The following is a 55,932-nucleotide window of genomic DNA, read 5'->3' as shown; positions in this document are numbered from 1 at the left end:
GTGGATGACCGCCGGGTCGGGCCTCCTGCACATCGAGGCGCCGCCGGAGTCCCTCGTCGTCAGCGGCGGGCTCTTCCACGGCCTCCAGCTGTGGGTGAACCTCCCGGCCGCCGACAAGATGATGCCCCCGCGCTACCAGGACATCGGCGGCGGCCAGGTCCAGCTGCTGACCACGCCGGACGGCGGGTCCCTGCTGCGCGTGATCGCCGGTGAGCTGGACGGGCACCAGGGCCCGGGCATCACCCACACCCCGATCACGATGATCCACGCGACCGTCACGCCGGGCGCGCAGATCACCCTGCCGTGGCGCGAGGACTTCAACGCCCTGGCGTACGTCCTGGCCGGACGCGGATCCGTCGGCGAGGACCGCCGGCCCCTCGCGACCGGGCAGACGGCCGTCTTCGGCGAGGGCGGCTCGATCACCGTGCGGGCGGACGAGTCCCAGGACTCCAACGCCCCGGACCTGGAGGTCGTACTCCTCGGCGGGCGGCCCATCCGGGAGCCGATGGCGCACTACGGACCGTTCGTCATGAACAGCAAGCACGAACTCCAGCAGGCCTTCGACGACTTCCAGGCGGGCCGGCTGGGCCGTATCCCCACCACCGCGCGCACGGGCCTCGGCCACCGCGGCACGGGCGACGCGCAGGACTGAGCGGCGGGAGCCAGACGCGGCCTGCGGCTCACGGCGCCGCTCCGGGCGGGACCGGCCCGGAGCGCCCCGCGCCCGCCCTGCGTCCCCGCGCCCGCCCCGGGCTCAGAGCGCGGGGTTGGGGCCCGTCTTCGCCTGCTCGTGCAGCTCGAACCAGATCGACTTGCCCTCGCCCCGCGGGTCCACGCCCCACGCGTCGGCCAGCATCTCCGTCAGCAGCACCCCGCGGCCGCTGGACGACATCTCGCCGGGGTGCCGCTTGTGCGGGAGCTCGTCGCTGGAGTCCGCGACCTCGACGCGCAGCCGGCGTACTCCCAGCTCGCCCACCGCCTCCGCGACCAGCAGCGCGTCGCCGTCGGTGTGCATCAGTACGTTCGTCACCATCTCGGAGACCATCAGCACCGCCGAGTCGACCTGGTCGGCGTCGGCCCAGTCGTGCAACAGCTCCCGGATCTGCCGACGGGCGCCCGCGATCCGTTCCGGTTCCGCCTGGGCCACCGTCAGCACCGTGCGCCGCGCGGGCCGGGCCGGGTGCAGCAGCGGGGTGCCGCAGCCGCAGCCCTCGCCCTCGCGGCACAGCAGCACCACGGCTATGTCGTCCTCGCGCCGGTCGGCCAGCGGGCCCGTGGTGTGGTGGGAGGACGGTCCGTGCACGGTCTGGACCAGCAGGTCGGCCAGTCGTTCGAGGTGACGCGGTTCGAGCGGCCCGGCGCCCGGGCCCTGCGACGCGTGGATGTCGGACTCCAGGACCGCGCGCAGCCGCGCCCAGCCGGTGTCCAGGTCGTGACCGCCGGTCTCGATGAGCCCGTCGGTGCAGAGCATCATCGTCTCGCCCGGTTCCAGGGTGAACCGGGTGGTGGGGTAGTCGGTGTCGGGGACGATCCCGAGGGGGAGTCCGCCCGCGGTGGGGCGCATCAGGACGGTGCCGTCCGTCATCCGGATCGCGGGGTCGGGGTGGCCGGCGCGGGCCACCTCCAGCATGCCGGTCTTCGGGTCGCACTCCACGTACAGACAGGTCGCGAACCGCGGACTCTGGAAGTCCGCGTCGTCGTCGGCCCACTCGTACGGATCGGACTCCTGCGAGGAGCACAGCCCGGCCAGGAAGCGCGAGGCCCGGGAGAGCACCGCGTCCGGGCGGTGGCCCTCGGACGCGTACGCCCGGACCGCGATCCGCAGCTGGCCCATCAGACCGGCCGCCCGGACGTCGTGGCCCTGCACGTCACCGATGACCAGCGCGAACCGGCCCGAGGGCAGCGGGATCATGTCGTACCAGTCGCCGCCCACCTGGAGCCCGCCGCCCGTCGGGACGTACCGGGCGGCGATCTGCATGCCGGGGATCTCCGGGCCGAGCTGCGGCATCATCGACCGTTGCAGGCCGGTGGTGAGTTCCCGCTCGGATTCGGCCACCCCGGCGCGCTGGAGCGCCTGGGCGAGCATCCGGGCCACGGTCGTCAGCACGGACCGCTCGTCGGGGGAGAAGGAGGCCGGGTGCTTGAAGGCGGCCATCCAGGCCCCCATGGTCCTTCCGGCCACGATCAGCGGCAGGAAGGCCCAGGACACCCGGTCGAAACGCTGGGCGAGCGGCCAGGTGGCCGGGAAGCGCCGTTTGTAGTCCTCGGGGGTGGGCAGATAGATCGCCCGGCCGGTACGGACGACCTCCGCGGCCGGGTAGTCCGTGTCCAGCGGCATGTCCGTGAAGGGGCCCTCGTCCCCCGGATCGTGTCCGTGGTGCCCGATGATCGACAGCCGGTCCCCGGCCACGCCGAAGACGGCCAGTCCGTCCGGGTTGAAGCCCGGCATGGACAGGGAGGCCGCGACCCGCAGCACCTCCGCCGTGGACCGGGCCTCCGCCAGGGCCCGCCCCGCGTCCAGCAGGAAGGCCTCGCGGGAGCGCCGCCAGTCGCCGGTGATGGGGGTGTGGGCGGCCGTGGTGCCGGGCTGGGGCTCGGCGATCTCCTGGATGGTGCCGATCAGCTCGTAGTCCGGCGTCCCGTCGGCCGCCCGGCTCTCCAGCGGTTTGGAGCGGCTGCGCACGGTCCGCAGGACCCGGCCGTCCACGTCCATGATCCGCAGCCGGGCCTCGGCGAGCGTGCCCTCGGCGACGGCCAGGTTCACGATCCCGTTGATCTCGTTCCAGTCCACCGGGTGGAAGCGGGAGCGTACGGAGACCTCCGGCAGCACCACGGGCTCGGCGGGCAGCCCGAGGAGCCGGGCGGCCTCGCTGTCGAGCGTGACCGTCCCGGAGGCGTTGTCCCACCGCCACAGGCCCGTCGCGATGGCGGCCAGGACGTCCTCGGTGCGCACCCGGCCATCTTTACAGGTCATATCCGTCACGTGCCTGTTCGCGCCGCCGCCGGACGCATTTGCGCAGGCTGGAGGGAGTGCCCGACCCGTGACCATCCCGGACGGTAACCTTGGGAGGGTTGAATCCACCCTGGTATCGCGTAGAACTGGATGACTGATGCATCGGTACAGGTCCCACACCTGCGGCGAGCTCCGCGCCTCTGACGTCGCCGCCGACGTCCGACTGAGCGGCTGGCTGCACAACCGTCGAGACCTGGGCGGCATCCTCTTCATCGATCTGCGTGACCACTACGGCATCACGCAGCTGGTCGCCCGGCCCGGCACCGCCGCCAACGAGGCGCTGAGCAGCGTCACCAAGGAGACGGTCGTCCGTATCGACGGCAAGGTCGTCTCCCGCGGCGCGGACAACGTCAACCCGGAGCTGCCGACCGGAGAGATCGAGATCGAGGTCGCCGAGGTCGAGGTGCTCGGCGCGGCCGCCCCGCTGCCCTTCACGATCAACACCGACGACGGTGTGAACGAGGAGCGGCGTCTGGAGTACCGCTTCCTCGACCTGCGCCGCGAGCGCATGCACCGCAACATCATGCTGCGCTCGGCCGTGATCGCCGCGATCCGCCACAAGATGGTGGCCCTCGGCTTCAACGAGATGGCGACCCCGATCCTCACCGCGACCTCCCCCGAGGGCGCCCGTGACTTCGTGGTGCCGTCCCGCCTGAACCCGGGCAAGTTCTACGCCCTGCCGCAGGCCCCCCAGCAGTTCAAGCAGCTGCTGATGATCTCCGGCTTCGACCGGTACTTCCAGATCGCGCCCTGCTTCCGCGACGAGGACGCCCGCGCCGACCGTTCGCCGGGCGAGTTCTACCAGCTCGACGTGGAGATGTCCTTCGTCGAGCAGGAGGACGTCTTCCAGCCGATCGAGCGCCTGATGACCGAGCTCTTCACCGAGTTCGGCAACGGCCGCGAGGTCACCTCGCCGTTCCCGCGGATCCCGTTCCGCGAGTCGATGCTGAAGTACGGCAACGACAAGCCCGACCTGCGCGCCAAGCTGGAGCTCGTCGACATCACCGACGTGTTCGAGGGCTCGGAGTTCAAGGCGTTCGCCGGCAAGCACGTGCGCGCCCTGGCCGTCCCCGACACCGCCGCGCAGCCGCGCAAGTTCTTCGACGGCCTCGGCGAGTACGCGATCTCGCTGGGCGCCAAGGGCCTGGCCTGGGTGCGGGTGGGCGAGGACGGCGCCCTGACCGGCCCGATCGCCAAGTTCCTCACCGAGGAGAACGTCAAGGTCCTCACCGAGCGCCTGGGCCTGCTCCCCGGCCACGCCGTGTTCTTCGGCGCGGGCGAGTTCGACGAGGTCTCCAAGATCATGTCCGGCGTTCGCGTCGAGGCGGCCAAGCGCGCGGGCCAGTTCGAGGAGAACGTCTTCCGCTTCTGCTGGATCGTCGACTTCCCGATGTACGAGAAGGACGAGGAGACCGGCAAGATCGACTTCTCCCACAACCCCTTCTCCATGCCGCAGGGCGGCATGAAGGACCTGGAGGAGAAGGACCCGCTCGACATCCTGGCCTGGCAGTACGACATCGTCTGCAACGGCATCGAGCTGTCCTCCGGCGCCATCCGCAACCACGAGCCCGAGGTCATGCTGAAGGCCTTCGAGATCGCCGGGTACGAGGCCGAGACCGTCGAGCGCGAGTTCGCGGGCATGCTGCGCGCGTTCCGCCTCGGCGCCCCGCCGCACGGTGGCATCGCCCCGGGTGTGGACCGCATCGTGATGCTGCTGGCCGACGAGCCGAACATCCGCGAGACGATCGCCTTCCCGCTGAACGGCAACGCGCAGGACCTGATGATGGGCGCGCCGACGGTGCTGGAGGAGGCCCGTCTGCGCGAGCTGAACATCGCGCTGCGCAAGCCGGTCGAGACGAAGCCGGCGGACGCCAAGCCGATCGCCGAGGCTGTCCACCCGGACGCCGCCCGCTAGCCGGACCGGATGTGACGAAGGGCCCGGGATCGGATGATCCCGGGCCCTTCGGCCTCTTCGTCCTCCGGCCTGGGGCCGTTTTCCCTAGAAGCGCTCCAGGATGCCCTTGACCAGGGCGGCGGAGGTCAGCTCGGCGGGGGCGGGTCCGGCGTGGAAGAAGCCGGCGTTCTCGGCGTCCAGCTTGCGCAGGAAGTCGAACGCCTTCGCGTCGTGCTCGCCGAAGGCGACGAACTGCCAGTGGACGCCCGGAGCCGTGGCGGCGGCGTCGGTCAGCGCCTGCCGGGCGGGCTGCCGGTTGTCGGGGGCGCCGTCCGTCTGGAAGACGACCAGGGCCGGGCCCTCACCGCCGTCCTTCTGGTAGCGCTCGAGGACGGCCTCGACGGCCACGTGGTAGCTGGTACGGCCCATCCGGCCGAGCTCGGCGTGCCGGGCCTCGACCCAGGCCGCGTCGTGCCCGTCGAGGGACAGGTCGGCGGTGCCGTCCACCTCCGTGGAGAAGAACACGGTGTGCACGGTGGCCGCGTCGTCGAGGTGCGCGGCGAGGGCCAGGGCGTGGTCGGCGAGGTACTGGGCGCTGCCGTCCTTGTAGAACCCGCGCATCGAACCGGACCGGTCCAGGACCAGGTAGACCTTGGCGCGCGCCCCGGCCTTCCCCTTGCCGCGGAGCACCTGACCGGCGGCCTTGTACGCGGCGACGACCTCGGGCGCCCGCCGCCGCACGACGGCCAACGCCTGCGCGGGCCCTTCCACGGAGGCCTCGTCCAGCTCCGCGGCGCCGGTGTCCGCCTCGGGCTCGGTGGCCTCGGCGGCCACCGGCTCGGCGACGGTCTCGTCCTGCGCCTGCGGCGCCGTGTCGGGCTGCTCCACGGCGGCGGTGGCATCCGCCTCCGGCGCGGCGGCTGGCGGCTCGTCCTGCGCGACGGCGGTGGCCGACTCGGCCGGGGCGTCCTGGCCTTCGGCCGACGCGACGTCCAACGGCTGCGCCGCGGCCTCACCCTGAGACTCGGGCTGTGCCCGCGTCGTGGTGGCGGGCTCGGCCGCAGGGACGTCCTGAGCCTCGGGCTCCGCAGCCTGCGCCTCGTCATGCGCCTGCGGGGCGACGGCCTCGGGCGCGGCCTCGGCCTCGGCCTGCTCCGCAGCGGTGGTGGTGTCCGCCTCGGGCGCGGTGGCCTCGGCGGCGGCCGGCTCCGCCTCGGGCGCGGCCTCCGCCTCGGGCGCGGTGTCCGCCTCCGGCGCGATCGCCTCGGCGGCGGCTGCGGCCTCGGTCTCGGGGGCGGCCTCCGCGGCGGTGGTGGTGTCCGCCTCCGGGGCGGTGCCCTCGGCAACAGCCGGTTCGGCCGCGGGCGGGACAGCCGCGGCAGCAGCCGGCTCCGCCTCCGGGGCGGGTGCGGCCTTCGCCTCCGGCGTGGTGTCGGGCTCCGCCGCAGGCGAGGGGTTTTCCGGGCCGGGCTTCGCCGCAGGCGCACGGCGGGCTTCCGGCACCGTCGGGTCCGCCGCCGGGGCCGGGGCCGTGAGGACCGTGCCGGGCTCGCGGTCCCGCGAAGCGGACTGCGGGGGAACAGTGGGGTTGTCGAAGGACGCCGCCACCAGGTCGGCGGCCACGTCCAGCGGGGTACGTTCCGCCTGGTTGGGGACAGCGGCCGAGGGGGCGTCCGTAGTATCCGGAACGGGTTCTTCAGTCCGTCCGAACACCTTGCGCAACAAGCTCCGAATACCCATGGGCCAGGCCTTTCGCATGAGTGCGTGAGTCATTTGTCCGTGCTGCGCGGATGATCCCTGCCCAGAGTGGACACGTAAGGTTATCGGCCGCCCGGCTGGATCTTCGGGAGGGGCGTCTTTCGTGGCGTCCGGCCCCACAAGGGCGCTCACCCCGCCCTCGAACTGCCGCGCCGACGTGCCGGGTTCACCGACCGTTCATCCCCGCGCCGCCGCTTCGGTGCAACCCGGGCCTAGCGTCGCGGCTGGATCGTTCCGACAGGTTGTCGGCGCCCACGCAGCTACTCGGAGGACACTCGTGCGCAAGCTTCTGCCGTTCATCGGCAACCCGCATGGGAGCGGCCGTTCCGCTCTCACCTGTCGTTACCGCTGTGGCGACGCCTGCTTCCACGAGGTGCCGAACACAAGCGACAACGAGTACGTCGGCGACGTCATAGCCCGCGCCTACTCCCGCCGCTCGATGCTGCGTTCCGCCGCCGTCATCACGGTCGCCACCGCCGCCGGTACCGCCGTGGCCGTCGGCGGCCCGGGCCAGAGCGCCAACGCCGCCACCACCGGCGAGGCCGACGCCGCCCGCGCCGGCGCCGGCAAGAGCGGAGAGGCAGCCCGTGGTCTGCGCTTCAAGGCCGTCGCGCCGAACACCGACGACAAGGTCACCATCCCCGAGGGCCACGACCAGAACGTGGTGATCCGCTGGGGCGACCCGATCATCAAGGGCGCCCCGGCCTTCAACCCCGACCGGCAGACCGCCGCCGCGCAGGCCGGTCAGTTCGGCTACAACAACGACTTCCTGAGTCTGCTCCCGCTGGGTGGCGGCTACGAGCGCCAGCAGCTCCTCGTGGCCAACCACGAGTACACGGACGAGCACCTCATGTTCAAGGGATACGACCCGGCCAACCCGACCCGCGAGCAGGCCGAGATCGCCTGGGCCGCGCACGGCCTGTCCGTGGTCGTCGTCCAGGAGGACCACCGCAGCGGCAAGCTGACCGCGGTGAGCCGCCACCACCTGAACCGCCGACTGACCGCCACCAGCGAGTTCAGGATGACCGGTCCGGCCGCGGGCGGCGCCCTGCTGAAGACCTCGGCCGACCCCACCGGCACCAAGGTGCTCGGCACCCTGAACAACTGCGCCGGCGGCACCACCCCGTGGGGCACCACCCTGCACGGCGAGGAGAACTTCAACCAGTACTTCGCCAACGCCGGCCAGGTCACCGACCCCGTCCAGGCCGCCCGCCTGAAGCGCTACGGCATGACCACCGGCGCCACCGAGCGCAAGTGGGAGCGGTTCGACAAGCGATTCGACGTCGCCCAGGAGCCCAACGAGTCCCACCGCCACGGCTGGGTCGTCGAGCTGGACCCTTACGACGTGAACTCCGTACCGCGCAAGCGCACCGCGCTCGGCCGCTTCAAGCACGAGGCAGCGCAGCCCCGCCTGACCGAGGACGGCCGTCCGGTCGTCTACATGGGCGACGACGAGCGCTTCGACTACTTCTACAAGTTCGTCTCGTCGAAGCAGATGAAGAAGGGTGATTCGCGCGCGGCGAAGGAGCACAACCTCACGCTGCTCGACGAGGGCACCCTCTACGTCGCCAAGCTCACCGGGGACTCCCCGGCGGCCGAGCTCGACGGCTCCGGCAAGCACCCCTCCGACGGCGAGTTCGACGGCTCCGGCGTGTGGATCAAGCTCGCCACCGGCAACGTCTCGCACGTCGAGGGCATGACCGCCGAAGAGGTGTACGTCTTCACGCGCCAGGCCGCCGACAAGGTGGGCGCCACCAAGATGGACCGTCCCGAGGACGTCGAGCCCTCCCCGCGCACCGGCCGCGTCTACGTGGCGCTGACGAACAACACCGACCGGGGCAAGCCCGGCAAGGCGGAGGGCGCGACCGAGGCCAATCCGCGCAACCTGAACAAGCACGGGCAGATCCTGGAACTCGCCGAGAACTTCGATGACCCGGCCGGCGACGGCTTCGCCTGGCGGCTCTTCCTGGTCGCGGGCGACCCGAACGACCCGGCGACCTACTTCGCGGGCTTCCCGAAGGACAAGGTCAGCCCGATCTCCTGCCCGGACAACGTGGCCTTCGACCCGCACGGCAACCTGTGGATCTCCACGGACGGCAACCAGCTCGGCTCCCACGACGGCCTGTTCGGCGTCGCGACGGCCGGTGAGCGCCGAGGCGAGCTGAAGCAGTTCCTGACGGTGCCGCGCGGCGCCGAGACCTGCGGCCCGGTCATCCAGGACAAGCGCGTCCTGGTCGCCGTCCAGCACCCGGGCGAGATTGACGGCGCCTCCGTCGAGCAGCCGCAGTCGGTGTGGCCCGACGGCCCCGGCAAGATCGTCCGCCCTGCGGTCGTCTCCGTCTGGCGCAAGGACGGGCGCAACATCGGCGTCTGATCCGTCGGGTTGGGCCATGTTTCACGTGAAACATGCTCACGAAGACCGCATCTCACGTGACATATCGTGTGAAATGTGGCCTTTTGCCAGTCAACTCCCGTTCGGCAGCCGCCCGACGGGAAGTCCGAGCGTCGTCAACGCGCCCCCGTCCGGCGCGTTGGCGAAGCTCAGCGCGATGTCCAGCACCGCCGCCTGCCCCGCCACGATCGTGAGCCCCAGCCCGTGGCCGCGCCCCCGTCCCGGGTCCCCGGTGCGGAAGCGCTGCGGGCCGTGCTCGATCAGCTCGGGCGGGTACCCGGGCCCGTGGTCGCGGACCACCACCACCGGGCCCTCTACCGTCACTTCGACCGGCGGCCGGCCGTGCTTGTGGGCGTTGGCCAGCAGGTTGGCCAGGATCCGGTCCATGCGCCGCCGATCGGTGAGCACCACGGCGTCCCGGATCACCCGGACCGAGGCGCCCGCCCCGGCCCCCGCGACGGCCCGTTCCACCGCCCGGCCGAGTTCCACCCGGGCGAGGTCGGCCCGTTCGACGCCCGAGTCCAGCCGGGAGATCTCCAGGAGGTCCTCGGTCAGCAGGTGCAGGGCCTTGAGCCGGTCGTTGATCATTTCTTTGGGGCGACCCTCGGGCAGCAGCGACGCCGCGGCGAGCGAGCCGGTCAGCGGGGTGCGCAGCTCGTGTGCGACGTCCGCCGTGAAGCGCTTCTCCGCCTCCAGCCGGGCCTGCAGCGACCCGGCCATCGAATCCAGCGCGTGCGCCACGTCCCGTACCTCGTCCCGGGTGCCGCCCGGCCCCGGATCGTCCCCCTCGGCCGGGAAGCCCACCCGGGCGTCCAGGTCCCCGGCGCTGATCCGGCGGGCCACGGCGGCCGTCGTGGCGAGCCGCCGGCTGATCCGGTCGGCGAGGAACAGGCCGGCCAGGGCCACGACTCCGGCCGCGAGAGCCGAGGAGGCGAGGATCGCGGTGTCGATGTCCCGCAGCCGCGCACGGGTGGTGCCGTACGGGATCCAGACCGCGAGGGCCTTGTCGTCGGCGGGTCCGGCCGCCCACATGACGGGCCGGCCGTTCTGCTCGCCGACCATGCTGCCGGTCTGCCCGCGTGCGACCAGCGCGCGCAGGCGTGCGGGAAGGTCGGGCGGGTCCAGGGCGGCGTTCACATCGCCGTGCGCGGTGCCGTACTCGTAGTGGCCGAGAGCGTGATCCAGCTCCGCGTCCGCCTCCTTGCGGACCTCGCCGACGATCTGCCGGGCGACCACGTTGTGCACCAGGATCCCCAGCGCGGCGGCGACCATGCAGCACACCATGGTGGTGGTCAGGGCGATCTTCCAGCGCAGGCTGCTCAGAGCGCGCATCGCCGGCCGTCTCCGCTCAGCGGGACGTCGGTGGGGCCGGGGCACTCGTCCAGGGTGAGCTGGGACAGGTTCATGATCCCGGCCTTGGAGTCCCACACGTAGTCGGAGACGGCGACGTACCGGGGATTCGACGACGGCTCGCGGACCGCCAGGTGCTCGGCGGCCACCTCCACGCCCTCCAGCACCGCGCGCCGCGACAGGATCCGGGCGATCCGGCCGTCGTCCCGGACGGTGTAGACGCGCAGCTCGCTGAGGCGGCCGTCGAGGTCCAGGGCGGTGATCAGTTCCTCCCGGCCGTCGCCCGTCAGGTCGTGCAGGACCGGCGACCGCACCGGGCAGCCGGCGCCGCCGTCCACAGCCTGTGTGCAGAGCGCGAGCCGCTGGACGGCGCGGGGATCGACGAGCCGGCCCGTACCGCCGTCCTGGTCGGTGGCGGAGGTGATGTCGGCGCGTACGACGTCCAGCGCGTCCACGCCGCGCATGGTCAGGGCCGGTACCTCGGGGAGCCCGGGGACCACGGCGGCCGTTCCCGGTTCCTGTCCGGGGTCGCGCGGAGCGGGGCGGATGTCCTTCCACAGGCTCTGCGGGGCGTGCACCGTGCCGAGGTCGCCCTCGCTCTCGAGGCCCTCGACGTCGGCGCACGCCGTGAGGACCACGGCGAGGACGATCACGGCGGGGGCGCGGTGCATGCTCCGATGCTCTCTCGCCGGGCGGCTCCCGGCCCGGACTCAGGCCCATCCGGGGGACGGGCCCGCGCGGACACGGCCTGCCGGCTGTACCGGGGCCAGGGCGTGTCTTTCGGATCTTGTCGGCCGAGCCCGCGTTGTCCGTGCCGTGCTTCAGTCAGGCATCCGGCTGGGTGATGGCCCGGGCCGCCACGAGTTCCTGGTGGACCGGGCCCAGGACACCCGCGTACTCACCCTGCTGCTCCCCCTCGACCCGTACGGGGGTCGTGCTGCGGCGCACCCGGCCCGCCAGTTCGCGCAGCTGCCGTGCGATCCCCTCCACCTCGGCCGCCGTGGGCGGCGCTGCCCCGTGGTTGACCCGGACCCGCGCGGCGGTGGTCGCGTCCACGATCCGCTCGACGGCGACCACGAGCGGCCACCACGCCGCGGCCCGGGTGCCCGTCGGCGGCGGTTCGGTCAGCGCCCGCTGGAACTCGCTGCGCACGCCCGACAGGTCCCGGTAGATGCGCCGCCGGGCCTGGAGGCGGGCGGTTCGCGCCGCCGCGAGCGCGGCCTCGCCCGCGGCCGGCGCGAAGGCCCGTTCCACGTAGCGGGCGGCGTCGTCCACGGTGTCGGCGAGCCGGTCCCCGATCCGGGTGTGCCAGCTCTCGGGCCACAGCAGATAGCCCGCGACGAGGGTGATGGCGCAGCCGATCAGGCTGTCCAGCAGCCGGGGGCGGATGAGGTCGAAGCCCTGGTGGTTGAGCATGTCCGAGAGCAGCAGGATCACCGGGGTGATCGCGGCGGTCTGGAAGGCGTACCCCTTGACGGAGAAGGCCGGGATCAGTCCGGCCAGCACCATCATCACCGGTACGACCGCCCAGCCGCGCGGCACCTCGGCGAGAACGGCGGCCGCGATCACCAGTCCTCCGGCGGTGCCGAGCGCGCGCAGGACGGCCCGGGAGAACACCGAGCCGAAGTCGGGCTTGAGGACGAAGGTGACGGTCAGCGCGACCCAGTAGGACCGCTCGAACTCGATCACCGAGACGAGCACCTGCGCGAGCCCGATGCACAGCGCGAGGCGCAGCCCGTACCGCCAGGAGGCCTTCGACAGCATCATGTCGCGCACGGCCCGCCGGGCCCGCACCCGCAGGGCGCCGGGCCGGCCGAGGCGGTCGTCCACGTTGTACGGGTCCGGTTCGGCGAGGTACACGATCCTGGCCGCATGGCGCAGGGCCCCGTCGACGGCCCGCTCGGCCGGGGTGTGCGCGGCGGGCAGCTCCAGTACGGGGGTTCCGGTGCGGCCCTCCTCGACGGCGTCGGCGAGCGACCGTACGGCCGCCGGGATCTCGGGCGGCAGCGGCCGCCCGCGCAGGTGCGCGGCGGGCGCGGCCTCCACGAGCGGGATCACCACGTTGAGCTGGGCCAGCATCCGCACCAGCGAGGGGCTGCGACCGTGCACCCGGGCCCGGCGGCCGAGCACCAGGTCGTAGGCCTGATTCAGGGTCTGGGTGACCTCGAGGCGGCGCTCGTCGTAGGCGGAGCCGGGGTGTCCGGCGGCTTCCAGGGCGTCGGCCAGGGCCCGGTAGGTGGCGGCGACCGCGGTCCGCTCGGGCTGCCTGCCCCGCAGCGGCCAGCCCAGCAGGCTGAGCGCCAGCACGAACAGTCCGCCCGCGCTCAGCAGCAGCGGAGCCGTCCACCAGGGCTGCGGCATCGGGATTCCGGCGCCGATCACGGCGTTGAGCAGGAGCAGCAGCCCGGACACGGAGGCGACCGTGCCGATGGAGGAGATCATCCCGGAGACCAGGGCGATGAGGGTGAGCACGCCGACGGCCAGCCAGCCGTGGCCGTAGACCAGGGTGCCCAGGGCCACGCCGACCGCGCCGAGGAGCTGCGGGACGGCGATGTTGAGGACCCGCATCCGGTAGGCGTCGGCGGTGTCGCCGATGACCCCGGAGAGGGCGCCCATGGAGGCGAGCGCCCCGTACTCGGGCTCGTCCAGGGCGAAGCCCACGGCGAGCGGGGCGGACATGGCGACCGCCGCCCGGGCCACGGCGGCCCAGGGGATCGGTGCGGTGCTCGGCTTCAGCCCCTGGAGAAGCCAGGCCGGGGGAGCCAGTGGGTGGTGCCGGGCTCGCCGCGACGCTATGTGTTCGGTGCGTTCGGTGCTCATCCCGCTTCCGTGCCGCCGCTCGCGAATCGGTTCTTCTGGGCTCTTCTGAGCCGTTCTGCGTGTGTTGGTACCTTCCGAGCTTATGGGGTGCGGCGCAGTCGTCCCGTGACCCATGCGGCGAGCGCGGCGGCGAGCCCGATCACCAGCACCACCCAGGCGGTGGTGCGCAGGAAAGCGGTGAGCGCGTCGTACACCGCCCCGGCAGCGGGCCGGTCGATGTCGGCGGGCAAGTCGTCCAGGGTGAGCCGGCGGCACACCTCCACCGCGAGCCACAGCAGCACGGCCCCGACGGCGAGCCCCAGGCCGGTCGCCATCACGGCGCGCCGCCGGTGGGCGGCGACCCCGATGGCCGCCGCGGCCAGGACCAGGGTCAGTACGGGGAGCCAGACGCCGGCGATCTGGAGCATGCGGAACCCTTCCCGGAGCGCGCCGAGGTTGTCGTACTCCATCACCTTCACGGACAGGTGGGTCACCGGGATGAGGTCGGCGAAGGGCACGCCGTCAGCGACGAGTTCGCCCTTGACCTGGGCTATGACGGGTGCGACATCGAGGGTGACGGCGTCGCCGTGGCCGGTGCTGAGCGCGTCGAAGAAGGCGGCGTGGGCGGCGCGGTTGGCCGCGTCCCAGGCGGTCCGGTAGGCGGGGGTGCCGGCGAAGGAGTTCAGGGCTTCCCCGAGCAGCGCGTCCACGCCGATCTGGAACGGGCCCGCGTCGATCTGCCCGGCGAGGGCGCGGGTGACCTGCGTGACGACGACTTCCTGGACGGCCTGGTTTTCGGCGAGGGGGGACATGGCGGCGGTGTAGCGGTCGGCGTTGCCCAGCTCGCGGTCGGCCCAGTAGGCGACGGCACTCGCGGGCACCAGCAGGGCCACGAGCGCGATGAGTACCGCCGACAGGATGGTGCGCACGTCACCAGGGAAAGCGCACGCGGGTCCGGGCGCGAGCGGTGTTGCTGCGGGCGGGTGGTGAGCCGTCCGCGCGTGTGACGCCCTTGCCTGCATGATCCTGGACATTTAATATCCAGAATATGAAGATGAGTGAGGGCGTCGAGTGGGCGCTGCACAGCTGCGTCAACCTGGCCTGGAGCGGCCCGGACCGGGCCGTGTCGGCGGCGCGGCTCGCCGCGTGGCACGACCTTCCCCCGGCCTACCTCAACAAGCAGCTCCAGGCGCTGGCCCGGGCGGGCATCGTCACCTCCACCCCCGGTCCCCGGGGCGGCTTCAAGCTGGGCCGCCCGCTCGCCGCCATCTCGCTCATGGACGTGGTCGCCGCCGTCGAGGGGCCCGAAGAGGCCTTCCGGTGCGCGGAGATCAGGCAGAAGGGTCCCGGCGCTGGTCCCGGCGCCGGCGCTGGTGCCGGCGCTGGTGCCGGTGTGGGAGCCCGCGCCGTAGCCGGTGGCGGTGGCCGTGCCGGTGACGCGGTGGCCGAGGCCGTCCCGCCGGCTCCGTCCGGGGGAACTCCGGGTTGCGCCATCGCGCACGCCATGAGCCGGGCCGAGCTGGCCTGGCGCAAGGCCCTGGCGGCCCAGAACCTCGACGAGATCAGGCAGCAGGCCGAACGGCAGGCCCCCGAGGCCCCGGAGCGGCTCCGCGCCTGGCTCGCCGCCCGGTAGCGACCCCACACCGCACCGCACGTACGGACACAGACAACAGAGACGGCAACGGAAACAGGGAGCTCGGCATGACGCGCAGCATCATCAACCCGGCAGGCCTCCACACCCCCACCGACTACGGCTACAGCCACATCGTCTCCGCCCCCGGCGAGCAGGTCTTCATAGCCGGCCAGTACGGCTCGGACGAGAGCGGCCACCTCGTCTCGGAGGACTTCGCCGACCAGGTCGAGCAGGCCTTCGCCAACCTCGGCACCGCCCTCGCGGCCGTCGGCCTCGGCCCCGCCGACGTCGTCCGCATCGGCACGTACATCGTCGGCCACGAGCAGCGGAAGCTGGAGGTCCTCCTCAAGCACCTGCACGCCACGTGGGGTACCGAACTGCCCGCCCAGACCCTGATCGGCGTCGCCGCGCTCGCCCTGCCCGGCATGCTCTTCGAGATCGACGCCGTAGCCGTGCGCACGCCCTGACCATTGATCCACTTGCCGGTCCGCGGCGGCGGGTGTGCCCTGGAGGATGGGAGAGAGGAGCCCGTCATGGCACATGCGGCACCCACCGCCCACAGGCGGCACAGCCGGCGGTCGGCGGACATGGCCCACCTGAGCAGGAGCGCCTACACGGGCCCGCTGCTCCTCGGCCTCGTCTACGGCGTCTGGGCCGCGTTCATCCAGCGCCAGATGGGCCCGGTCGACGCGGGCAACGTCTTCTACGGGATCCTGTGCGGCGTGCTCTTCGCCGGGATCATGTTCGGCCTGGCCCGGGTCGGCCCCCGCATGAAGCGCGAGGTCCACGCCGCTGCGTACGGGGCCTTCGGCGGCATCGCCGTGGGCTACCTGCACAGCCTCACCGGCCAGTCCATCCTCAAGGCCGTCGTGGTCGGCCTGGCCGTCGGCGCGGGCGTCGGCGCGACCGCCTTCTACCGCTATTACACCCACGAGGACTGAGTCCCACGCCATACGCCGGCCACGCCATCGAGACGGTCGGCCTCGTCAAGGTCTTCGGCGACAACCGGGCCGTCGACGGGGTCGACCTGACGGTCCCCGAGGGGACCGTCTACGGCGTGCTCGGCCCCAACGGCGCCGGCAAGACCACCGTGGTGAAGATGCTGGCCACCCTGCTGCGTCCGGACGGCGGGGAGGCACGGGTCTTCGGCAAGGACGTCACCCGCGACCCGGACTCCGTACGCAGCCGGGTCAGTCTCACCGGCCAGTACGCGTCCGTGGACGAGGATCTGACCGGCACCGAGAACCTGGTGCTGCTGGCCCGGCTGCTCGGGCACTCCCGGCCGGCGGCCCGGGAGCGCGCCGCCCAGCTCCTGGAGGCGTTCGGCCTCTCCGCGGCGGCCGGCCGCCAGGTCAAGCAGTACTCGGGCGGCATGCGGCGGCGCATCGACATCGCCGCTTCCATCCTCAACACCCCCGACCTGCTCTTCCTCGACGAGCCGACCACCGGACTCGACCCGCGCAGCCGCAACCAGGTGTGGGAGATCGTGCGCGCCGTCGTCGCGCAGGGCACCACGGTCCTCCTCACGACCCAGTACCTGGACGAGGCCGATCAGCTGGCCTCCCGGATCGCCGTCATCGACCACGGCAAGGTGATCGCCGAGGGCACCAAGGGCGAGTTGAAGGCCTCCGTCGGCTCGGGGAGCGTGCACGTGCGCCTGCGCGACCCGGCCCAGCGGGCCGAAGCCGTGCGGCTGCTGACCGCCGTACTCGACGAATCCGTCGTGTCGGATCCGGACCCCGTCGCGCTGACCGCCCGCGTCGACGACGCACGCTCCGCCGCCGCGGCCCTGGCCGAGCTGGCAGGGGCCGGGATCGTGGTCGACACCTTCGCGCTGGGCCAGCCCAGCCTCGACGAGGTCTTCCTGGCACTGACCGACGACAAGGGGGTGGGGACGTGAGCGTCAACACCGAGCAGAACGGGCCCGCCGGCGCAGCTGTCACCGGGGAGCTGGAGTTCGTCGCCCCGCGCGCCGACCAGCTCGCCGCGCTCCTCGTCTCCGGCCGGCGCCCGCCGCGCCCGAGCGCGCTGTCGGCCTCGCTGACCTTCGGCTGGCGGGCCGTCCTGAAGATCAAGCACGTCCCGGAGCAGCTCTTCGACGTCACCGCTTTCCCGATCATGATGGTGCTGATGTACACGTACCTCTTCGGCGGTGCGCTCGCCGGTTCCCCGGGGACGTACATCCAGACACTGCTGCCGGGCATCCTCGTCATGTCGATCGTGATGATCACGATGTACACGGGGGTCTCCGTCAACACGGACATCGAGAAGGGCGTGTTCGACCGGTTCCGCACGCTGCCGATCTGGCGTCCGTCGACGATGGTCGGCTATCTGCTCGGCGACATGCTGCGCTACACCATCGCCTCCGCGGTGATGCTGGCCGTCGGTCTGATCCTCGGTTTCCGGCCGGCGGGCGGCCTGGTGGGCGTGCTGGCCGGCGTGGGCCTGCTGATGGTCTTCTCGTTCGCCTTCTCATGGGTGTGGACGATGTTCGGGCTGCTGCTCCGCAGCGAGAAGTCCGTCATGGGCGTGAGCATGATGGTGCTGTTCCCGCTCACCTTCCTCAGCAACATCTTCGTAGACCCGACGACCATGCCCGGCTGGCTGCAGGCCTTCGTCAACAACAGCCCGGTCACCCACCTCACCACCGCCGTGCGCGGTCTGATGGCCGGGGAGTGGCCCGCCTCCGCGATCGCCTGGTCACTGGGGTGGTCGGCACTTCTGGTCCTGGTCTTCGGGCCCGTCACGATGCGGCTGTACAACCGCAAGTAGCCGTGCTTCCGGCCGAGACCGAACGGTGGCACCGGTTCCCGCTCCCGTGGCCGAACCTCACATGACCACGCTCCGTTGCCGGGGGGCAGGGGAACCGGTGCTCGTCCACGTCCGGGGGCGGCCCGCTCCTACGCGGCCGAGTCCGCAGTGGCGGTCTGCTGCGGTTCACTCTCGGACTCGCCGGCCACGGCCGGGGTCTTCGGCGGGGCGGCCGGCTCGGCCTGATGGACCGGCGGGGCGAAACGGGTGACCTCGGCGCGGAGCATGGCGTTCAGTGCGGCGTACGGGTCGATGGGCATGGCGGAACCTCACGGTGTTCAGGGAGTGTGGGGGGCTGCGCTGTGAGCTGGGAAGGTGGCGTGCCGGTCGGGCCGGACCCTCCTCGGTCCGCTCAGCAGCGCAGGACCACAGTCCGCACCGTCCGCAGGGAAACCGCCGGTTCGCCCGTCCCCGCGGCACGCCCGCACGGCGGGGCATCCGCATGTTTCACGTGAAACACCGCGAGCGGTGTCCGCTGGACGCCGGGCAGCCCGCGTGCGACCGTCCGTACGGCCGTCCGCGCTTCGGGGTCGGCAGCCGGATCGGACTGGCCCTCTGCGGGCTCGGCGGGGACGGCGGGCGCCGGGGGCGCGGTGGAGGCGGGACGGTACTCGGCAGCAGCGGCGCCGGCCGGCCCGGCGCCGAAGACGCACAGCAGTACGACACAGACCACGGTCAGGGCCCTGGTCAGTGCCGTACGCGTGCGGTGCCTTCCCCTCATGCGAGGGGTGTGCCCCGCCACGCCGAAAGACTCCCGGACGGCTCCCAAGAAGCCCCCGACCGGGCGACGAAGACACCCCCCACGGCGGACGGCCGGGAGGTGCGGCCCGACCCGGTCGGCGGAAGACCCGGCCGGCGGATGTGGCCCGACCCGGTCGGTGCGTGTGGCCGGACTCGGTCACGGGGTGGGTCGCTTCCGTGGTCAGCAGGTGGGTCGCTTGCGAGGTCAGCGGGTGGGTCGCTTCAGGCGCCGCCGGGTGCGGGGCTGCCGCCGGTCAGTGGGTTCGGCGCTGCCCGGTCAGCCGGGCCAGCACGGCGGTCTCGCCGCCGATCAGCCGGAGTTGGGCCCGGTCGGCCGATTCATCGCGGCCCGGAACCGCCCCGGGCGAGACCCGTACGACGGTGAACACGGCCGTACGGCGGTCCGCGCGGGGGATCTCGATGGTCCGGCCCCGCCGCAGCTCGCCGAGACGGAGCCCGTCCCCGGTGACCACGGCGGTCCCGGCCGCACCCGGAGCCGGGCCGCCGGTGTCCCAGGAGACCTCATCGCGCTCGCCGGTCAGCGGCACGTCGACCCCCAGGCTCGGAATGCGCAACCGCAGTGGCCGCGCGGACCGCAGGGGTTCGGTGACCGCCCGCAGCGGCCCGGCGACGGCTCTCGGCGACCGGGCCCCCCGGCCGGCGCCCTGATCGCCGGACTGCTCCAGCTCGCGCACGAGCCGACGGTGGCCGGACAGCCCCAACGCCCGCGAGGGCAGAGCGTCGTCGGTGGTCGCCACCGCGTGCTCGGCACCGTCGGTCCGCTGCAACACCACGATGGTGGTGGACAGCAGAGCCACCGTGAGTGAGGCGACGGCCCACTTGGCGCGGGGCATGGATTTCCTCCTGTCCGGCGCGTACGGCCGGGTCGTGTGAGCAGTGGACACCCGCTCTGCCCATCGGCACCCTGTGAAACACGGGAGACTGACAGGGCGTCACGGGCGTGCCGTCGCCCGTTCCGGGCGTCTTCGCAGCTTGCTACGGGTGCCCCGGCCGACTGCCGGGTCCTGGAGCTGTACACCCGAACGGGTGAGCCGTGCGGGGACATTCCGGGGCGTGCCGACAGGGCGCAGCAGGCGCGCGGCCGTGCAGGCCCACGTGGAGCCAGGTGTGGCGGAATCCGAAGGGTGCTGAGGGCGAGCGCACCGCCGAGTTTTTCTTCGCCGAGTGGCGGCGGTGCAGCGGCGGTTCGGGGTCACGGACACGGCGGGTGTGCGCGCAAGATCATGGGCCGAGGGTCACATGACGACGGCGGCCGTGCCCGCCCCCATCAGTACGGCGGCGAGGTGCATGGCCGGGTGGCCGTAGTCGCCGTACCAGAGGTGGCGGGCCAGGCCGCCGAGGGCGGCCAGGGCGGCGATGACACCGATCTGGCCGAACAGCGTGACGGCGCAGCAGGGGGCCAGGAGCAGCAGGAACGAGTTGAGCCAGAACGGGGCCGCGCCCGTCCAGCCCCGCCATTCCCTGATCACCGTCGGCATGTACTACCGGCCCCCTCATAGTCAACTCATCGGCTGCACAGCCTCCTTGGGTGCGGAGGCGGGCACAAGGGCCCGTTCGGCTAGAAAACCGAAGGCCAGGCCGAAAGTCGTCCACTGCGTGATCCGGATGCCGGGGACGCGAGGCGGAAGTCCCGGATCAGCGCGGCCGGGAAGTCCGCCGGGACCTCGTTGACGCCGGGCAGCAGGTGCCGAGCTTCGGCGCGAGCCGTAGGAGAGGGCGGTGCGCCGGGCGGCCGTCCCCGGGGTCGCCGACGGCCGGTGGGGCCGGCGGGGCGGTTGCGGAGACGGAGTCGGCGGCAGGGGAATCAGTGGCAGGGGAAACCGAGCAGGTGGCGGCCGTCGTGCAGCCACTCGTGGATGGTCTCGCCTTCGAAGATCGCGGTGGCGCCCTGCTCGGCGCCGACGAAGTACAGCAGGACCAGCATCAGGACCCCGGCGAACACCGCCCAGGGCGCCAGCGCGGAGAGCGAGATCGGGGCAATGGCGGGTGCGTTCGTCGTGGGCACGGCGGAGTGGGCCATGGCAGAACCTCCAGAGGGAACACGCGTCCCGGTCAGTGGTGCTCGCGACGACGGTGGCGGGTCTGACTTGCCTCCCCCTCACGGGAGGGTTCACAGTGGCGCGACCGTGCCGGATTCTCACCGGTGCTTCCGTCGGACCGTCGTCATGCAGTTGTGTCGTCCGCGACCGTACCGCGCATACGCTCCCCTTATGAAGACCCCGTTGGTACGAGTCCATCTCGTACGGCCCCCATTGGACGCAGCCGCCCGTCAAGGGCGCTTCGGTCACGCGCGGCCGTGCCCCGGGCGCGAGGGCCTGCGGGGTCTGGACGCGGGGGAGTGGGCGGGGCGCACCCTGGACGAGGTGGCGGCCGAGGACCCGGCGGCCGTGCACGCCTGGCTGACGGATCCCGCGTACGCGCCGCCGGGCGGGGAGTCCGTGGCCGCGCTGATCGCCCGCGTCGGGGCGGAGCTGGCCGGTCTGGCCGTGGGCACGCACCGGGCCGTGGTCGAGCAGGCCGTCGTACGCGCGGCCGTGGTGCATGCCCTGGAACTGCCCGCGGCGGCCTTCTGGCGCCTCGACGTACGGCCGGAGTCGGTGACCGTCCTCACCGGGCGGGCGGGGCGCTGGAACCTCCTGGTGGGGCAACCGGAGGACGGGCCCCAGCAGGAGCAGCAGTGACGGCCTAGGCGACGATCCAGTCGGACGTCGCGATCACCGGCTGCACGCCGTCACGGTGCACGGTGCCCTCGATCAGGCCGTACATGCGGTCCGCCGCGAAGTAGACCTCGTTGTCGTTCTTGAGGCCGAAGGGCTCCAGGTCGACGAGGAAGTGGTGCTTGTTGGGGAGGTTGAGGCGCACCTCGTTGACCTTGGGGCAGTTGTCGAGCACGCGCTCGGCCATCTGATTCAGGGTCTGCTGCAGCGAGTACGAGTACGTCTCCGCGAAGGCTTCCAGCATGTGCTTGCGGACCTTCTTGTACGACTGGTCCCAGTCGTACCCGGCGTCGTCGGCGGCCGGCGCCGCGTGCGCCCAGCGCGCGGTGACCTTGGTCGCCAGGATGCGGTCGTACGCCTCCTGCAGGGTCGTGTACTTGTCCTTGATGTAGCCGTGGAACTCGGAGTTGGTCGAGTTCATCACCGTCAGGTCCTTCAGACCCGAGATGACCTGCAGGCCCGTCGTCTCGCTGTAGGTGATCTGCGCGGTGCGCACCTCCTGGCCCTTGAGGACGAAGGAGTGCTGCTCCTTGCGCGTCGGGACCGGGATCCGCTCCCAGGCGAACTCCTCGATGCGGATCTGCGCTTCGCGGATCGGCCGCTGCGAGGAGACGAAGTGCTTGGCGAGCAGGATGCCGAAGGCCTCGGGGGACTCGATGCCGTGCTCCTTGCCGAAGGCGTACACCGTGTTCTTGGTGGTGTCCGTCGGCAGGCAGTTGGCGTTGTCGCCGGTGAGGTGGACGTCGCGGAACTCGCCGCGGAGCGCGACCGAGACGTTGAGGTCGCGGATCTCGTGCCAGGAACCGTCGCCGCCCTTGCGGGTTACCTTCACGATGCGGTTCTCGGCCTTGCCGTACTGGTTCTGGGCCAGGACGTGCTTGCTCATGCTGTCTTCCTTCGGGTCTCGGGAACACGGAGTCCGGTCGTCTGGATCCCGTACGCCCGGCGTCCAGCGCCCGCCCGAGTCAAGGACGTCCCGCTCCCCGCCGTTCGGCCCTTCGGCGAAGGACCGCCCCGGGACTGACGTGCATCCCGGTCCGTAGGTGCTTGGCCTGTTTTGGTGTCATGGCCTGCACGGATTGCAGCATGTGTACGGCGTCTCAGCCACCGCACGAATCATCCGAACACCGGCACCCACGGATTGGGCGACCGCACAGATGTGCAGGTCAGACGGTGTGTGTGTCCGCCACTGAGAGGGCCTCATCGAGGATCGCCAGCCCCTTGGCGACGTCCTGCGGTGTGATGTTGCAGGCCGGCGCGACGTGGATGCGGTTTCCGGCGATGAGCGGCCAGAGCCCGCCCTTCTTGCACGCGGCCCCGAACTCGGCCATCGGAGCGTTGTCCGCCCCCGCGGCGTTGTACGGGACGAGCGGCTCGCGCGTCGCCCCGTCGCGTACGAGCTCCAGGGCCCAGAAGGTGCCGAGGCCGCGGACCTCCCCGACCGACGGGTGCCGCTCGGCGAGCGCGCGCAGGCCGGGGCCGAGCAGCTCCGCCCCGGTGCGGGCGGACTGCTCGACGATGCCCTCCTCCTCCATGACGTTGATCGTCGCGACGGCGGCCGCACAGGCCAGCACGTGCCCGGAGTAGGTCAGTCCGCCCGGGTAGGGCCGGCGGGCGAAGGTCTCGGCGATGGCGGCGGAGATGGCGACACCGCCGAGGGGCACGTAGCCGCTGGTCACGCCTTTGGCGAAACAGATCAGGTCGGGGGTGACGTCCCAGTGCTCGGCGGCGAACCACTTTCCGGTGCGGCCGAAGCCGACCATGATCTCGTCGAGGATGAAGACGATGCCGTAGCGGTCGCAGAGCGCGCGCACCCCGCGCAGGTAGCCGGCCGGATGCACGAGCACGCCCGGGGCGCCGCCGACGGTCTCCAGGATGATCGCGGCGATGGACTGCGGGCCCTCGAAGACGATGGTGTCCTCGAGGTGGCGCAGCGCGCGCTCGCCCTCCTCGGCCTCGCTCGTCGCGTAGAAGGGCGAGCGGTAGGCGAACGGCCCCCAGAAGTGCACGACACCGGCGGTCGCGGAGTCGTTGCCGAAGCGGCGGGCGTCGCCGGTCAGGTTGATCGCGGTGGAGGTGGCGCCGTGGTACGAGCGGTACGCGGACAGCACCTTGGGCCGGCCGGTGTGCAGGCGGGCCATGCGGACGGCGTTCTCCACGGCCTCGGCGCCGGCGTTCGTGAAGAAGATCTTGTCGAGGTCGCCCGGGGTGCGCTCGGCGATCAGCCGGGCCGCCTCGGAGCGCACGTCGACGGCGAAGCCGGGCGCGACGGTGCACAGCTTGGCCGCCTGCTCCTGGATGGCCGCGGTGACTTTGGGGTGCTGGTAGCCGATGTTGGTGTAGACGAGGGCGCTGGAGAAGTCGAGGAAGCGGTTGCCCTGGTAGTCCCAGAAGTACGACCCCTCGGCACCGGCGACGGCGAGCGGGTCGATCAGCTCCTGCGCCGACCAGGAGTGGAAGACGTGCTTCCGGTCAGCGTCTTTCACGGTGGCGAGGGCGTCGGCTTCTGCGTTCATGAAACGAGCGTAGTTGTCCACGATGTGGACGCGGCGCGGGTCGTCCGGCCGGCGGCGCCCGGCTCCTCGTCCGCGTCGCCGGGCAGGCCGGTGCGCAGCCGCGCCGGAGTCCAGGGCACGCGGGTCGGAGCCGGGTCAGGAGCCGGGACACGGGCATCCGGGACACGCCCAGCCGGTCGCCGGCCTCGGCCCGCGTCAAGTCCCGCCCGAACCGCAGCACGGAACCGGCGGCGGAGCAGTCACGAGCTGAGGCCGAGCTCGGCGAGGTCTGCGGACGTCCGACCCGAGGGCCGCCCGCGGCGGTTCAGGCCAGGGCTTCGCCGTACAGGCGAAACAGCCGGGGCCCGCCGGGCGGGGCCGCGGACGCCAGCCGCGCCCAGGCACCGGCCGCCGCGGACCGAGCCGTCGTCCCCGGCCAGGGCTGCGGCAGCAGCTCCGGCGGGAGGAGCGGATCCGGCAGCATCGCGGCGGAAAAGGCCACGGCCAGCTGCACGGCCTGCGCCAGCCCGGCCACAGCCTCACCGTCCGCAGCCGCCCCACCGTCCGCCAACGTCCCACCGTCCGCAGCCGTCCCGCCCGTGCCTCGCCCGACGCCCGAGGTCCGGCCGCGGGCTGCGGGCGGCCCGACGGCTGCTTGCAGCCCGCCACCGGCCGCCTGGTCCGCCGGCCTGCCGGCCGCCCGCGCCTCGTCGGCCGCCCCGGTCCGGTCCGTTCCTCGCGGCTCGTACGCCGCGCCGCCGTCCGCCCGCCGTCCGTCCGTCGCGTCTGCACCGTCCGCCGCCCCCGCGGGAGCCGAGCCGCCCGCCAGGGCGCGCAGCGCCTCGTACCGGGCCGCGATCTCCGGTAGCGGCCACAGCCGCTCCGCGAGGGCCCGCGGGTCCGTGGTGCCGCCCACCGCCAGGTCCCGGGTGCTCAGGCTGCTCACGGCCTCCGACAGTCCCAGCTCCGCCGCACGCGCCCGCACGTACGGGCCGATCGCGTTCGGCGTGACGTAGAGGCCTCCCTGGACCGGCGCCGCCCCCAGCCCGGTCAGTGCGTCCCGCAGGGCGTCCCGCGACGCGCGCGCGGATTCCGGTACGGCGAAGGCGAAGGCGTGCCAGACCCCGTCCCACGGCTCCAGACCCCGGTCCTGCCGGTACGCGTGCCGTACGAACCCCACCTCGGGTACGAGCGCCGGCACCCCCGCCGCAGGCTCCGCGCCCGCCGGCCGCAGCACGGACCGCCGGCCGCGCCCCTCCACCGCGAACCGCCCCTCCGCCACCAGCCGCTTCACGCACAGCCGCACCTGCTGGTCGGTCATCCCGAGCAGCCCTGCGACCTCGTACAGCTCGCCGCCGTCGACCGTCCCGTCCTCCCGGACCAGTGCGTGCACGACCATCCGGGTAGGGATCCCTCCCGCGCCGCCCGCCCCTCCCGCGCCGTCCGTCCCGCCAGCGCTGCCCGTCCCGCCCATCGCACCCGTCCCGCTCACCGCTCCACCGCCTTGTGCATCGTCGTCACGCCCCCGAATCCCAGCACGTCCCGCAGCCAGGGCGTCCGCTGCACCCGTACCGCCCGGAACCCGTACCGCTCGTACAGCGCCTGCGCCCGGGGGTTCTCCGCGACCACGTCCAACCGGATCCGCCGGCATCCCTGCTCCACGGCGACCGCCTCGATCTCCCGGAGCAGCAGCCCGCCGATCCCCCGGCTGCGCTCGGCGGGGTCCACCGCGATGCCGTCCATGACCAGCTCGCCGCGGGCCGGGGTGCGCTCCATCAAGGCCAGCAGGAACACCCGGTACAGGCCCCGGACGCGCCCGTACCGGGCCCTGACCGCGGCCGCGTCGCCGCCGACCAGGCCGCGCCCGCCCAGCTGGTAGCCCGCCACGCCGACCACCCGGCCGTCGGGGCCGCCGGACAGAGCGGTCACCGCCCGGTCCGCGTGCAGGTGCCCGGCGATGAACCGGCGCCCGTCCTGCGCGGGGCCGAGGGCGCGGCCCAGCTTCCCCGCGAAGGCCTCCCAGTACAGCTCGGCGACGCGCGCGGCGGCCCCCTCGGGCACCCCACGCCGTACTTCCACGCTCTCCGTCGTCATACGCACAAGCATAATACGTTCATTCGCTATACGATCGTTTTTGATGTGAGCGAATGAGCCCACGCATCCGCATAAGAATCCGGAGCCCCTCATGACCGAGCCGCGCACCCCCACCTCTTCCCCCCTCCCCACACCCGCCCGGTCCCGCCGAGGACGCGTCCGCAAGGCCTTCCTGGCCGTTCTCCTCCCGGTCCTCGCCACCGCCCTCCTGCTCACCGGCGTGGTCCTCTGGCAGCACGACTACGACCTCCACGAGGAACGCGTCACCGTCCCCGCCGCCGGCCACGACCTCAACGGCGTGCTCGCCACCCCCACCGGCAAGGGCCCCGGTCCCTTCCCGCTCGTGGTCTTCGTGCACGGCGACGGTGAGGTCGACGCCACCCACGACGGCTTCTACCGTCCCTACTGGGAGGCCTTCGCCCGGGCCGGATACGCCTCGCTCTCCCTCGACAAGCCCGACGACTGGCTCGGCCAGACCATGGACGACCGGGCCCGCGAGACCACCGACGCCATCGCCTGGGCGGTCCGCAGCCGGCCCGAGATCGACGCCGCCCGCATCGGCCTGTGGGGCGCCAGCCAGGCCGGATGGGTGCTGCCCAAGGTGGTGGCGCAGGCCCCGGACCCCGGTGTGCGCTTCGTCATCGCGGTCGGCACGGCCGTGAACTGGGAGCGCCAGGGCGAGTACCACCTGCGGGCCGGGCTGCGCGCGGACGGGGCCGGCGCCGAGCGCACGGCGGCCGCCCTGCGGACCAGGGAGGCCACGCTGGCGCTGCTGCGGCGCGGGGCGACGTACGAGGAGTACCGCGCGAGTCCGGGCGCAGACCCGGAACTCACCGCGGAACGCTGGACGTTCATCAGCCGGAACCACACCGCGGACGCGACCGGGGACCTGCGGGCGATGCGCGACGCGGGAGCGAAGGGTTCAGCGGAGGCCGCGGGGGCCAAGGGATCCGTCCCCGTGCTGCTGATCTCGGGCGCCGACGACCTGAACGTGGACGGCGCCGAGACCGAGGCCGTCTACCGGAGCGTGCTCGCGCCCGGCACGCTCACGGTCCGCCGCTATCCGGGTGCCACCCACTCCCTGCTCCGCACGCCGGTCGAGCGCTCCTCCTGGCGGCTGACCCTGACGGCCGTGTTCGCCCCGCGCGCGCTCTTCCCGCCCGGCCTCCTCGCCGACCAGCGGCGATTCCTGGAGGAACTGCCGCGTGAGAGCCGAAACGGCCCCCGCGGGTGAATGCGGGGGCCGTATGAGGTGCGTGGGAACAGGGCTACTTGTCGGAGTAGCTGAAGTCTCCGACGGTCCAGGCACCGACGTCCTTGACCGCGATCCGGTACATCCCGCCGGTCTCGGGGATGCCCAGGGTGCCCTGGAGGATGCGTGCCACGTGGAAGTGCAGGTGCGAGGGCGCCCCGGTGCTCTGTCTGTCCCGTTCGGGGGAACTGAAGATCTCGGCGAACGGCCCCAGTTGGTCGGAGTCCCGCAGGACCTCGGCCACACGCTGACGCCAGACGCTCTCGGGGGCGAGGCGGCCTGTGATGACCGCGCCGTGCACGACGACGGTCAGGGACATCTGATTGGTCTGCTCCGACTCGACCATGGCGGCGAGATCGAGGAGCAGGTCGTCAGGGATCGACATGGGCAACGACTCTACCAAGCGCCGTCAGGCATCGGCCGGGCTTCCGAGGAGTGCCGAGGCCGTCTGCAGCGGAGTGAGGGCGGGAGCCGGCACGGGGACCGAAAGATCGCGGCAGGTGAAGCCGAGGCGGGTCAGCGCCCGGGTGACCTCACCGGCCGTGAAGTCGCGGCGGTCCTGCCGTGTGATGACCTCGCCGACCTGCTTGACGGGGTAGGTGCGACGGCCGATGATCACGGACGCTCCCGTGACGGGCTCGGCCTTGACGCCCTTCATCTTCTCCTCCACCTCGCTCTTCTCGAGGTCGAAGGGGTATCGGGCGATGACGAAGCGCATGATGCCTCACAGACTGGGCGGAGTACCCGGGACGGAAGAACGGCAGAACGGCAGGACGACGGGCGTGGCGGGCGTGGCGCAGCGGGTCAGGCGGCCATGCCCATGGCGCGGCGCCGCTCCTGGGCGGGGCGGCTGCGCCGCCCGCGGGAGGAGCTCGCGCTGCGCTTGGGGCGCTCCGACTTGGGCGCGGTGATGGTGACGGGGACGCCGGAGGGGGTCTGGGCGCCGGTGATGCGGCTCAGGGCCTCTTCGCCGGAGCGGACCTGGGTGGTCTGCGGGACGATGCCCGCGGCTGCCATCAGACGGGTCATGTCGCGGCGCTGGTTGGGTGTGACGAGGGTGACGACGCTGCCGGACTCGCCGGCGCGCGCGGTGCGGCCGCCGCGGTGGAGGTAGTCCTTGGGGTCGGTGGGCGGGTCGACGTTGACGACGAGGTCGAGGTTGTCGACGTGGATCCCGCGGGCCGCGACGTTGGTCGCCACCAGCACCGTCACGTGTCCGGTCTTGAACTGGGTCAGGGTGCGGGTGCGCTGGGGCTGTGACTTGCCGCCGTGCAGGGCGGCGGCCCGTACTCCGCTGTTCAGCAGGTGGCTGGTGAGCTGGTCGACGGCGTGCTTGGTGTCGAGGAACATGATCACCCGGCCGTCGCGTGCCGCGATCTCGGTGGTGGCCGCGTGCTTGTCGGCGCCGTGGACGTGCAGCACGTGGTGTTCCATCGTGGTGACCGCGCCGGCCGAAGGGTCCACGGAGTGGACCACGGGGTCGGTCAGGTAGCGGCGGACCAGCAGGTCGACGTTGCGGTCCAGGGTGGCGGAGAAGAGCATCCGCTGGCCCTCGGGGCGGACCTGGTCGAGCAGGGCGGTGACCTGGGGCATGAAGCCCATGTCGGCCATCTGGTCGGCCTCGTCCAGGACGGTGATCGCGACCTGGTTGAGCCGGCAGTCACCGCGGTCGATCAGGTCCTTGAGCCGCCCGGGGGTGGCGACGACGACCTCGGCGCCGCCGCGCAGCAGGCCGGCCTGCCGTCCGATGGGCATACCGCCCACGACGGTGGCCGTGCGCAGCTTCATGGCGCGGGCGTAGGGGGCGAGGGCGTCGGTGACCTGCTGGGCCAGCTCGCGGGTGGGGACGAGCACCAGGGCCAGCGGCTGGCGGGGCTCGGCGCGCTGTCCGGCGGTGCGGGCCAGCAGGGCGAGACCGAAGGCCAGGGTCTTGCCGGAGCCGGTACGGCCGCGGCCGAGAACGTCACGGCCCGCGAGGGAGTTCGGCAGCGTCGCGCCCTGGATCGGGAACGGGACGCTCATACCCTCGGTGGCGAGCGCGGCCAGCAGCTGCTCGGGCATGTCGAGGTCGGCGAAGGCCTCGACGGGCGGGAGCGCCGGGGTGATCGTCTTGGGGAGGGCGAATTCGCCCTGGAGGGCGGCGGGGCGGCGGCCGCCGTAGCCGGAACGGCTGGGGCCGCCGGAGCGGCTCGGGGCCGACGAGCCGAAGCGGCTGCCACGGCCGGAGCCGCTTGAGCCGCCGTAGGTGCCGTAGCCGCCGGAGCCGGCGGAGCCGCCCGAACGGGGGCTGCGGGAGGAGCGGTCGTTCGTGCGAGTGGTGCGGTTCATGCAGAACCTTCCTCGATGCGGCGCGTATCGAGGAATTCCCGGCGGGGGGATTCGCGAGAACGAGCCGAAGAAAAGACGAGGCAGAGCGGTGCCCGAAAAGAGCGGGCCGGTCTGCCGTGGAGAGTGCCGCGCTGCGCGTCGTAATGCCGGGGACCGGCGGACGGTGTGCGGGGCGGGGGGCGAGGCGACGCGTCGTGGGACACTGCCGCCCGGCCGGACGATGAGGCGGGCCGGCGCTGAGCGCCGTCACCCGCCGCTCACGCAGCCGTCGCAGACCGACAGGGCGTGAGCGGGGAAAAGCAACGCGCTGAGGCCCGCACCCCAAGGTGCGGGCCTCAGCTGCGTGTACGCGTCAGCGTCAGGCGGGAACGATGTTCTCGGCCTGCGGGCCCTTCTGGCCCTGCGTGACGTCGAAGGTAACCTTCTGGCCTTCCTGAAGCTCACGGAAGCCAGAAGAGGCGATGTTCGAGTAGTGGGCGAACACGTCAGCGCCGCCACCCTCCTGCTCGATGAAGCCGAAGCCCTTTTCCGCGTTGAACCACTTCACGGTGCCAGATGCCATATGAATTCTCCTTTGGGGCAGTGCCCGGACTCGCACTGTGCGAATGCCGGCGTCGCCGTGATGATTGCCCCGTCCGGACCGTGCACATTTCACTGCATGCACCGGAAATAAAAAGTGCGCCCACCTGATGTCCGGTGAGAGCACTTGTAAGTTTTTGGGAACCACAACTGCAACTGACATCACAGTAGCACAGGGGGAACCGGCAGGCGTGGAAACGTTTTCCACCCCGCGCCTCCGCCATGTGAAATCTCGTCGCGAGTCGAGCATAATTCTGCACTTGCAGTAACAGATATCCGACGCCGGAAGTCATATAAACGGTGTCGGTCGCTTCAGGTGCCGCTGCGCCGCCCCCGCATCTCGTCGTTCAGCTTGAGGGCCTCTTCGAGCTGGTCCTCCAAGGCGACGATCCGGCAGGCCGCGTCGACGGGCGTTCCGCCGTCGACGAGCTCCCGGGCGCGGGCGGCGATGCGCAACTGGTAGCGGGAGTAACGGCGGTGGCCGCCGGCCGAGCGGAGCGGGGTGATGAGACGGGCCTCGCCGATGGTGCGCAGGAAGGCGGGTGTGGTGCCGAGCATTTCTGCGGCCCGGCCCATGGTGTAGGCGGGGTAGTCGTCGTCGTCGAGGCTGCCGGCGAGCGGGGACTTCTCAGGGGTCACGTGACGACGCTAACCCTGATGGGAGACCATGTCTACTCTCGCCATGACAGATTTCCTCCAGGATTTCCCCGCGAACTTCTGCGCTCTCCGCGCGATATTTACCCCGTGGCGCGCACCGGCCCGCGCGAACCCGCCCGTCAAGGCGGCAGAACCCGTGGTGTGCCGGTGGAAAAAGCGCCCGTGCGGGCTAACGCCGCCGACGCCTGCCACCGGATTTCGTCCCCGCGGCGGGGAGACACCGCCGCAGAAGCCGGCGTACGAGGCGGCCGTCGCGCAGGGGCGGCGCCGGTCCTGCCGATCCGGCAGGGGAGCGTCCTCGACGGGCCGTGTCCGATGTGACGCAGGTCATGGGGAACGTTCCGGCCGGTCCGCACCCTCTTGCCTTCCGAGGGCACGTCAACGTCAAGGAGGAGGACGGCTATGGGAGTTCCATGGGCCGGTTCGATGAGGCGGCTGTGCGGCGCGGTGACGTCCCTCGCCGCCCGACTCGGCGAGCGGTGAGCGCCACCGCGGACGGAGTCGACCTCGGCGCTCTGGTCCGCTCCGCCCAGCGCGGCGACCGTATGGCCATCCAGGAGCTGCTGGACCTGCTGACCCCGTACGTCGGGCGGCTGTGCGGCCCCATCGCCCTGCAGGACGGGCCGGACGCCGCACAGGAGGCGCTGATCGTGATCTTCCGCAGTATCGGCCAACTCCGTGAGCCGGCCGCGCTGTTCGGTTGGGCGCGGGTGATCGCGGTACGGGAGGCGGTCCGGGTCGCCCGTGCGGCGGCCCGCGCCGTCCCGGATCCGCTCGAGGACGTGCCCGCGCGGGACGATCCGCAGCTCGCCGCCGACGTGCGCGACGTACTGGAGCGGCTCTCCCCGGCGCACCGGGCCGTGCTGGTCCTGCGGGACCTCGAAGGGCTGGACGAACACTCCGTCAGCGCACTCCTCGGGGTGCCCGAACCCACTGTGCGGACCCGGCTCTTCCGGGCCCGCCGCACCTTCCGGAAGGCGTGGGCCCGTTGAAGGATTCCTGGCCGGTCGCCGAACTCGACGCCGTCCGCAGGCTGCGCGTGATCGCCCGCAGCACGCCGGGCACCGGCTTTGCGGAGCGCCTGCTCGACGCTCCCTTCGACCGGGTCTGGGCGCTCGCCTCAGACCTGGAGAACCAGCTGCCCCTCATGATCACCGACATCGGCTCCTTCACCGTGACGTCGGCCGCCGGCGAGCGCCTCGAAGCCACGGCCCGCAGCCCCCTGGGCCTGCGGGCGCGCTTCGACGTCGTGCTGCGCCCCGGCTGGTGCCTCATGCAGAGCCGGTTCGTGCTGGGCGGTATGGCCGCCGTGGCCGAGGAGGGCGGCACCAGGCTGGCCTTCTTCGGCGGGCTGCGCCTGCCGGGGGTCGGGACGGCGGGCCGCCTGCTGCACCCGCTGACGGCCCCGATGGGCGCCAGAGCCCTGAAGCGGCTCACGGACCAGCTGGACGGCCCCCAGGACCGGGACGCGTCCCCGCTCTAGGCCCGCCCAGGGCCCGCCCACGGCCCGCCTAGGCGCCGATGCGGACCAGCGCGAGCGTGATGTTGTCGGGGCCGCCGGCGTCGATGGCGGCCTTCCACAGTTCGAAGGCGGCCCTGCCGTCGTCGTGGACCCGCAGCAGGTCCTCGATCTCCTCGTCGGGCACCGGGTCGGTCAGCCCGTCACTGCACACCAGGTAGCGGTCGCCCTCGGCCACCGAGAAAGCCGCTATGTGGGGCGTGATCGCGTTGTAGCCGCGGCTGCCGCCGAGGACCTGCGTGACGGCCGAGGTGGTGCGGTGCCCCGGCGCCGGCGCGGGACTGTCGTCCACGCTCACCTGGCGCAGGCCGCCCTGCGCCGCGTGGAAGACCTTGCTGTCGCCGACGTTGAACGCCAGCAGCGTCTCCGGCAGGACGAGGGCCCCCGCGACCGTGGTCCCCATCGTGACCAGCTCCGGCCGGCCTTCGGTGGCCGAGTACACCGCGCGGTTGCACAGGCTCAGCGCGTCACTCACGGCCTCCTCGCCGTCCAGTGAGGGACCGAGCGAGGAGAGCTGGCGTACCACGAGCTCGCTGGCCACCTCGCCGGCCGGCTGCCCGCCGAGCCCGTCGGCGACCGCGACGACGAGCGGTCTGCCGAAGGGGAACACGAGCGTCTGGGGATTCTGGGTCACGGTCCCGCACAGGGTCCACGGTCCGACGACGAGACTGTCCTCGTTGTGTCCCCGCATCAGCCCGGCATGACTCAGGGCGGTCACAGCTATGTACGGCACTCGACGTCCCGCCTCTCCGCGACGACAAGGCAACGGCAAGGGCGAGGGCAACGACGACAACGGCAGACGCGTCCCTCTCACCACCATTGTCGCCCCGCTCCGGCATGCGGGGGAGGCCGGGCCGGAGCACCCTGGTCCTGGAGCCGCCTGTCCCCCGACCGGTGGCCCGGCCAGGAAGGACTGCCGCAGATGTTCGCGAGGCTGAGCACCTACCAGGGATCACCGGTCCCCGCGGAGGGGGACGTGACAGCGCATTCGGAGGCGATCGTCAGGCAGGTCCAGGACGTTCCCGGCTTCCGGGGCGTCTACTACCTCGTCGACCGGGCCACGGGTGAAGCCAAGTCGCTGACCCTGTGGGACGACGAGCGGACCATGCAGGACAGCGAGGAGCAGGCCGCCCGGATCCGCGAGGAGACCGCACAGCGGGAGGGCCAGCGGGTCATCTCGGTCGAACGCTTCGAGGTGGGCTTCAGCCACCTGCAGCCGTAGCACGGCCCCCGCCGAAAACGACGTACGAGGAGCGATGGCCATGGGCAAGCTCTCGACCGACCAGCTGCGCGAACGGGTACGCGGTGCGGTCGTCACCCCGGACGACGAGGCCTACGACGAGGCCCGCGCCGTCAACAACGCCATGATCGACCGGAGGCCGGCCGCCGTAGTGCGCTGCGCCAACGCGGGCGACGTCATGGCCGCGGTCGACTTCGCCCGCGAGAACGGGCTCGACCTGGCGGTGCGGGGAGGCGGACACAGCGTGCCCGGCTTCGGCACCTGCGACGACGGCGTGGTGGCCGACCTGTCCGGGATGCGCGGTGTCCGCGTCGACCCCGTACGGCGCACGGCCCGCGCGGAGGGCGGCGCGACCTGGGGCGACTTCAACGCCGCGACGCACGCCTTCGGGCTCGCCACGACCGGCGGGATCATCTCCACCACGGGCATCGGCGGGCTCACCCTCGGCGGCGGCATCGGCTACCTGGCCCGCGGACTGGGCCTGAGCTGCGACAACCTGATCTCGGCCGATGTGGTGACGGCAGACGGGCAGCTCCTCGTGGCGAGCGAGGAGGAGAGCGCGGACCTGTTCTGGGCGCTGCGCGGCGGCAGCGGCAACTTCGGCGCGGTGACCTCGTTCGAGTACCGGCTCAGCCCCGTCAAGGACGTCTACGGCGGACCGATGCTCTTCGAGCTGGAGGACGCCGCCACCGTCCTGCGCTCCTTCACCGAGTACATCGCCGACGCGCCGGAGGAACTGGGCGGCTTCCCGGCCTTCCAGATCGCCCCGCCGCTCCCGTTCATCCCGGAGGACCGGCACGGCGACACCTTCGCCCTGATCGTGGCGTGCTGGTCCGGGCCTCTGGACGAGGGGGAACGCGCCCTGCAGGCCTTCCACGACTTCGCCCCGGTGGTCGCCGAGCACGTCGGCCCCATGCCGTACCCGGCGCTCAACAGCGCCTTCGACGCGCTCGTGCCGCCCGGCCTCCAGCACTACTGGAAGGCCAACTTCGTGACCGAGCTCAGCGACGCCTCGATCGCGGCGCACGTGGAGCACGGCGCCCGCCTGCCCGCCGTGAACTCGACCGTCCACATCTACCCCATCAACGGCGCCTGCCACCGGGTCGCGCCCGACGCGACGGCCTTCTCCTACCGGAACGCGTCGTTCGCCACGGTCATCGCCGGGATGTGGCCCGACCCCGCCGACAACGACTCCAACATCGCCTGGGTCCGCGACTACTACGAGGCGACCGCCCCGCACTCGGAGGAGGGCGGCTACATCAACTTCATGGCCGAGGACGACCAGAGCCGCATCAGGGCCAACTACAAGGGGAACTACGACCGCTTGGTCGAGGTCAAGCGCACCTACGACCCGGGCAACCTGTTCCACATGAACCAGAACATCAAGCCCTAGGGTGAGATCTGCGTACGTCGGCAATACGTTGTCGGGTGTACCGGAAGATCCGGTACACCCGATTCGTCTGCCGCAGGTCCTCAATGCGAGTGCACCGCACGCCCCGCGGGGAGCATCTCGGTGACGACGAAGGCGAACACGACCGCCAGGATCACGACCGGCATCATCGCCGTGCTGCCGAGCAGCAGGACCACCAGCACCACGCTGCTCACCGGCAGCCGCAGCGCGCTCGCCGCGGCCGCCCCCATCCCCGCGGCCATCGCCGGCACGATCCCCAGGCCCGGCAGGGGCGCGAGCAGGACGCCCGTCACGGCGCCCAGGCACAGCGCGGGGAAGACCGGGCCGCCCCGCAGACTGCCGAGGCAGAGGGAGTAGGCGACGCCCTTGAACAGCAGGATGGCGATCAGCGCACCGACGCCCCAGGCGTGCGGGTCGGCGGCCAGTTCGGCGAGCGTCGTCTGACCGGACGCGGCGACCTCTGCGGGTGAACGGCCGGTGATCAGCGCGTAGAGGCAGGCGCAGGCCGCGGCGCCCACGGCGCACAGGACGGTGCGTACGAAGGGGCGGCCCCCGACGTATGCGGCGATCGCCCGGGCTCCGTTCAGCACGGGGTGCAGGGCGAGGGCGAGGGCCACGGCGATCAGGACCGACCAGAGAACGTCGCCCGCGTCCAGGCGTGGGACGGGCACGGACAGGTGCAGGGTGAGGTCTCCGGTCGGCAGCCCGGTCCAGCGTCCGAGTCCCGTGAACACCAGGGAGCCGATGCCGGTGGACAGCAGGGCCGGCAGCATCACCGAGAACAGCTGCGGCCCGCCCACGCCCGCGACCTCGACCAGCAGTACCGCCGCGACCAGCGGATTGCCGAAGATCGCGGCGATGGCCGCCGCGGCTCCCGCGGCGCCCACGAGAGCCGTGCCCTGAGGGGTCGCGGGTGCCTGCGTGAGATCCCGGAACAGCAGGGCCAGCGCGGTGCCCAGGGCGATCAGGGGAGCCTCCGGGCCCAGCACCGCACCGAACGGCAGGCTGGCCGCCGCCGCGAGCACGACGCCCGGCAGTGAGGCCGGCGTGGTGTCGCCCATCTGCACGCCGGCCGCGGGGACGTGACCGCCGCGGCCGCGCAGGTGCGTGACGATCAGGCCGACCGCCGTTCCGGCGAAGAGCAGCAGGGGGAGCGGCCACCACCACGGCGGGGTGCTCCAGCCCAGCGACTCGGGAAGGTCCGCCCACAGCGCGTGTTCCATCTCGTGCAGGGCGACGAGGAACCAGAAGGCGGCCAGGGACACCGGGATGCCGATGAGGGCGCAGAACGCGAGCAGCTTGAGGTAGCCGGGGCTGCGGAGCAAGTGCCGCAGGACGTCGGCCTCCTGCGGCTGTGTTCCGGAGGGCGGTTCGGACCGAGGACGCGACTGCGGCATGGCTCACTTCCTTTCCGCTTCCTCGATGGTCCACCTCAGGGGCGCACTTCGCCGCCGGGGCCACAGGGGGGCACTTCGCCGCCGGGGCCCTCAGGGGCGCACTTCCCGCCAGCGCCTCACGGGGGCTCCTCGTCAGGGCCGATGGCGTCCGAACCGCGCCTGCGCATCCCGAGCCTGACCGCACCGAAGAGGGCTTTGGCGATGACGCCCACGACGATGAGGTCGGCGACCATCTGCACGGTGGTCAGGACACGGCCGGTCCCGGTGACGGGGGCGATGTCCCCGAAGCCCACGGTTGCGAACACCGTGACCGTGAAGTAGAGGGCGTCCGTGCGGTCCAGCGGCTCCGTGAACGAGTTCGGCACCGCCTGGGCGAGCAGGAAGTACGTCGAGGAGAACAGCACGAGGAACAGCGGTACGGCGGTCGCCAGCGCCTCCAGGGCGCGCATCCGGGGGAACTCCGCATGCGCGATGGCGGCGACCTGCCAGGCCGCCAGCAGGCCGAAGAAGACCATGCCCAGACCGAGCGTCACGACGGTGAGTACGCCGAACCCGCTGTTCAGGGGGGCCAGATAGAACAGCGCCGTCAGCAGGACGAGCGAGGCCAAGGAGCGCAGGGCATGGCCCCACAGGGCACGTCGGCGTCGCCGCCCGGCTGCGTTGCGTTCCATGGCCTCAGGAGAACGGGCCGGAGCGCATCCCGCGACCGGAGCGGGGCCACGGGTATCCGCCGGCTGCTGCACCAGGTGCGGGGTCCGCTCGGCATGCGGGTCGGCGGTGGCGCCTGTATCAATGAAGTACCACGTGCATGATCGGAGTCGGGCATGGATGACTATCCACTTCTCAACCTCTTCTGGACGATGCTGTGGTTCTTCCTGTGGGTCATGTGGTTCTTCCTCCTCTTCAAGGTCATCACGGACATCTTCCGTGACCACAGCCTTGGCGGGTGGGGGAAGGCCGGATGGCTCATCCTCGTCCTCGTGCTGCCGTACATCGGCGTTCTCATCTACCTGATCGCCCGCGGCCGCAGCATGCACGAACGGGACGCGAAGCAGGTCAAGGAGAATGAGGAGGCCTTCCGCGCCTACGTGCAGAACGCGGCCGGGGCAGGCGGAGGAGGCAGTTCGGCGGACCAGCTGCACAAACTCTCCGCGCTGAAGGACAAAGGCGACATCACCCAGGAGGAATTCGACCGGGCCAAGGCCAAACTCCTGGTCTGAACGATCGCCCACCGGTTCGGAACGGTCCCGCCCGACCCCGGGCGGGACCTTCTCGGTGTCCGTCGCCTGTCTCCTCGCCCGTTTCCGTCGCGCGTGTCCGTCTCCTCCCCGTCTAGCCGCCCTCGCGGGACGGCCAGACGAGCGGATAGGCCTCGCTTCCGGTGTGCTCGACCCACCGGATCCGCTCCCGTACGACGGCGCGACGGCCTTCGGGGCTCTCTTCCAGCAGCCGGCCGAGCAGGTCGCGCATGGTGCGCAGTGCCATGGGGGAGCCGGCGGCGGCGAAGACGAGGTCGTCCACAGCCATCCGGACGTACTGCTCCCAGTCGGGCACGGGGACCGTCACCCGTACCCGGCCCTCCTCGTCCTCGAAGCGGCCGATGTCCAGCTCCCGTCCGGCGAGGCGGATGAGCAGGTCTTCGAGGCGGCCCATGCTCTCCACGGCGGTCGCGGGGTCGTTGACGGCCGACGAGAGGGCCCGCAGGGTGATGTCGGCGAGCAGCCTGACCGGCAGTTCGGGATCCTGGGCGAAGGTCCGCTCGACGCCGCTGACGACGGCGCGGAGCAGTACCCGCTCGGGGAGTACCCCGCCGCCCGTCACCCGGGCCAGGGGCGTGCCCCGGGACACGGTCCGGCCGGGGGTGACGTGGAACGCGATCGAGCAGTCCCGTTCCCTCGCCGCTCTGACCAGCCGGGCCACGTCGATCTGCTGGAGCACCGCCGCCGGTCCGGGCCAGCGGACGACGACGGGGGCGTCGGTGTTGGTGCCGGCGCCGGTGCCGACGCCCGATCCGCCGTCGTCCGCCGCGCGCGGGGAGCCGGTGGTGGTACGGCCCGGATCGTACGGATGCTCGTACAAGGCGTCGTACAGCCGGTGCGCGCGGGCGGTGATCGCGGTCAGCGAGTGGGCGAGCTGGATCGAGGCGAACGCCTTCAACTGCAGTGCCCACATGAGGGCGAGGGCGACCATCGTGAGCGCCATGCCCGCGGACGGCACGACGACCGAGACCTTCGAACGGGTGCCGACGGCCAGCCCCGAGGTGATGCAGAAGACGAAGACACCGACGGCGAAGGCGAACGCGCGCCAGACGATCGGCTCGTCCCGGAAGAGACTGAGGCGCGGGGTGAAGGTGGTCGCGGAGAACTGCACGACCAGGAACAGCATCGAATAGATGATGCTCACCAGGCTGATGACGCCGAAGCCGATGGTGAACAGCATGGTCGCCACCCGTCCCGCGTCGACCTGCGTGCCCGCCGAGAGCCGGGGGAGCAGCAGGCCCAGCGTCAGCCCGGCGACCGCGCAGACGAGTTGGGAGAGCTCGCGGCGCATCGCGCGCGTGGGCTGGTGGAACATTCAGCCTCCCCCGGAGGGCTCCGACCGATCGCCGGCCCCGCCCCCACGGGCCCCGGCACCGCTCCCACCGGCCCCGGCCCCGGCCCCGGCCCCGTACACGCCGCGCCTGCCGCGCACGCCGCGCGGCCGGCGGTCGGCACGCGACAAGCCTGTCCCTGGTGCGGTGTGCACGTCGGAAGGCGGCTCGGACGGCAGACTCATGGCACTCCCGGGACGACTGAGGCGAACGGGCCGCTCCCCGCCATTGGACCGTTGCCCCAGCCGGACGCGCCTGTTCAGCTGGGCCCTCCAGGTGACCGGTACCGCCGTCGGAGGGCGAGGGGGATGAGGAGGGCCCGGGTCGCGGATCCGGGCCCTCCGGGACGAAGCCGCCGACTGCCTCAAGTGATGCGCCGAAACGGTTCAGCACTTGCGGCCGGGATCAGGTGGCTCGCCCGTAGCGGACGCTCCCGGTCCAGATCCGTTCCAGCCGTACCCGCGTGCCGGGGCGCGGGGCGTGCCAGATTCTGTTGTTTCCGGCGTAGATGCCGACGTGGCCCATGGTCACACCCTTGGGGAAGAAGACCAGATCACCGGGTTCGCGATCGCTCCGCGAGATGTGCTGGGTGTGCTCGTACTGCTGCTCGGCGGTTCGTGGGAGCCGCCGGCCGGCTTTTCGGAACGCGTAGAGCGTCAGGCCGGAGCAGTCGAACCGTTTGGGGCCGGTGGCGCCGTAGGCGTAGGGGGCGCCCTTCTTGGAAGCGGCCACGGCCACGGCCTTGATGCCGTAGGGCGCCGCGGCGGCGCTTTCCGCTTGGGCGGTGGGCCCGGTCGCCGTCCCGGCGGCCAGGAAGATCAAGAGGAAGAAGAGCACGCGGGCTCTGGGGGCGCGGCCAAGGGGTCGGCTGTGCCGAGCGGCCCTGCAAGAGTCCGTCCTGAAATAGGGCATGGCGATACCTCCGCATCCGGATACAAGGAACACCCAGTCGAAGCTGGGCGGATCATGCTTTCGGTGACATGCGTTTCGGCTCTCGATAGCCGCCCAGTGTTCTCCGATGGATTTCGCTATTCACGATCGGACACGGCAGGAATTGTCCCGATTCTGCAACGAATCCGAGACGATATGGAGAAATGAACGTCTGCCCATGTGTCAGAAATTCTGGGGGAGATGACCCTCCGCGGGCGGCTGTGCAGGGGGTCGAACCGCCGTGAGCGGCCGCATTGGATCATGGCTGAAACTCGCCTGTCCATGGTGCTCCGGGACAGTGGTCGTGCCTGCTCCGGCGACCTGTCCTGCGAGCGCTCGGTCCCAAGACTCGGCCGGTTCCTGCCCCGCCTCCCTCGGGAGCATCCCGCCGGGCGAAGGGTCCGGAGTGCCGCGTCCTCCCTCCGGCCCGTTCACGCAGATGGAGTCTCCGCTTCCCCGCGTATGCGGGCCCCGATCCGACGACGGCCCAGGTCGAGCGGACCGCCGAGGAGCAGCCGGCGTACGCGATCCCCGCGTTCCAGCTCGCCGCCGAGAAGCGCTCCTCCGAATAGCGCAGCGGCGTAGCCGGGTCCGGGCCGCGTACGTCTGTGGGTACGGGGCCGGGCCTGACGACCTGACGTGAAGGGCGGCGCAAGCCGGTCGAGGACGCCGAGGGTTTGTGACCCGGATCACTCTCACCGGACCGATGACTTCGCCTTCCCCCGCCGGTCAAACGGGCACGACCTCAACGAGGAAGGCACGTCATGGCACACACGCTCAGCTCCCCCGCCCACGTCGTCCGCTCCACCGCCGCGGCCCGCCCGGCGACACGGGCCCTGCTGGCCGGCGGCCTCGTCGCGGGCCCGGTGTTCCTGGGTGCGGGCGCCGCCCAGGGGTTCGCGCGCGAAGGCTTCGACTTCACCCGCAATGCGATCAGCCAGCTCGCACTCGGCGGCCTCGGGTGGATCCAGGTGGCGAACTTCCTGCTCACCGGCGCCCTGGTCATCGCAGGAGCGTTCGGTATGGGCCGGGCGCTGCACGGGGTCCCCGGTGGGGCCTGGGCCGCGCGCCTGGTCGGCGTGTTCGGGGTCTCGTTCCTGGCCGCCGCCGCGTTCCCCGCGGACGCCGGGGCCGGATTCCCCGCCGGCACCCCCGACGCCACGTCGCTCAGCACGCACGGCGCCGTCCACATGCTCGGCGGCATGCTGGGCTACCTCGCTCTGTGCGCCGCCTTCCTCGTACTGGCACGCTCCCTCGGGTCCCTGGGCCACCGCGGCTGGGCCGTGGCCTCCCGCGTCGCTCCCGTAGGCGTCCTCGCCGGGTTCGCGGGCTCTTCCGCGTCCGTCCTCGCCTTCACCGTGGGCGCCGGGCTCGGCCTGGCAGGCCTGACCGCGCTGACGGCCAGGCTGGTCACCGCGATGCCACGGACGAACCGCTAGCCGGCCCGGCCATCCGGCAACGCCCGGCATCCACGCCACCCACCCGAGCCCCGCCACCCACTCCATTCGCACCAGCGAGCTCATCGCACCCAGGAAGCAGGAACACGCATGACCGGCACCGAGAAGGGCCCCGCGAGCTACTTCCCCTCGATCGAGAAGAAGTACGGCCGCACGATCGCGGAGTGGAAGGACCTCATCCGCACCTCACCCCTGACCAAGCACATGGAACTGGTCTCCTGGCTCAAGTCCGAGCACAGCCTGGGACACGGCCACGCCAATGCCCTGGTCGCCCACACGCTCGCCGAGAACAGCGGCCGGTGAGCGCGTCCTTGACCGCCCTGCCCGGCTGCTGGCGACTCAGGCCCCAGACCGGGCATGGAATCGCCGGGACCACGGTCAATCCTGTGAGCGAGGACGTGTGGGAACGCTGAACGCGACATGAGGGCGGTGTAGCGCCTTCGCCCGGTGTGCTGCCCGGGCTGACGGCTTCTACCGGTCCCACCTGGGCGTCACCCCCTGCACCACGGTGCCCCCGCCGAGGCGGATCACAGCTTCATGGGGCAGCCGATGCATCCTGAGCCGGAAGCTCTCACCTGCATGGCCCCCACCCGCAGGCCGTCAAGGTTCCCCCTACGCAAGATGGCCTGTAGGGCTCCGGACGACGTAACCGGCAGTCCGGTAGGTGCACCCGCGCCGGCACCGGTGAAGCGTCGGCAGCGAAAACAGGAGGCACGCCATGCTCTTCTTCTACAGCAAGGACACGGGGGCCGCCGGATCGGGAAAGCTCGATGCGGGCGGTGACTTCGTCAACCTGAAGGACTTTCCGGCGGGGCAGTTCGGGGAGTGGACCCACGTCGTGCCAGGCGGTGGCCAGCTCTTCTTCTACAACAAGGACACGCGGGCCGCCGGATCGGGAAGGCTCGATGCCGGGGGTGACTTCGTCAGCCTGAAGGACTTCCCGGCCGGACAGTTCGGCGACTGGTCCCACGTCGTGCCCGACGGCGTCCAGGTCTTCTTCTACAGCAAGGGCACGCGGGCCGCCGGGTCGGGAAGGCTCGATGCCGGGGGTGACTTCGTCCACTTGAAGGACTTCCCGGCCGGACAGTTCGGCGACTGGTCCCACGTCCTCTCCGCGGGCGGCGACTTGTCCGCCCGCCTCTTCTTCTACAGCAAGGGCACGCGGGCCGCCGGATCGGGCGAGCTCGACGACGGCGGTGATTTCGTCCACCTGAGGGACTTCCCGGCCGGACAGTTCGGCGACTGGTCCCACATCGCCTTCGACGAAGGCGCCTCCAAGCTCTTCTTCTACAGCAAGGGCACGCGGGCCGCCGGGTCGGGGAGGCTCGACGCCGCAGGTGATTTCGTGCACCTGAAGGATTTTCCGGCGGGGCAGTTCGGCGACTGGACCCACATCGTGCCCGCACGCCGCAGGCTCTTCTTCTACAACAAGAACACGCGGGCGGCTGCAGCGGGCGAGCTCGACGACGGCGGTGATTTCGTCCACCTGAAGGACTTTCCGGCGGGGCAGTTCGGGGACTGGACCCACATCGGTGCGACCCAGGAGGGGATTCTCTGACGGGCGTGCGGTCAGCCGTCCTTGCGGTCATCGGCTCCTAGCTCGCCGCCCCTGCGGCTGGACGTCACCGCGCCGGGCGGGGCGACGATTCATCGGGCGTTGTCCTGCCCAGGGACATTCGGCGCACCGCTTGACCGCATTGGTCATGCCCTGCACCACGAGTTGCCGCTCCCGCGCAAGTTATCCCGTACCGGTGTCGGCCGCCGGCCACCGTCCTCAAGAGCACGGCTGGGCACACGGCCCCTGCCGCGCGCGTCCCGCGCACATCGGCTGATGATGGGAGTACGGCCGAACACGCGGAGCTGATCATGACGGGTTGGCGTGTCAGGGACTACACCCAGGACGATCTCGAAGCGGTGATCCGAGTCGATGCGGAGAGCCGCAGCGCCGGGGAGGCACCTCTCTTCCCGCTCTCGGACGCCGTGGCGGCCCTCCAGGCGCTCCACCCGGCGGTGGTGGCCGCCACCGAGGAGGTGGTGATCGGCGCCGCGGTGAGCAGGGTGGAGGGCGACCAGGCGTGGATCCTGCGCATCAGCATGGCGCCTGCCTGGCGGCACCGGGGGCTGGGCAGCGATTTGATCACGGCTCTCGAGCTCCGGCTGTTCGCCGGTGGCGTTCGAACGGTGCACGCGGTCGTGCCCGACGGCGAGGCCGGCGTCACCGCCCTGCACAACTGCGGCTTCGGCGCCCGTCCGGGCCTGGTCTTCTTCGAGAAGCGCGGGCGAGTGACTCCTCAGGCGGTCAGCATGCTCTCGTCGCTCGGAGCGGAGCTGCCGCCGGGGGGACTGTGGCAGAAGGTCGTGGGCATGCAGAGGGAGAAGCAGCTCATCGAGCGGCGCCTGGTCCTGCCGCTGGCCTATCCCGAACTGGCCACCCAGCACGGAGTGGAGCTGCCGCGGGCGGTGATGCTGTTCGGTCCGCCCGGAACCGGCAAGAGCACGTTCGCGCACGCGATAGCCAGTCGCCTGGGATGGCCCTTCCTCGAGCTGTTCCCCGCCCGTCTGGCCGCCGAGTACGGGCTGGCGAGCGGGCTGAACCGGCGCTTCGACGAGATCGCCCGGCTCGACCACGTCTTGGTCTTCATCGACGAGGTCGAGGAGATCGCGGGGACCCGGAGCGGCGCGGACGCGACCGCGGTCGGCGTCGTCAACGAACTGCTCAAGGCGATCGTCCGCTTCCGGGGTCAGGACGGGCGGCTGCTCGTCTGCGCCACGAACGACGTGACCACGCTCGACTCCGCGTTCCTGAGGCACGGCCGTTTCGACTACGTGCTGCCGATCGGCCCGCCCGACAACCGCGCGAGGACCGCACTGTGGGAGAGCTACCTGGCCCGAGCGGGCGCGGAGGCCGACAGCGTGGTGCTGGCGGCCGCCAGCGAGGGATTCACCCCTGCCGACATTGCCCACGTGGCGCGTACCGTCTCCCAAGACCAGTTCGAGCGCACCTTCGACACCGGAACCCGGGCCCGCCCCACCACTGAGGACTACCTGGGCACCATCGGCGACACCAGGCCCACGGTCAGCGTGGCCATGGCCCAGGAATTCGCCCACCAGACAGAGAAGTTCGCCCGCATCTAGGGGCCTGTCTTCGTGATCAGGCTTGACCCGCGGCCTTCCCTTCCTCATCTGCCTCCATGCGCCGGATTCCCTGGTGGGTGAGGGTGACCATTGCGGGGGTGTTGCCGGGTTCCCAGTCGACGGTGATCAGGCCTTCGCCTGCCAGGTAGGTGCAGGCGGCGGCCAGGTCCTGTTCCGGCACGTGGAGGTCGCGCCGCAGCTGTGCTCCGGTGATGCCGAGGAGGCGGTTGCCTTCGACGGCTTCGTACAGCACCCGGAGCACTTGATCGCGGTAGGTCTTGCGTTCGCGCAGTGTGGCCATGACCGCGTCCTTTCGTGTGTGAGGCTCCGGGGCCGGTCGGGCTTCTCGGATTTCGTCGGAGTGGGCGCCGGTGCCGACGGGGGTCCTGCCGGCGGCCGGCCAGGAGCAGGCCGGGCCGGTGGGTGTTGCCGTGTCCACGGTGAGGTGGAGGCGGGTGTTGCCGTCGAGGGCGGGGTAGCTGCGCTGTTCCGCGCCTGCGAAACAGCGGCGAAGAGTCTCCGCGACCGCTTGGGCGGCTTCGGGAGTGTGCGCGATGATCCGGACCTCGGCGTGCCCGAGCGAGGGCATTGCCTGGGTCTCGATGTACTTCACGTGGGCGTGGTTCCCTTCGGGGCGGGCGAGAGGCCGGCGGGTCGGGACGCCGTGGCGCCCCGACCGCTGCCCCCGGTCGGAGGAAGGTCTGCTCCTCACCAGTCGGCACCCGTGTGGTGGGCTCGACGACCGGTGTCGTCCGGCAGGCCGGGAGGCCTCGGCAGGGGGTCACTGAAGTGGTGGGACTCGATCCGCGCGTCGTGCTGGGCGTTCAGCAGGTGGATCCAGCGCATTCCGATGCCGATCATGAGGATGATCACCGCGATGAGGATGATGGTCTCCACGGAGCTCACCTCCAGGTGTTTTCGGGCAGCGGCACGGTGGATAGGCCTATCGGGTTCCCGAAGGGGGACATGCAGGCCCCGCCTTCGCTCTCCCAGGTGGCTTCCCGGTGCACGGCGTCGCGGATGCCGCGCCCGATGACGGTCTCGTTGGCCATCAGGACGCCTGCGGTGAGGACGCTGCCCGGGATCGCGGCGGCGGCCATCAGCCGGGCGGCGGCTGCGGGGCCGGTCTCGGGCGGGATCACCAGGAGGTCCCAGCGGCCGACGGTGTAGGAGAGCAGGATCAGCTTGTCGGGGTCCTGTTCGGTGAACCAGCCCACATGCAGCATGCGCCCGTCCACGGCAACCGTGTGCGGTACGACCGGCCAGCGGGTGGGATTCACGGTGACGCGGGTGATGCGCCCCCAGGGCTCGTCCAAGGCGGCGGCCAGGGCCGGAAGCTCGGCTTCGAGGTCGCGGGAGTGGGGCCACCAGGCCCCGTCCAGCCGGCCGGCGAGCGTGGTCTCGGGGGTGAGGGACAAGCGTGCCGGGAGCTCTGCGGCGAGGTCGCGGGGCACGGTCCGGTCGAGGGTCGTGGTCATGATGTGGACCTGCCCCCGGACTGCCCGTCGGCAGCCCGGTTCTTAGGCGATCGCCGGAAGTGACACCCGCGTGAAAGCCGGTGTGCGAAGTACTCCCGGTGCTTTCACTGTACGCCTGGTCGGCGCCCTATGACCGCCCTGACCAGGTATTTCCGGCGGGCGATGAAGCGCGCGGCGGGAGTACCGTGAAATGACGGCAGGCCCGCGCACGTCGCCCGACCGGCACCGGCACCGGCACCGGTGCCGACCTGCGACGTAGTGCGGCCGCCCTCCAGACGGGGGAACCCACATGGCCGACTCCGCACCACGGCGACCGCCACCGCCCACAGGGTGTTCGTGTTCGTTCCTTCGACCGTGGCTGCTGCCGAAGCGGCTCGGAGAAGGTGACGCGCAGGGGCGCGGTGCAGATCACGCGAATTCGCCTCGCGAGCAGAGGCGGCTCAGCGTCCGGTGGCCGTGCGTCGACAGCCCAAGGAGTTCGTGCAGACGAAGCGACGTTCCTCGGCCATGGCGGTGCCGCAGGCCGTTGTAGGTCTGCGGCACCGCTCGAGAGCGTCGGGTCAGGACGGGTCGCCGTACTGGAGGCCGCGTCCGTTGGTGCCGACGTAGACGCGGCCGTAGGTGTCGGGGTCGCCGGCGATGACGCCGACGCCGGCGATGCTGCCCCACTGGTGGGCGTCGTCGTTGACTCGGAGCCAGGTGACACCCTTGTCGGTGGAGCGGAAGACTCCGGAGACGTCCTTGACGGTACCGATCAGGTACAGGGCCTGATGGTCGGCGCCCGGCGCGGCCTTGCCGAAGCCCAGGGCGGAGGCGGACTTCACCGTGCTGAGCGTGGCGAAGGTGCGGCCGCCGTCGGTGGAGTGCAGCAGCCCCCCAGTACCGCCGGCGATCCACAGGTCCCCGGCGATGCCGGGAACGGATGCGAGCCGGCCGGCGGGCAGGTTGGTGGCGCGGGCGGTGAAGGTCGCGCCGCCGTCGGTGCTGGCGTAGAGCGCGCCGCCGGCCAGTGAGTAGAAGGTCTTGGCCGAGGAGCGGTCGGCGACGACCACGGCGCCGGTGCCCAGGCCGCTGACCTTCGACCAGCTCGCCCCCTTGTCGGTCGAGCGGTACGGGGCCTGGCCGGCCTGGGTCCAGACGATGGCGGAGCCGTCCGCCGCGAGCGCGATGTGGCCGCTGTCGGCGCCGCCCACCGGCTCTGACATGAAGCCGTTCCAACTGCTGCCGCCGTCGGTGGAGTAGGCGCCGTCCTGCGCGCCGCCACGGCCGACGCGGACCATCACCGAGGGATTGGACTGGGCGAAATCGATGTCGGTGCTGGTGATCATCATCGGCTTGTCCAGTCGCCCGGAGGGCACCCTGGTCAGGGAATCGTGGCGGAAACCGCCCAGGTCGCCCATGGCGGTGACGACGGTGGCGCCGCCAGGCGGGGCGATCACGTCCATCAGCGCGGTCTCCTCCAGCCCACGGGACCCCACAGTCCAGTGGCTGGTGCCGCCGCTGTCGGCGGCCATGGCGTCCTTGCTGCGCCAGATGCCGCTGCCTGTGCCGTACAGCACGTGCCCGGAGTCGAAGGGATCGATGGCCAGGGCGGTCATCCAGTGCCCCACGCCGGTACCGACGTACGGAGCGGCAGAGGCGTCCCGTACCGAGTTCGCGGCCTGCGCCTTCCAGGTCGTACCGCCGTCGGTGCTCCGGTAGAGCTCGTCCTCGGGCCACCAGCGGTCGAGGGTGGTGACCATCACCGTGGACGGCTTCTGCGGGTCGACGGCCAGACCGGAGAACCCGTGGCTGCCGCTGGACGGGGAGACGTTCTTCCACGCCCCGCCCGTCGGCGTGTGCTTCCACACCGAACCCGCCGTCGCGCCGTTGGGTCCGACGGAGTCGGCGTACGTCAGGTACAGCGAGCCGTCACCGGAGAGCACGCCGTGCTGCGGCATCTGGCCGGTGGGCTGCCCGGAGACGGCCTGCCAGGTGCTGCCGCCGTCGGTGGAGCGGTACAGGGAGGTGGACTTGTCGGCGACGCCGACGTAGACCGTCCTGCTGCCGGCCGGGCCGTACGTCACGAAGGAGATGCCGGCGCCGCTGCTCGCCCCGTCCTTGACGGGGAACGACGAGACCTGACTCCATGTCACGCCGTGGTCGGTGCTGCGCCACAGGCCGTTCTTGCGGGTGCCCAGCAGCAGGGTGCCGCTCTCTGCGGGGTTGATCGCCAGCCGTTCGCCCGCCCCGCGGCCGTCCTCGTTGGCGCCCAGCTTGAAGGGCAGGTCGGTGCGCTGGAAGGTGCGGCCCCGGTCCGTGGAGCGCAGGATCGCGCCGTTGCCCGCCCAGTTGTTGGTATAGGTGCCCGTCGCGAGGTAGAGCCGCGCGGGGTCGACGGGGTCGGTGGCCAGCGAATCGATGCCCAGAAGGTTCCAGTCCTTCTCGCCGAGCCAGTCGGTCAGCGGGATCCACTGCTCGGCCGCGGCGTCCCAGCGGTACGCGCCGCCCATGTCGGTGCGCGCGTACAGCAGACCCTTCTCCCGCGGGTTGAACACCAGCCCGGTGACGTAACCGCCGCCCACCACCTGGGCGTTGTTCCACACGTACGGCCGGGCCGCGGGCGTCTGGGTCACGGCCGTCTTCACCAGTTTCCACTGCTGGTTGGTGCTGCCCTTGCCGGGATACTGGATGACTCCCGCGCCGTCGGCCGTGGAGCCCCCGGAGACGTCCAGGACCTGGCCGCTCCCGCGGGAGGTGAAGGTGAAGGCGTCGGAACCGCTCACATCGTCGATCCGCCACTCCTGGGAGGTGGAGGAGCTGTCGGTCTGCTGCTCGGCGGCGGCCGTCCGGGCAGTCGAATGGCCCGCCACACCCAGCACTTTGCCGCTGTTGCGGTTCACCAGTTCGTAGTAGCCGTCCCCGGTGGGTCTCAGCTTCCACTGCTGGTTGGCCGTGTTCTGGTCGGTCCACTGCTGGATGCGGGTGCCGTCGGCGGTCGAGAAGGCGTTGACGTCGATCACCTTGCCGCTGCGTACGGAAACCAGCCGGTAGTAGGCATTGCCGTCGACCGTCGCGGCCTGCGAGTCCTCCTGCACGAACAGGAGGTACGGCACGAGGACGGCGGGCACGCCGAGCAGAAGACCGGTCGCGGTCCAGCGGCGGCGGTGACGCCCGCGGCGCCCGCCGTTCATGGGGTTCTTCATGGGGGGTGTTCTCCTTGCATGCCACCAGAGGAAAGGCGGATCCAGCGACCGCAACGGCCGCTTCCGACGCCTTGTGGTCACAGGCCCCGCAAAAGGTTGCCTTGAGCCGGAAACCTTTTTCAATCGTCGGTCTCTGATGAATGGGCCGTCCACGAGTTGGCCGCCGGCTACCCGGACGCACCCAGATGATGTGTGAAAGTCCGCCATGAAACGCCACTGACAAAGCCCACAATGCGCGGTACCGGCCCCCAAGTCGGCGCGGCCGGTCCAGTGACCCAAGCACCGACTGTGGCCGCATACCCTTGCCGACATCAAGGTGTGGCGTCGTACTCGGTGGATCGCTCTCCTGAGGGAGGTGGGAATGGGGCTCATGAATGCGGACCACGCGAGGCTGGTCGTCGCGGCGCAGGCCGGTGACGATAGGGCGCGCGAGGAGCTGATCGCCGCATACCTGCCGTTGCTCTACAACATCGTCGGGCGAGCGCTGAGCGGACATGCCGACGTCGACGACGTCGTCCAGGAAACCCTGCTGCGCGTGGTGCGCGACCTGCCCGACCTGCGTGCCCCGGAGAGCTTCCGGTCCTGGCTGGTGTCGATCACGCTCCGCCAGATCAATACGTACTGGCACCGGCAACGCGCCCTCGCGGGCCGGACCACCGTCATCGACGAGGCACTCGAGATACCGGACGCCGGCGCCGAACCCGAGGACGTGACGCTCCTGCGTCTGCATGTGTCGGACGAGCGCCGTCAGGTTGTCGAAGCCGGCCGGTGGCTCGACCCGGACCATCGGGTGCTGCTGTCGCTGTGGTGGCAGGAATGCGCCGGCTCGCTGAGCCGTGACGATCTCGCCGCCGCGATGGGGCTCTCTGTCGCCCACGTCGGAGTACGCCTGCAACGCATGCGCGAGCAGCTGGAACTGAGCCGGACGATCGTCGCCGCACTGGAGGCCGAGCCCCGCTGTCCGCAGTTGGACGAGACCGTCGTCGGCTGGGACGGTCTGCGGGCATCGGTGTGGCGCAAGCGCATCGCGCGGCACACCCGCGGCTGCCCGGTCTGCACGGCGACGACGACGACACGGGTTCCGGCCGAACTGCTCCTCCTCACCCTCACACCGCTGGCCGTCCCCGCCGGACTCATCGCCGCGCTGGCCGCCAAGGGCCTGCTGTCGGGTACGGCCGCGAGCGCCGCCGGGCTGGCCACGGCACACGCCGCCGCCGGCACGGCGACGGGGGGCGGCGGTCTGCACAGCTCGCTGATCGGCACACTCCACGCGGTGACCGCTCATCCGCTGGTGGGCCTCGCCACAGGCGCGGTGCTCATCGCCGGGACCGCCGCCTACGTGACCTGGCCCGAACCCGCGCATCGGGTGCCCGGCGTCATCGCCGCTCCCACGGCCGGCGACCCCACGCCGATCCCGTCGCGCACCACCCCGTCGACAGGACCGTCCCCGGTGAGTCCGTCCGCCGTCGCAGCCACTGTTCCGCTGGGTGCACAGTCGCTGGAGTCCGTGGACGACCCCGCCCTGTACCTCACGTATGCCGACGACTTCGCGACGCTCGGCCGAGTCTCCGCGTCCAGCAGCCCGCAGACACGGCAGCGGGCCACCTTCACGGTCATCCAGGGCCTGGCCGACACACGGTGCATCACCTTCCGCGCCGCCGACGGCCGCTATCTGCGCCATCGTGACCTGCGGCTACGGCTGAGCGCCAGCGACGGCAGCGCCCTGTTCCGTGAAGACGCCACCTTCTGTCCGCGCCCCGGGGCGGTCGCCGGGTCGGTAACCCTGCACGCGCACAACTATCCCGGATCGGTCCTCCTCAACCGCGACGGCGGCATCTGGCTCGATGGCTCCGACGGCACTCGGGCCTTCGCGGGCCAGGCGTCCTTCATCGTGCGCAGAGCCTGGGCTTGAGAACCGCTCCTTGAGGGTGTGGGACCGAGTCGCGCAGTGACAGCTGGTGATCCTGCACCACGACCCTGATCCCGCACCACGCCGTTGCCAACCGGCAGTGGACCGAGTGCTGCGCGGAATCCGGCTTCATCCGCATTCCTCGACGGCTGCCTCACCGTGACCGGCCTGAAGGCCGATCACCGCAACCGCCACCGATACCACTCCGAAAACGTTCACTGGTGATCAGCGCGGCGCGCCCTTTCCACAGGGACGACCAGACCGCGGGGTTCGGCATAACGCTTTTTTCCTGCGAGATGCATCACCGAGCATTCGTCGGGGCGGCGCGACTTTTTCGTTACGAGACCGTCCGTCCGGAGGCCTCCATTTCGTGGGGTGCTCTTCCCGCCGCTCGCCACGACGTGCCGGCGCGGGAGGTTCCCCGACTTCACCCGTTGACGTATCCCCTGAAGAAAGCCCCTCCAATGACGCGACACAGCCACGAACCCCGGGCGACCGGTACGCAGGAACGGCTGCACGTCCTGCACCGCACACTCCGCGCGGCGGATCAGGCCGTACCGGCCGAGGCGCGCAAGATCACGGCACCCAGGGTGACCCGCGACCTCCGAGGAGAATCATGAAAGGCCTGCACCGGCTCGGCCGGCGTCGCCGGACACTGACGATAGGACTGTCGGCCGCGGCGCTGGTGGCCGGTGTCGTGACGCTCCTCCCCAGCTCCGCCGGAGCCGCGAACCTGGGTACGCAGGCGGCCCCCTCGGGCAGGTACTTCGGCACCGCAGTGGCCGCCGGCAGGCTCGGCGACTCGCGGTACGCCGCGATCTCGGACCGGGAGTTCAACATGATCACCCCGGAGAACGAGATGAAGTGGGACGCCATCGAACCGTCCCGCGGAAAATTCAACTTCGGCCCCGCCGACCAGATTGCCGACCGTGCGTCGGCACGCGGCCAGCGCTTGCGCGGCCACACCGCGGTCTGGCACTCGCAGCTCCCGTCCTGGGTCGGCTCCATCGGCGACGCGAAGACGCTGCGCAGCGTGATGAACCACCACATCACCACCTTGATGTCCCACTACAAGGGCAGGATCTACGCCTGGGACGTGGTCAACGAGGCGTTCGCCGACGGCTCCCAGCAGCACCGCAGCTCGGTGTTCCAGGACGTGCTGGGCGACGGCTTCATCGAGGAAGCGTTCCGCACCGCCCGGGCGGCCGACTCCTCGGCCAAGCTCTGCTACAACGACTACAACATCGAGAACTGGTCGGACGCCAAGACCCAGGGCGTCTACAGCATGGTCAAGGACTTCAAGTCCCGTGGCGTGCCGATCGACTGTGTCGGCTTCCAGAGCCACTTCGGCGCCGGCGGCCCGCCGTCCAGCTTCCAGACCACCTTGTCCCACTTCGCCGCCCTGGGCGTCGACGTCCAGATCACCGAGCTGGACATCGCCCAGGCGTCGCCCATCCACTACGCCAACACGGTCAAGGCCTGCCTGGCCGTGGCGCGGTGCACCGGCATCACGGTATGGGGTGTCCGTGACAGCGACTCCTGGCGCAGCGGCGACCGCCCCCTGCTGTTCGACGACAACGGCAACCCCAAGCCCGCCTACAGCGCAGTCGTTAACGCCCTCAAGGCCGCCCCCGGGACCAGCACCGGCGGGACCGGTACCGGCGAGATCAAGGGCGTCGCCTCGGGTCGTTGTATCGACATCAACGGCTCCACCACCGTCAACGGCACCCAGGCGCAGCTGTGGGACTGCAACGGACAGACCAACCAGCGCTGGACCTACACCTCCGGCAAGCAGCTGATGATCTACGGCAAGAAGTGCCTGGAAGCCATGGCCCAGGGCACCCGCAACGGCACCGCGGTGGTCATCGGGGACTGCAACGGCGGCGCCGGCCAGCAGTGGAACATCAACACCGACGGCACGATCGCCGGCGTCCGGTCCGGGCTGTGCCTCGACGCCGTCGGCGCTGCCACCGCCAACCGCACCAAGATCCAGCTGCACTCCTGCTGGTCCGGCGGCAACCAGAAGTGGACCGGTCTGCCCGGGACGTCGACCCCGCCAACGCTGCCGGGCGGCACATGCGCTCTTCCGTCGACGTACCGATGGACGTCGACGGGTGCCTTGGCGCAGCCGGCGAACGGGTGGGCCGCGGTGAAGGACTTCACCAGCGTGGTGCACAACGGAAAGCACCTGGTCTACGCGTCGAGCGCGTCGGGATCGTCGTACGGCTCGATGATGTTCAGTCCCTTCACGAACTGGTCGGACATGGCGTCGGCCGGCCAGACCGCGATGGGCCAGCCCACGGTGGCGCCCACGCTGTTCTACTTCGCGCCCAAGAAGATCTGGGTGATGGCGTACCAGTGGGGGGCGTGGCCCTTCATCTACCGCACGTCGAGCGACCCCACGAACCCCCACGGCTGGTCCTCGCCGCAGCCGCTGTTCACCGGTGGCATCCCCCATTCCCCCACCGGCCCGATCGACCAGACCCTGATCGCCGACGGCCAGAACATGTACCTGTTCTTCGCCGGGGACAACGGCAAGATCTATCGGGCGAGCATGCCGATCGGGAACTTCCCGGGCAACTTCGGCTCGTCGTACACGACGGTCATGAGCGACTCGGAGAGCAACCTGTTCGAGGCGCCGCAGGTCTACAAGGTCCAGGGCCAGAACCAGTACCTCATGATCGTCGAGGCGAAGGGTGCGAAGGGGCGCTACTTCCGCTCGTTCACGGCCTCCAGCCTGAGCGGTTCGTGGACCCCGCAGGCCGCCGACGAGAGCAACCCCTTCGCGGGCGCGGCCAACAGCGGCGCCACCTGGACCAACGACATCAGCCATGGTGACCTGGTCCGAAGCAACCCCGACCAGACCATGACCATCGACCCCTGCAACCTGCAGTTCCTCTACCAGGGCAAGTCCCCCACCGCGGGCGGCCCCTACGACCAACTGCCGTACCGGCCGGGTCTCCTCACCCTGAAGCGCTGACCCGCCCGATCCGCGGTGATCGCGATGCGGGGCGGCCTGCAGCGCGGAGACGAGCGGTTCACGGCAGGGCCGACTCCACCTGCTGACCGTCACTCACCGCCTCGAGGGACCCCAGCCGTGCGTCGGCTGGGGTTCCTCTCGCTGGTGGACTTTCACCGTGGGTACGGACCGAAGCACGACGACGCCACCCCGGACACGGGGCCTCGGCGATCCGGCGTAAGGGATAGAGAGGTCTAGGCAACGACGAAGCCCCAGGTCTCTGACCTGGGGCTTTGTTGTGGAGCGGATGACGGGAATCGAACCCGCGCTATAAGCTTGGGAATCTACTGCGCGAAACGCATCCACATAGCAGATGACCTGCGAAGAGGGCCTTAAAGGTGTGGGTGGTGAGAGGGTCGTACTGTAATCAGCCTGGCCGACCGGGACCCCTCTGCCCTGCCCCGCCTGGGCCGGCTCGTGGACGGTGTCTGCCACGACCTGCGGACCGCTGCGACCGATACCGGGAAGGTGGTCCCGCTCGCCGAATGCGTGCCCGACCTCTACCTCGACCGGATCCGTCCCGGCGGACGACTCGACCGCTGGTACCTGCAACGGGACCTGCCGATCGCCCTCCCCCACGCCACCGCGACCCTCACCCTCCGGGAACTGGCCGACCACACCGTCACCGCCAACGGACGACCGCTCACGCTGAACGTCTCCGCCATCATCGGCAGCGCCCGCCATGCCCTCGCACCCGACCGGCGCCGGCTCGCAGGACTGACCCAAGGCGACCCCACCGAGCCCAACATCGCCGACCCGCTGTGCTGGCTCGACTTCGAATTCGCCGGCCGCAACACCGCCGCCGGCGAGGCCGCCAACCTGCTCTGGTACCTCATGGCCATGGGCGGCTGGCTCGTCCCCCGCTACCAGAGCGACGTATACGCCCGCACCCTCCGCCTGGCCCTACCCGCCCAGAACACTCCGAGCATCGACCATCTGCAACTGCACTCCACGACCCGGCACATCGACATCCGGTACTCCTGGAACACCGGCCCCGGCCGCCACGCAGCCCTCGCAGGAGCACTGCACGGGCTCTGCGAGCAGGGCTGGATCGGCATGGCCGACCTGCACGCCTTCCTCGCCCTGCGGATCCTCGGCGTGATCCCGCCGACGCGGCTCAGCGGCCACGACCTGCTGCTCGTCCTCATCAAGCTTGCCGAGAGCCAAGACCCGGCCACCGGCCTCGACAGCTTCTTCACCACCACACCGGCCCCTCATTCCGACCCCCGCGAACGGAGCCGCAATGTCCCTGCCCTTGCTTGAGACGCCCCTCCAGGCCCGGCCACTGCAGGGCCGGACCACCCTCGTCACCGGCGGCGCAACCGGCATCGGCGCCGAGATCGGACGGGCCCTCGCGGCCGCCGGCGCCACCGTCGCCGTCAACCACCTCGGCCGGACTCCGTAGCCCATGCCCTCCTCGCCGCCTTCGCGCGCGATGGAATCCCCGGCATCGCCGTGAACGCCGATCTGACCGACCCCACCGCCGTCCAGACCATGGCCGACCTCGTCCGTGCCGAGATCGGCCCCGTCGACATCCTCGTGAACAACGCCGGCTCCTACCCCCGCGTCCCCTGGCAGGACACCGACGAGGCCGCCTGGAACTACTCCCTCGACGTGAACCTCACCGCCCACTACCGAACCTGCCACGCCTTGACCCCCGGCATGATCGAACGCCGCTGGGGTCGCATCGTGAATATCGGCAGCGTCAACGCCCGCGCCGGCCGCACCAACCTCGTCGCCTACAGCACCGCCAAGGCGGGCCTCCTGGGCCTGACCCGTTCCTTGGCCCGAGAGCTGGGCCCGTACGGGATCTGCGTGAACACGGTCCTGCCCGGCGCCATCCAGGTCGAAGCCGAGACCGTCATCCCCGCACACCACCGCGCCCGCCCGGAAGACCAGATCAACCGCCAGTGCGTCCCGCGACGCGGACGCCCCGAAGACGTCGCGGCCCTGGTCGCGTTCCTCGTGTGCCCCTCCGCCTCGTTCATCACTGGGCAATCCGTCCACGTCGACGGCGGTTGGCTGCTGCACTAAGGGGTCCTAACAAAGGCGTTGGACGTGGCGGTGGGTGATGAGGCAGGTGGCGAGGCCGAGGAAGGCCTCGTGGATGTCGTCGCGTCGTTCCCAC

The 55,932-nt window shown here is 71.3% G+C and carries 54 protein-coding genes (1 of these 54 only partly in view); 24 read left to right on the top strand and 30 right to left on the bottom strand.

Translation table 11 applies throughout. The features are described 5' to 3' along the window. Nucleotides 1-652, top strand: partial view of a pirin family protein gene (locus tag ACWGIF_RS18760; protein ID WP_453498545.1) — the 3' portion only. It extends 341 nt beyond the left edge of the window; 652 of the gene's 993 nt are visible here — the last part of the coding sequence; its start codon lies beyond the left edge, outside the window; its stop codon occupies nt 650-652. A 102-nt stretch (nt 653-754) separates the two neighbouring features. Here ACWGIF_RS18760 and ACWGIF_RS18755 read toward each other — a convergent pair whose 3' ends face one another. Continuing rightward, a complete protein-coding gene (locus tag ACWGIF_RS18755) occupies nt 755-2,953 on the bottom strand; it encodes a SpoIIE family protein phosphatase (RefSeq protein WP_453498542.1) in 2,199 nt (732 codons plus the stop codon). A 157-nt stretch (nt 2,954-3,110) separates the two neighbouring features. On the opposite strand from ACWGIF_RS18755, the gene aspS reads away from it, so the two are divergent. Next, nucleotides 3,111-4,928: an aspartate--tRNA ligase gene (gene aspS / locus ACWGIF_RS18750; RefSeq protein ID WP_453498539.1), complete on the top strand. Its 1,818-nt coding sequence runs from the start codon at nt 3,111-3,113 to the stop codon at nt 4,926-4,928. A gap of 84 nt (nt 4,929-5,012) precedes the next feature. Here the strand turns inward: aspS and ACWGIF_RS18745 are convergent, their stop codons facing one another. Continuing rightward, a complete protein-coding gene (locus ACWGIF_RS18745; RefSeq protein ID WP_453498536.1) occupies nt 5,013-6,647 on the bottom strand; it encodes a VWA domain-containing protein in 1,635 nt (544 codons plus the stop codon). A 295-nt stretch (nt 6,648-6,942) separates the two neighbouring features. Here ACWGIF_RS18745 and ACWGIF_RS18740 point away from each other — a divergent pair, with 295 nt between their 5' ends. Next, on the top strand, nt 6,943-9,039 hold the full coding sequence (locus ACWGIF_RS18740) for a PhoX family protein (protein WP_453498533.1): 2,097 nt from the start codon (nt 6,943-6,945) through the stop codon (nt 9,037-9,039). 90 nt (nt 9,040-9,129) lie between these two features. Here the strand turns inward: ACWGIF_RS18740 and ACWGIF_RS18735 are convergent, their stop codons facing one another. From ACWGIF_RS18735 to ACWGIF_RS18720, 4 genes are all read right to left on the bottom strand, one after another. Then, on the bottom strand, nt 9,130-10,389 hold the full coding sequence (locus tag ACWGIF_RS18735; protein ID WP_453498530.1) for an ATP-binding protein: 1,260 nt from the start codon (nt 10,387-10,389) through the stop codon (nt 9,130-9,132). Continuing rightward, entirely contained in the window at nt 10,377-11,078 is a 702-nt protein-coding gene (locus ACWGIF_RS18730) for a hypothetical protein (RefSeq protein ID WP_453498527.1), read from the bottom strand. Before ACWGIF_RS18730 ends, ACWGIF_RS18735 begins: the two co-directional genes overlap by 13 nt. Before the next feature lie 154 nt (nt 11,079-11,232). Further along, on the bottom strand, nt 11,233-13,227 hold the full coding sequence (locus ACWGIF_RS18725) for an FUSC family protein (protein WP_453498524.1): 1,995 nt from the start codon (nt 13,225-13,227) through the stop codon (nt 11,233-11,235). An 80-nt stretch (nt 13,228-13,307) separates the two neighbouring features. Beyond that, nucleotides 13,308-14,135, bottom strand: a complete 828-nt coding sequence (locus ACWGIF_RS18720) for a hypothetical protein (protein WP_453498522.1) — start codon at nt 14,133-14,135, stop codon at nt 13,308-13,310. A 119-nt stretch (nt 14,136-14,254) separates the two neighbouring features. Between ACWGIF_RS18720 and ACWGIF_RS18715 the strand changes: the two genes are divergently transcribed. The 5 genes from ACWGIF_RS18715 to ACWGIF_RS18695 all read left to right on the top strand — a co-directional run bounded on the left by ACWGIF_RS18715 (nt 14,255) and on the right by ACWGIF_RS18695 (nt 17,611). Further along, nucleotides 14,255-14,839 carry an RrF2 family transcriptional regulator gene (locus ACWGIF_RS18715; protein WP_453498519.1) on the top strand — a complete coding sequence of 195 codons (585 nt, stop codon included), beginning with the start codon at nt 14,255-14,257 and terminating at the stop codon, nt 14,837-14,839. Nucleotides 14,840-14,907: 68 nt separating this feature from the next. Beyond that, the gene (locus ACWGIF_RS18710; protein ID WP_453498516.1) at nt 14,908-15,306 is read left to right on the top strand and encodes a RidA family protein; all 399 of its coding nucleotides are present in this window, start codon (nt 14,908-14,910) and stop codon (nt 15,304-15,306) included. A 66-nt stretch (nt 15,307-15,372) separates the two neighbouring features. Beyond that, nucleotides 15,373-15,780, top strand: a complete 408-nt coding sequence (locus ACWGIF_RS18705) for a hypothetical protein (RefSeq protein WP_453498514.1) — start codon at nt 15,373-15,375, stop codon at nt 15,778-15,780. Next, entirely contained in the window at nt 15,777-16,739 is a 963-nt protein-coding gene (locus ACWGIF_RS18700; protein WP_453498578.1) for an ATP-binding cassette domain-containing protein, read from the top strand. Before ACWGIF_RS18705 ends, ACWGIF_RS18700 begins: the two co-directional genes overlap by 4 nt. A gap of 50 nt (nt 16,740-16,789) precedes the next feature. Next, nucleotides 16,790-17,611, top strand: coding sequence for an ABC transporter permease (locus tag ACWGIF_RS18695; protein ID WP_453498575.1), 822 nt, complete (start codon nt 16,790-16,792; stop codon nt 17,609-17,611). Nucleotides 17,612-17,739: 128 nt separating this feature from the next. On the opposite strand, the gene ACWGIF_RS18690 is transcribed toward ACWGIF_RS18695, so the two are convergent. The 5 genes from ACWGIF_RS18690 to ACWGIF_RS18670 form a co-directional block, all read right to left on the bottom strand. After that, a complete protein-coding gene (locus ACWGIF_RS18690) occupies nt 17,740-17,910 on the bottom strand; it encodes a hypothetical protein (RefSeq protein ID WP_453498511.1) in 171 nt (56 codons plus the stop codon). A gap of 92 nt (nt 17,911-18,002) precedes the next feature. Beyond that, entirely contained in the window at nt 18,003-18,371 is a 369-nt protein-coding gene (locus ACWGIF_RS18685) for a hypothetical protein (RefSeq protein WP_453498508.1), read from the bottom strand. A 274-nt stretch (nt 18,372-18,645) separates the two neighbouring features. Beyond that, nucleotides 18,646-19,245, bottom strand: a complete 600-nt coding sequence (locus ACWGIF_RS18680) for a hypothetical protein (protein WP_453498505.1) — start codon at nt 19,243-19,245, stop codon at nt 18,646-18,648. A 402-nt stretch (nt 19,246-19,647) separates the two neighbouring features. Continuing rightward, nucleotides 19,648-19,890, bottom strand: coding sequence for a hypothetical protein (locus ACWGIF_RS18675; protein ID WP_453498502.1), 243 nt, complete (start codon nt 19,888-19,890; stop codon nt 19,648-19,650). 326 nt (nt 19,891-20,216) lie between these two features. Beyond that, entirely contained in the window at nt 20,217-20,432 is a 216-nt protein-coding gene (locus ACWGIF_RS18670; RefSeq protein ID WP_453498499.1) for a CbtB domain-containing protein, read from the bottom strand. A gap of 190 nt (nt 20,433-20,622) precedes the next feature. On the opposite strand from ACWGIF_RS18670, the gene ACWGIF_RS18665 reads away from it, so the two are divergent. Further along, a complete protein-coding gene (locus tag ACWGIF_RS18665; RefSeq protein ID WP_453498496.1) occupies nt 20,623-21,093 on the top strand; it encodes a histidine phosphatase family protein in 471 nt (156 codons plus the stop codon). A gap of 4 nt (nt 21,094-21,097) precedes the next feature. Here ACWGIF_RS18665 and pucL read toward each other — a convergent pair whose 3' ends face one another. The 5 genes from pucL to ACWGIF_RS18640 all read right to left on the bottom strand — a co-directional run bounded on the left by pucL (nt 21,098) and on the right by ACWGIF_RS18640 (nt 25,718). Continuing rightward, the gene (pucL, locus tag ACWGIF_RS18660) at nt 21,098-22,015 is read right to left on the bottom strand and encodes a factor-independent urate hydroxylase (RefSeq protein ID WP_453498493.1); all 918 of its coding nucleotides are present in this window, start codon (nt 22,013-22,015) and stop codon (nt 21,098-21,100) included. A gap of 280 nt (nt 22,016-22,295) precedes the next feature. After that, nucleotides 22,296-23,645, bottom strand: a complete 1,350-nt coding sequence (locus tag ACWGIF_RS18655; protein WP_453498490.1) for an aminotransferase class III-fold pyridoxal phosphate-dependent enzyme — start codon at nt 23,643-23,645, stop codon at nt 22,296-22,298. Further along, nucleotides 23,602-23,865, bottom strand: a complete 264-nt coding sequence (locus ACWGIF_RS18650) for a sigma factor-like helix-turn-helix DNA-binding protein (RefSeq protein WP_453498487.1) — start codon at nt 23,863-23,865, stop codon at nt 23,602-23,604. The genes ACWGIF_RS18655 and ACWGIF_RS18650 overlap by 44 nt, the downstream gene beginning before the upstream one ends. An 84-nt stretch (nt 23,866-23,949) precedes the next feature. After that, nucleotides 23,950-25,023 carry a PaaX family transcriptional regulator C-terminal domain-containing protein gene (locus tag ACWGIF_RS18645; RefSeq protein ID WP_453498484.1) on the bottom strand — a complete coding sequence of 358 codons (1,074 nt, stop codon included), beginning with the start codon at nt 25,021-25,023 and terminating at the stop codon, nt 23,950-23,952. Nucleotides 25,024-25,112: 89 nt separating this feature from the next. Continuing rightward, nucleotides 25,113-25,718 (bottom strand): GNAT family N-acetyltransferase, encoded by a 606-nt coding sequence (locus tag ACWGIF_RS18640; RefSeq protein ID WP_453498481.1) that lies wholly within the window; start codon nt 25,716-25,718, stop codon nt 25,113-25,115. Between the two features lie 91 nt (nt 25,719-25,809). Between ACWGIF_RS18640 and ACWGIF_RS18635 the strand changes: the two genes are divergently transcribed. Next, on the top strand, nt 25,810-26,952 hold the full coding sequence (locus tag ACWGIF_RS18635; RefSeq protein WP_453498479.1) for an alpha/beta hydrolase family protein: 1,143 nt from the start codon (nt 25,810-25,812) through the stop codon (nt 26,950-26,952). A 34-nt stretch (nt 26,953-26,986) separates the two neighbouring features. Here the strand turns inward: ACWGIF_RS18635 and ACWGIF_RS18630 are convergent, their stop codons facing one another. The 5 genes from ACWGIF_RS18630 to ACWGIF_RS18610 all read right to left on the bottom strand — a co-directional run bounded on the left by ACWGIF_RS18630 (nt 26,987) and on the right by ACWGIF_RS18610 (nt 30,453). Continuing rightward, nucleotides 26,987-27,355 carry a hypothetical protein gene (locus tag ACWGIF_RS18630; RefSeq protein WP_453498476.1) on the bottom strand — a complete coding sequence of 123 codons (369 nt, stop codon included), beginning with the start codon at nt 27,353-27,355 and terminating at the stop codon, nt 26,987-26,989. Nucleotides 27,356-27,379: 24 nt separating this feature from the next. Next, nucleotides 27,380-27,688 (bottom strand): SCO5918 family protein, encoded by a 309-nt coding sequence (locus tag ACWGIF_RS18625; protein ID WP_453498473.1) that lies wholly within the window; start codon nt 27,686-27,688, stop codon nt 27,380-27,382. A gap of 86 nt (nt 27,689-27,774) precedes the next feature. Next, a complete protein-coding gene (locus ACWGIF_RS18620) occupies nt 27,775-29,298 on the bottom strand; it encodes a DEAD/DEAH box helicase (RefSeq protein WP_453498470.1) in 1,524 nt (507 codons plus the stop codon). A gap of 358 nt (nt 29,299-29,656) precedes the next feature. Next, nucleotides 29,657-29,860, bottom strand: a complete 204-nt coding sequence (locus ACWGIF_RS18615) for a cold-shock protein (protein WP_030011983.1) — start codon at nt 29,858-29,860, stop codon at nt 29,657-29,659. Nucleotides 29,861-30,189: 329 nt separating this feature from the next. Next, nucleotides 30,190-30,453: a helix-turn-helix domain-containing protein gene (locus tag ACWGIF_RS18610; RefSeq protein ID WP_453498572.1), complete on the bottom strand. Its 264-nt coding sequence runs from the start codon at nt 30,451-30,453 to the stop codon at nt 30,190-30,192. 560 nt (nt 30,454-31,013) lie between these two features. On the opposite strand from ACWGIF_RS18610, the gene ACWGIF_RS18605 reads away from it, so the two are divergent. Beyond that, nucleotides 31,014-31,526 carry an RNA polymerase sigma factor gene (locus tag ACWGIF_RS18605; protein ID WP_453498467.1) on the top strand — a complete coding sequence of 171 codons (513 nt, stop codon included), beginning with the start codon at nt 31,014-31,016 and terminating at the stop codon, nt 31,524-31,526. Then, the gene (locus tag ACWGIF_RS18600) at nt 31,523-32,017 is read left to right on the top strand and encodes a hypothetical protein (protein ID WP_453498465.1); all 495 of its coding nucleotides are present in this window, start codon (nt 31,523-31,525) and stop codon (nt 32,015-32,017) included. Before ACWGIF_RS18605 ends, ACWGIF_RS18600 begins: the two co-directional genes overlap by 4 nt. A 28-nt stretch (nt 32,018-32,045) precedes the next feature. Here ACWGIF_RS18600 and ACWGIF_RS18595 read toward each other — a convergent pair whose 3' ends face one another. Then, nucleotides 32,046-32,786 (bottom strand): PP2C family protein-serine/threonine phosphatase, encoded by a 741-nt coding sequence (locus ACWGIF_RS18595; protein ID WP_453498462.1) that lies wholly within the window; start codon nt 32,784-32,786, stop codon nt 32,046-32,048. A gap of 243 nt (nt 32,787-33,029) precedes the next feature. Here ACWGIF_RS18595 and ACWGIF_RS18590 point away from each other — a divergent pair, with 243 nt between their 5' ends. Both ACWGIF_RS18590 and ACWGIF_RS18585 read left to right on the top strand, forming a co-directional pair. Further along, nucleotides 33,030-33,275 carry a hypothetical protein gene (locus tag ACWGIF_RS18590; protein WP_453498460.1) on the top strand — a complete coding sequence of 82 codons (246 nt, stop codon included), beginning with the start codon at nt 33,030-33,032 and terminating at the stop codon, nt 33,273-33,275. Between the two features lie 40 nt (nt 33,276-33,315). After that, nucleotides 33,316-34,686: an FAD-binding oxidoreductase gene (locus ACWGIF_RS18585; protein WP_453498457.1), complete on the top strand. Its 1,371-nt coding sequence runs from the start codon at nt 33,316-33,318 to the stop codon at nt 34,684-34,686. A gap of 80 nt (nt 34,687-34,766) precedes the next feature. Here ACWGIF_RS18585 and ACWGIF_RS18580 read toward each other — a convergent pair whose 3' ends face one another. Together ACWGIF_RS18580 and ACWGIF_RS18575 are read right to left on the bottom strand one after the other, a co-directional pair. Next, nucleotides 34,767-36,101, bottom strand: coding sequence for a chloride channel protein (locus ACWGIF_RS18580; RefSeq protein ID WP_453498454.1), 1,335 nt, complete (start codon nt 36,099-36,101; stop codon nt 34,767-34,769). 116 nt (nt 36,102-36,217) lie between these two features. After that, the gene (locus ACWGIF_RS18575) at nt 36,218-36,772 is read right to left on the bottom strand and encodes a potassium channel family protein (protein WP_453498451.1); all 555 of its coding nucleotides are present in this window, start codon (nt 36,770-36,772) and stop codon (nt 36,218-36,220) included. 153 nt (nt 36,773-36,925) lie between these two features. Here ACWGIF_RS18575 and ACWGIF_RS18570 point away from each other — a divergent pair, with 153 nt between their 5' ends. Next, nucleotides 36,926-37,321 carry an SHOCT domain-containing protein gene (locus ACWGIF_RS18570; protein WP_453498448.1) on the top strand — a complete coding sequence of 132 codons (396 nt, stop codon included), beginning with the start codon at nt 36,926-36,928 and terminating at the stop codon, nt 37,319-37,321. 112 nt (nt 37,322-37,433) lie between these two features. Here ACWGIF_RS18570 and ACWGIF_RS18565 read toward each other — a convergent pair whose 3' ends face one another. Continuing rightward, nucleotides 37,434-38,675, bottom strand: a complete 1,242-nt coding sequence (locus ACWGIF_RS18565) for a DUF2254 family protein (protein WP_453498445.1) — start codon at nt 38,673-38,675, stop codon at nt 37,434-37,436. A gap of 421 nt (nt 38,676-39,096) precedes the next feature. Continuing rightward, nucleotides 39,097-39,603: a C40 family peptidase gene (locus tag ACWGIF_RS18560; RefSeq protein ID WP_453498442.1), complete on the bottom strand. Its 507-nt coding sequence runs from the start codon at nt 39,601-39,603 to the stop codon at nt 39,097-39,099. A gap of 782 nt (nt 39,604-40,385) precedes the next feature. Here ACWGIF_RS18560 and ACWGIF_RS18555 point away from each other — a divergent pair. From ACWGIF_RS18555 to ACWGIF_RS18540, 4 genes are all read left to right on the top strand, one after another. Continuing rightward, a complete protein-coding gene (locus tag ACWGIF_RS18555) occupies nt 40,386-41,060 on the top strand; it encodes a DUF998 domain-containing protein (protein WP_453498439.1) in 675 nt (224 codons plus the stop codon). A gap of 108 nt (nt 41,061-41,168) precedes the next feature. Next, entirely contained in the window at nt 41,169-41,381 is a 213-nt protein-coding gene (locus ACWGIF_RS18550; RefSeq protein WP_453498436.1) for a DUF4287 domain-containing protein, read from the top strand. A 415-nt stretch (nt 41,382-41,796) separates the two neighbouring features. After that, complete coding sequence (locus ACWGIF_RS18545; RefSeq protein WP_453498433.1) at nt 41,797-42,636, top strand: hypothetical protein; 840 nt, start codon at nt 41,797-41,799, stop codon at nt 42,634-42,636. A 308-nt stretch (nt 42,637-42,944) separates the two neighbouring features. Beyond that, the gene (locus ACWGIF_RS18540) at nt 42,945-44,213 is read left to right on the top strand and encodes an ATP-binding protein (RefSeq protein WP_453498430.1); all 1,269 of its coding nucleotides are present in this window, start codon (nt 42,945-42,947) and stop codon (nt 44,211-44,213) included. 16 nt (nt 44,214-44,229) lie between these two features. On the opposite strand, the gene ACWGIF_RS18535 is transcribed toward ACWGIF_RS18540, so the two are convergent. The 4 genes from ACWGIF_RS18535 to ACWGIF_RS18520 form a co-directional block, all read right to left on the bottom strand. Next, nucleotides 44,230-44,514, bottom strand: a complete 285-nt coding sequence (locus ACWGIF_RS18535) for a hypothetical protein (RefSeq protein WP_453498569.1) — start codon at nt 44,512-44,514, stop codon at nt 44,230-44,232. Between the two features lie 407 nt (nt 44,515-44,921). Next, a complete protein-coding gene (locus ACWGIF_RS18530; RefSeq protein WP_453498427.1) occupies nt 44,922-45,110 on the bottom strand; it encodes a hypothetical protein in 189 nt (62 codons plus the stop codon). A gap of 5 nt (nt 45,111-45,115) precedes the next feature. After that, entirely contained in the window at nt 45,116-45,691 is a 576-nt protein-coding gene (locus ACWGIF_RS18525) for a DUF5994 family protein (protein ID WP_453498424.1), read from the bottom strand. Nucleotides 45,692-46,251: 560 nt separating this feature from the next. After that, a complete protein-coding gene (locus ACWGIF_RS18520; protein ID WP_453498421.1) occupies nt 46,252-48,876 on the bottom strand; it encodes an RICIN domain-containing protein in 2,625 nt (874 codons plus the stop codon). 361 nt (nt 48,877-49,237) lie between these two features. Here ACWGIF_RS18520 and ACWGIF_RS18515 point away from each other — a divergent pair, with 361 nt between their 5' ends. From ACWGIF_RS18515 to ACWGIF_RS18495, 5 genes are all read left to right on the top strand, one after another. Next, nucleotides 49,238-50,788: a sigma-70 family RNA polymerase sigma factor gene (locus ACWGIF_RS18515; RefSeq protein ID WP_453498418.1), complete on the top strand. Its 1,551-nt coding sequence runs from the start codon at nt 49,238-49,240 to the stop codon at nt 50,786-50,788. Nucleotides 50,789-51,401: 613 nt separating this feature from the next. Continuing rightward, nucleotides 51,402-53,765 carry a non-reducing end alpha-L-arabinofuranosidase family hydrolase gene (locus ACWGIF_RS18510; RefSeq protein WP_453498415.1) on the top strand — a complete coding sequence of 788 codons (2,364 nt, stop codon included), beginning with the start codon at nt 51,402-51,404 and terminating at the stop codon, nt 53,763-53,765. A 456-nt stretch (nt 53,766-54,221) separates the two neighbouring features. Beyond that, complete coding sequence (locus ACWGIF_RS18505; protein WP_453498412.1) at nt 54,222-55,067, top strand: hypothetical protein; 846 nt, start codon at nt 54,222-54,224, stop codon at nt 55,065-55,067. Then, nucleotides 55,048-55,209, top strand: a complete 162-nt coding sequence (locus tag ACWGIF_RS18500) for a hypothetical protein (RefSeq protein ID WP_453498409.1) — start codon at nt 55,048-55,050, stop codon at nt 55,207-55,209. Before ACWGIF_RS18505 ends, ACWGIF_RS18500 begins: the two co-directional genes overlap by 20 nt. Before the next feature lie 35 nt (nt 55,210-55,244). Next, the gene (locus tag ACWGIF_RS18495) at nt 55,245-55,838 is read left to right on the top strand and encodes an SDR family NAD(P)-dependent oxidoreductase (protein ID WP_453498567.1); all 594 of its coding nucleotides are present in this window, start codon (nt 55,245-55,247) and stop codon (nt 55,836-55,838) included. Nucleotides 55,839-55,932: the final 94 nt, after the last annotated feature.

Source organism: Streptomyces sp. NPDC054849 (assembly GCF_053610945.1).
The sequence above is the reverse complement of the archived record's forward strand: the minus strand, read 5'-3'. Positions and strand labels throughout refer to the sequence as shown.

Coding starts and splice junctions, on each gene's coding strand:
- ACWGIF_RS18640 (WP_453498481.1), bottom strand. CDS start 25,718: ATGACGACGGAGAGCGTGGAAGTACGGCGTGGGGTGCCCGAGGGGGCC.
- ACWGIF_RS18565 (WP_453498445.1), bottom strand. CDS start 38,675: ATGTTCCACCAGCCCACGCGCGCGATGCGCCGCGAGCTCTCCCAACTC.
- ACWGIF_RS18515 (WP_453498418.1), top strand. CDS start 49,238: ATGGGGCTCATGAATGCGGACCACGCGAGGCTGGTCGTCGCGGCGCAG.
- ACWGIF_RS18525 (WP_453498424.1), bottom strand. CDS start 45,691: ATGACCACGACCCTCGACCGGACCGTGCCCCGCGACCTCGCCGCAGAG.
- ACWGIF_RS18540 (WP_453498430.1), top strand. CDS start 42,945: ATGACGGGTTGGCGTGTCAGGGACTACACCCAGGACGATCTCGAAGCG.
- ACWGIF_RS18510 (WP_453498415.1), top strand. CDS start 51,402: ATGAAAGGCCTGCACCGGCTCGGCCGGCGTCGCCGGACACTGACGATA.
- aspS (WP_453498539.1), top strand. CDS start 3,111: ATGCATCGGTACAGGTCCCACACCTGCGGCGAGCTCCGCGCCTCTGAC.
- ACWGIF_RS18635 (WP_453498479.1), top strand. CDS start 25,810: ATGACCGAGCCGCGCACCCCCACCTCTTCCCCCCTCCCCACACCCGCC.
- ACWGIF_RS18670 (WP_453498499.1), bottom strand. CDS start 20,432: ATGGCCCACTCCGCCGTGCCCACGACGAACGCACCCGCCATTGCCCCG.
- ACWGIF_RS18690 (WP_453498511.1), bottom strand. CDS start 17,910: ATGCCCATCGACCCGTACGCCGCACTGAACGCCATGCTCCGCGCCGAG.
- ACWGIF_RS18710 (WP_453498516.1), top strand. CDS start 14,908: ATGACGCGCAGCATCATCAACCCGGCAGGCCTCCACACCCCCACCGAC.
- ACWGIF_RS18625 (WP_453498473.1), bottom strand. CDS start 27,688: ATGCGCTTCGTCATCGCCCGATACCCCTTCGACCTCGAGAAGAGCGAG.
- ACWGIF_RS18545 (WP_453498433.1), top strand. CDS start 41,797: ATGCTCTTCTTCTACAGCAAGGACACGGGGGCCGCCGGATCGGGAAAG.
- ACWGIF_RS18550 (WP_453498436.1), top strand. CDS start 41,169: ATGACCGGCACCGAGAAGGGCCCCGCGAGCTACTTCCCCTCGATCGAG.
- ACWGIF_RS18645 (WP_453498484.1), bottom strand. CDS start 25,023: ATGGTCGTGCACGCACTGGTCCGGGAGGACGGGACGGTCGACGGCGGC.
- ACWGIF_RS18620 (WP_453498470.1), bottom strand. CDS start 29,298: ATGAACCGCACCACTCGCACGAACGACCGCTCCTCCCGCAGCCCCCGT.
- ACWGIF_RS18675 (WP_453498502.1), bottom strand. CDS start 19,890: ATGCCGACGGTGATCAGGGAATGGCGGGGCTGGACGGGCGCGGCCCCG.
- ACWGIF_RS18630 (WP_453498476.1), bottom strand. CDS start 27,355: ATGTCGATCCCTGACGACCTGCTCCTCGATCTCGCCGCCATGGTCGAG.
- ACWGIF_RS18570 (WP_453498448.1), top strand. CDS start 36,926: ATGGATGACTATCCACTTCTCAACCTCTTCTGGACGATGCTGTGGTTC.
- ACWGIF_RS18610 (WP_453498572.1), bottom strand. CDS start 30,453: ATGGGCCGGGCCGCAGAAATGCTCGGCACCACACCCGCCTTCCTGCGC.
- ACWGIF_RS18655 (WP_453498490.1), bottom strand. CDS start 23,645: ATGAACGCAGAAGCCGACGCCCTCGCCACCGTGAAAGACGCTGACCGG.
- ACWGIF_RS18575 (WP_453498451.1), bottom strand. CDS start 36,772: ATGGAACGCAACGCAGCCGGGCGGCGACGCCGACGTGCCCTGTGGGGC.
- ACWGIF_RS18730 (WP_453498527.1), bottom strand. CDS start 11,078: ATGCACCGCGCCCCCGCCGTGATCGTCCTCGCCGTGGTCCTCACGGCG.
- ACWGIF_RS18665 (WP_453498496.1), top strand. CDS start 20,623: ATGAAGACCCCGTTGGTACGAGTCCATCTCGTACGGCCCCCATTGGAC.
- ACWGIF_RS18520 (WP_453498421.1), bottom strand. CDS start 48,876: ATGAAGAACCCCATGAACGGCGGGCGCCGCGGGCGTCACCGCCGCCGC.
- ACWGIF_RS18580 (WP_453498454.1), bottom strand. CDS start 36,101: ATGCCGCAGTCGCGTCCTCGGTCCGAACCGCCCTCCGGAACACAGCCG.
- pucL (WP_453498493.1), bottom strand. CDS start 22,015: ATGAGCAAGCACGTCCTGGCCCAGAACCAGTACGGCAAGGCCGAGAAC.
- ACWGIF_RS18615 (WP_030011983.1), bottom strand. CDS start 29,860: ATGGCATCTGGCACCGTGAAGTGGTTCAACGCGGAAAAGGGCTTCGGC.
- ACWGIF_RS18680 (WP_453498505.1), bottom strand. CDS start 19,245: ATGCCCCGCGCCAAGTGGGCCGTCGCCTCACTCACGGTGGCTCTGCTG.
- ACWGIF_RS18725 (WP_453498524.1), bottom strand. CDS start 13,227: ATGAGCACCGAACGCACCGAACACATAGCGTCGCGGCGAGCCCGGCAC.
- ACWGIF_RS18585 (WP_453498457.1), top strand. CDS start 33,316: ATGGGCAAGCTCTCGACCGACCAGCTGCGCGAACGGGTACGCGGTGCG.
- ACWGIF_RS18535 (WP_453498569.1), bottom strand. CDS start 44,514: ATGGCCACACTGCGCGAACGCAAGACCTACCGCGATCAAGTGCTCCGG.
- ACWGIF_RS18705 (WP_453498514.1), top strand. CDS start 15,373: ATGGCACATGCGGCACCCACCGCCCACAGGCGGCACAGCCGGCGGTCG.
- ACWGIF_RS18685 (WP_453498508.1), bottom strand. CDS start 18,371: ATGAGGGGAAGGCACCGCACGCGTACGGCACTGACCAGGGCCCTGACC.
- ACWGIF_RS18735 (WP_453498530.1), bottom strand. CDS start 10,389: ATGCGCGCTCTGAGCAGCCTGCGCTGGAAGATCGCCCTGACCACCACC.
- ACWGIF_RS18500 (WP_453498409.1), top strand. CDS start 55,048: ATGTCCCTGCCCTTGCTTGAGACGCCCCTCCAGGCCCGGCCACTGCAG.
- ACWGIF_RS18745 (WP_453498536.1), bottom strand. CDS start 6,647: ATGGGTATTCGGAGCTTGTTGCGCAAGGTGTTCGGACGGACTGAAGAA.
- ACWGIF_RS18560 (WP_453498442.1), bottom strand. CDS start 39,603: ATGCCCTATTTCAGGACGGACTCTTGCAGGGCCGCTCGGCACAGCCGA.
- ACWGIF_RS18715 (WP_453498519.1), top strand. CDS start 14,255: ATGAAGATGAGTGAGGGCGTCGAGTGGGCGCTGCACAGCTGCGTCAAC.
- ACWGIF_RS18555 (WP_453498439.1), top strand. CDS start 40,386: ATGGCACACACGCTCAGCTCCCCCGCCCACGTCGTCCGCTCCACCGCC.